At 66.1% G+C, this 55072-nt stretch carries 54 protein-coding genes, 2 tRNA genes, 1 pseudogene and 1 riboswitch; of the genes and pseudogenes, 33 read left to right on the top strand and 24 right to left on the bottom strand.

What is annotated here, in order from left to right; translation table 11 throughout:
- Positions 1–138, top strand: a 138-nt coding sequence (locus tag C5F46_RS17200) for an IS4 family transposase (protein ID WP_146160222.1), incomplete at its 5' end; no start/stop codon positions are given.
- Positions 139–147: 9 nt separating this feature from the next.
- On the top strand, positions 148–3105 hold the full coding sequence (locus C5F46_RS10055) for a hydantoinase B/oxoprolinase family protein (RefSeq protein ID WP_235820141.1): 2958 nt from the start codon (positions 148–150) through the stop codon (positions 3103–3105).
- Between the two features lie 5 nt (positions 3106–3110).
- Here C5F46_RS10055 and thiE read toward each other — a convergent pair whose 3' ends face one another.
- Genes thiE through thiC form a run of 3 tightly spaced genes read right to left on the bottom strand, consistent with a single transcriptional unit; the run spans position 3111 to position 6327 of the window.
- The gene (gene thiE / locus C5F46_RS10050; RefSeq protein ID WP_107325222.1) at positions 3111–3749 is read right to left on the bottom strand and encodes a thiamine phosphate synthase; all 639 of its coding nucleotides are present in this window, start codon (positions 3747–3749) and stop codon (positions 3111–3113) included.
- Positions 3746–4531: a hydroxyethylthiazole kinase gene (gene thiM / locus C5F46_RS10045; protein WP_107325221.1), complete on the bottom strand. Its 786-nt coding sequence runs from the start codon at positions 4529–4531 to the stop codon at positions 3746–3748. The genes thiE and thiM overlap by 4 nt, the downstream gene beginning before the upstream one ends.
- Before the next feature lie 2 nt (positions 4532–4533).
- On the bottom strand, positions 4534–6327 hold the full coding sequence (thiC, locus tag C5F46_RS10040; RefSeq protein ID WP_407947344.1) for a phosphomethylpyrimidine synthase ThiC: 1794 nt from the start codon (positions 6325–6327) through the stop codon (positions 4534–4536).
- 79 nt (positions 6328–6406) lie between these two features.
- Positions 6407–6532, bottom strand: a riboswitch (TPP riboswitch).
- Positions 6533–6626: 94 nt separating this feature from the next.
- Here thiC and C5F46_RS10035 point away from each other — a divergent pair.
- From C5F46_RS10035 to C5F46_RS10020, 4 genes are all read left to right on the top strand, one after another.
- A complete protein-coding gene (locus tag C5F46_RS10035; RefSeq protein ID WP_107325212.1) occupies positions 6627–6815 on the top strand; it encodes a heavy-metal-associated domain-containing protein in 189 nt (62 codons plus the stop codon).
- A 55-nt stretch (positions 6816–6870) separates the two neighbouring features.
- Entirely contained in the window at positions 6871–7566 is a 696-nt protein-coding gene (locus tag C5F46_RS10030) for a DUF1045 domain-containing protein (RefSeq protein WP_107325211.1), read from the top strand.
- 66 nt (positions 7567–7632) lie between these two features.
- The gene (locus tag C5F46_RS10025; protein ID WP_107325219.1) at positions 7633–8082 is read left to right on the top strand and encodes a DUF1178 family protein; all 450 of its coding nucleotides are present in this window, start codon (positions 7633–7635) and stop codon (positions 8080–8082) included.
- A gap of 92 nt (positions 8083–8174) precedes the next feature.
- On the top strand, positions 8175–8819 hold the full coding sequence (locus C5F46_RS10020) for an SDR family NAD(P)-dependent oxidoreductase (RefSeq protein ID WP_107325210.1): 645 nt from the start codon (positions 8175–8177) through the stop codon (positions 8817–8819).
- A 1-nt stretch (position 8820) separates the two neighbouring features.
- Here C5F46_RS10020 and C5F46_RS10015 read toward each other — a convergent pair whose 3' ends face one another.
- Both C5F46_RS10015 and C5F46_RS10010 read right to left on the bottom strand, forming a co-directional pair.
- The gene (locus tag C5F46_RS10015; RefSeq protein ID WP_107325209.1) at positions 8821–9276 is read right to left on the bottom strand and encodes an Lrp/AsnC family transcriptional regulator; all 456 of its coding nucleotides are present in this window, start codon (positions 9274–9276) and stop codon (positions 8821–8823) included.
- Positions 9273–9731, bottom strand: a complete 459-nt coding sequence (locus C5F46_RS10010) for an Lrp/AsnC family transcriptional regulator (protein ID WP_107325208.1) — start codon at positions 9729–9731, stop codon at positions 9273–9275. Before C5F46_RS10010 ends, C5F46_RS10015 begins: the two co-directional genes overlap by 4 nt.
- A 126-nt stretch (positions 9732–9857) precedes the next feature.
- On the opposite strand from C5F46_RS10010, the gene ilvC reads away from it, so the two are divergent.
- Together ilvC and C5F46_RS10000 are read left to right on the top strand one after the other, a co-directional pair.
- A complete protein-coding gene (gene ilvC, locus C5F46_RS10005; RefSeq protein ID WP_107325207.1) occupies positions 9858–10880 on the top strand; it encodes a ketol-acid reductoisomerase in 1023 nt (340 codons plus the stop codon).
- A 60-nt stretch (positions 10881–10940) separates the two neighbouring features.
- Positions 10941–11846 (top strand): DMT family transporter, encoded by a 906-nt coding sequence (locus C5F46_RS10000; RefSeq protein WP_107325218.1) that lies wholly within the window; start codon positions 10941–10943, stop codon positions 11844–11846.
- Here C5F46_RS10000 and glmM read toward each other — a convergent pair.
- The 8 genes from glmM to C5F46_RS09960 form a co-directional block, all read right to left on the bottom strand.
- On the bottom strand, positions 11843–13186 hold the full coding sequence (gene glmM, locus C5F46_RS09995; protein WP_107325206.1) for a phosphoglucosamine mutase: 1344 nt from the start codon (positions 13184–13186) through the stop codon (positions 11843–11845). The two genes, C5F46_RS10000 and glmM, sit on opposite strands and share 4 nt — an antisense overlap.
- On the bottom strand, positions 13183–14202 hold the full coding sequence (folP, locus tag C5F46_RS09990) for a dihydropteroate synthase (RefSeq protein ID WP_107325205.1): 1020 nt from the start codon (positions 14200–14202) through the stop codon (positions 13183–13185). Before folP ends, glmM begins: the two co-directional genes overlap by 4 nt.
- Positions 14203–14240: 38 nt before the next feature.
- Positions 14241–15152 (bottom strand): dihydroneopterin aldolase, encoded by a 912-nt coding sequence (locus tag C5F46_RS09985; RefSeq protein ID WP_107325204.1) that lies wholly within the window; start codon positions 15150–15152, stop codon positions 14241–14243.
- Between the two features lie 119 nt (positions 15153–15271).
- Entirely contained in the window at positions 15272–15973 is a 702-nt protein-coding gene (locus C5F46_RS09980) for a cell wall hydrolase (protein ID WP_107325203.1), read from the bottom strand.
- Positions 15974–16196: 223 nt separating this feature from the next.
- The gene (locus C5F46_RS09975) at positions 16197–18731 is read right to left on the bottom strand and encodes a putative PEP-binding protein (RefSeq protein ID WP_107325217.1); all 2535 of its coding nucleotides are present in this window, start codon (positions 18729–18731) and stop codon (positions 16197–16199) included.
- A 65-nt stretch (positions 18732–18796) separates the two neighbouring features.
- Positions 18797–21049 (bottom strand): glycine--tRNA ligase subunit beta, encoded by a 2253-nt coding sequence (glyS, locus tag C5F46_RS09970; RefSeq protein WP_107325202.1) that lies wholly within the window; start codon positions 21047–21049, stop codon positions 18797–18799.
- Complete coding sequence (locus C5F46_RS09965) at positions 21050–21433, bottom strand: DUF6446 family protein (protein WP_107325201.1); 384 nt, start codon at positions 21431–21433, stop codon at positions 21050–21052. It lies immediately after the preceding gene.
- Complete coding sequence (locus C5F46_RS09960) at positions 21430–22350, bottom strand: glycine--tRNA ligase subunit alpha (RefSeq protein ID WP_107325200.1); 921 nt, start codon at positions 22348–22350, stop codon at positions 21430–21432. Before C5F46_RS09960 ends, C5F46_RS09965 begins: the two co-directional genes overlap by 4 nt.
- 155 nt (positions 22351–22505) lie before the next feature.
- On the opposite strand from C5F46_RS09960, the gene C5F46_RS09955 reads away from it, so the two are divergent.
- Positions 22506–24278 carry a serine protease gene (locus tag C5F46_RS09955; RefSeq protein ID WP_107325216.1) on the top strand — a complete coding sequence of 591 codons (1773 nt, stop codon included), beginning with the start codon at positions 22506–22508 and terminating at the stop codon, positions 24276–24278.
- Positions 24279–24280: 2 nt separating this feature from the next.
- Here the strand turns inward: C5F46_RS09955 and C5F46_RS09950 are convergent, their stop codons facing one another.
- Positions 24281–25729 (bottom strand): TrkH family potassium uptake protein, encoded by a 1449-nt coding sequence (locus C5F46_RS09950; protein ID WP_107325199.1) that lies wholly within the window; start codon positions 25727–25729, stop codon positions 24281–24283.
- A 140-nt stretch (positions 25730–25869) separates the two neighbouring features.
- On the opposite strand from C5F46_RS09950, the gene C5F46_RS09945 reads away from it, so the two are divergent.
- The 5 genes from C5F46_RS09945 to hisH all read left to right on the top strand — a co-directional run bounded on the left by C5F46_RS09945 (position 25870) and on the right by hisH (position 31334).
- The gene (locus C5F46_RS09945; RefSeq protein ID WP_107325198.1) at positions 25870–29307 is read left to right on the top strand and encodes a pyruvate carboxylase; all 3438 of its coding nucleotides are present in this window, start codon (positions 25870–25872) and stop codon (positions 29305–29307) included.
- A gap of 86 nt (positions 29308–29393) precedes the next feature.
- Positions 29394–29711 carry a putative quinol monooxygenase gene (locus C5F46_RS09940; protein WP_107325197.1) on the top strand — a complete coding sequence of 106 codons (318 nt, stop codon included), beginning with the start codon at positions 29394–29396 and terminating at the stop codon, positions 29709–29711.
- Between the two features lie 220 nt (positions 29712–29931).
- A tRNA-Gly gene (locus C5F46_RS09935) sits at positions 29932–30006 on the top strand.
- Between the two features lie 102 nt (positions 30007–30108).
- Positions 30109–30696 (top strand): imidazoleglycerol-phosphate dehydratase HisB, encoded by a 588-nt coding sequence (hisB, locus tag C5F46_RS09930; RefSeq protein WP_107325196.1) that lies wholly within the window; start codon positions 30109–30111, stop codon positions 30694–30696.
- Positions 30696–31334, top strand: a complete 639-nt coding sequence (gene hisH / locus C5F46_RS09925; RefSeq protein WP_107325195.1) for an imidazole glycerol phosphate synthase subunit HisH — start codon at positions 30696–30698, stop codon at positions 31332–31334. The genes hisB and hisH overlap by 1 nt, the downstream gene beginning before the upstream one ends.
- A gap of 21 nt (positions 31335–31355) precedes the next feature.
- Here the strand turns inward: hisH and C5F46_RS09920 are convergent, their stop codons facing one another.
- Positions 31356–31736 (bottom strand): DUF2147 domain-containing protein, encoded by a 381-nt coding sequence (locus tag C5F46_RS09920; RefSeq protein WP_107325194.1) that lies wholly within the window; start codon positions 31734–31736, stop codon positions 31356–31358.
- A gap of 140 nt (positions 31737–31876) precedes the next feature.
- Between C5F46_RS09920 and hisA the strand changes: the two genes are divergently transcribed.
- The 5 genes from hisA to C5F46_RS09895 are packed head-to-tail and all read left to right on the top strand — an operon-like array spanning position 31877 to position 34755.
- Positions 31877–32596 carry a 1-(5-phosphoribosyl)-5-[(5-phosphoribosylamino)methylideneamino]imidazole-4-carboxamide isomerase gene (gene hisA, locus C5F46_RS09915; RefSeq protein ID WP_107325193.1) on the top strand — a complete coding sequence of 240 codons (720 nt, stop codon included), beginning with the start codon at positions 31877–31879 and terminating at the stop codon, positions 32594–32596.
- Complete coding sequence (locus C5F46_RS09910; protein ID WP_133618530.1) at positions 32593–32886, top strand: hypothetical protein; 294 nt, start codon at positions 32593–32595, stop codon at positions 32884–32886. The genes hisA and C5F46_RS09910 overlap by 4 nt, the downstream gene beginning before the upstream one ends.
- A 56-nt stretch (positions 32887–32942) precedes the next feature.
- The gene (hisF, locus tag C5F46_RS09905) at positions 32943–33701 is read left to right on the top strand and encodes an imidazole glycerol phosphate synthase subunit HisF (protein WP_107325191.1); all 759 of its coding nucleotides are present in this window, start codon (positions 32943–32945) and stop codon (positions 33699–33701) included.
- Complete coding sequence (locus tag C5F46_RS09900; protein WP_107325190.1) at positions 33698–34009, top strand: phosphoribosyl-ATP diphosphatase; 312 nt, start codon at positions 33698–33700, stop codon at positions 34007–34009. Before hisF ends, C5F46_RS09900 begins: the two co-directional genes overlap by 4 nt.
- Positions 34006–34755 carry an alpha/beta hydrolase gene (locus C5F46_RS09895; protein ID WP_107325189.1) on the top strand — a complete coding sequence of 250 codons (750 nt, stop codon included), beginning with the start codon at positions 34006–34008 and terminating at the stop codon, positions 34753–34755. Before C5F46_RS09900 ends, C5F46_RS09895 begins: the two co-directional genes overlap by 4 nt.
- Positions 34756–34798: 43 nt before the next feature.
- On the opposite strand, the gene phaZ is transcribed toward C5F46_RS09895, so the two are convergent.
- Positions 34799–36064 (bottom strand): polyhydroxyalkanoate depolymerase, encoded by a 1266-nt coding sequence (phaZ, locus tag C5F46_RS09890; RefSeq protein ID WP_107325188.1) that lies wholly within the window; start codon positions 36062–36064, stop codon positions 34799–34801.
- Positions 36065–36163: 99 nt separating this feature from the next.
- Here phaZ and phaC point away from each other — a divergent pair, with 99 nt between their 5' ends.
- The 5 genes from phaC (at position 36164) to C5F46_RS09865 (ending at position 41749) form a co-directional block, all read left to right on the top strand.
- Positions 36164–37957, top strand: a complete 1794-nt coding sequence (phaC, locus tag C5F46_RS09885) for a class I poly(R)-hydroxyalkanoic acid synthase (protein WP_107325187.1) — start codon at positions 36164–36166, stop codon at positions 37955–37957.
- 134 nt (positions 37958–38091) lie between these two features.
- Complete coding sequence (locus C5F46_RS09880; RefSeq protein ID WP_107325186.1) at positions 38092–38544, top strand: phasin family protein; 453 nt, start codon at positions 38092–38094, stop codon at positions 38542–38544.
- Between the two features lie 119 nt (positions 38545–38663).
- The gene (gene phaR / locus C5F46_RS09875) at positions 38664–39224 is read left to right on the top strand and encodes a polyhydroxyalkanoate synthesis repressor PhaR (protein ID WP_107325185.1); all 561 of its coding nucleotides are present in this window, start codon (positions 38664–38666) and stop codon (positions 39222–39224) included.
- A gap of 150 nt (positions 39225–39374) precedes the next feature.
- Positions 39375–41321 carry a threonine--tRNA ligase gene (gene thrS, locus C5F46_RS09870; protein WP_107325215.1) on the top strand — a complete coding sequence of 649 codons (1947 nt, stop codon included), beginning with the start codon at positions 39375–39377 and terminating at the stop codon, positions 41319–41321.
- A gap of 221 nt (positions 41322–41542) precedes the next feature.
- Positions 41543–41749 carry a cold-shock protein gene (locus C5F46_RS09865; protein WP_107325184.1) on the top strand — a complete coding sequence of 69 codons (207 nt, stop codon included), beginning with the start codon at positions 41543–41545 and terminating at the stop codon, positions 41747–41749.
- Positions 41750–41831: 82 nt separating this feature from the next.
- On the opposite strand, the gene C5F46_RS09860 is transcribed toward C5F46_RS09865, so the two are convergent.
- Positions 41832–42155, bottom strand: coding sequence for an ArsC/Spx/MgsR family protein (locus C5F46_RS09860; RefSeq protein ID WP_107325183.1), 324 nt, complete (start codon positions 42153–42155; stop codon positions 41832–41834).
- 118 nt (positions 42156–42273) lie between these two features.
- On the opposite strand from C5F46_RS09860, the gene C5F46_RS09855 reads away from it, so the two are divergent.
- Entirely contained in the window at positions 42274–44340 is a 2067-nt protein-coding gene (locus C5F46_RS09855; RefSeq protein WP_235820140.1) for a polysaccharide biosynthesis protein, read from the top strand.
- 43 nt (positions 44341–44383) lie between these two features.
- Here C5F46_RS09855 and C5F46_RS09850 read toward each other — a convergent pair whose 3' ends face one another.
- Positions 44384–44935 (bottom strand): 5-formyltetrahydrofolate cyclo-ligase, encoded by a 552-nt coding sequence (locus C5F46_RS09850; RefSeq protein WP_107325181.1) that lies wholly within the window; start codon positions 44933–44935, stop codon positions 44384–44386.
- Complete coding sequence (mgtE, locus tag C5F46_RS09845) at positions 44932–46317, bottom strand: magnesium transporter (RefSeq protein WP_107325180.1); 1386 nt, start codon at positions 46315–46317, stop codon at positions 44932–44934. The genes C5F46_RS09850 and mgtE overlap by 4 nt, the downstream gene beginning before the upstream one ends.
- 121 nt (positions 46318–46438) lie before the next feature.
- Between mgtE and guaD the strand changes: the two genes are divergently transcribed.
- Positions 46439–47743, top strand: coding sequence for a guanine deaminase (guaD, locus tag C5F46_RS09840; protein ID WP_107325214.1), 1305 nt, complete (start codon positions 46439–46441; stop codon positions 47741–47743).
- Here the strand turns inward: guaD and hisN are convergent.
- Both hisN and C5F46_RS09830 read right to left on the bottom strand, forming a co-directional pair.
- Complete coding sequence (gene hisN, locus C5F46_RS09835) at positions 47707–48522, bottom strand: histidinol-phosphatase (RefSeq protein ID WP_107325179.1); 816 nt, start codon at positions 48520–48522, stop codon at positions 47707–47709. The genes guaD and hisN overlap by 37 nt on opposite strands.
- Before the next feature lie 80 nt (positions 48523–48602).
- Positions 48603–48965: a helix-turn-helix domain-containing protein gene (locus C5F46_RS09830; RefSeq protein ID WP_107325178.1), complete on the bottom strand. Its 363-nt coding sequence runs from the start codon at positions 48963–48965 to the stop codon at positions 48603–48605.
- A gap of 311 nt (positions 48966–49276) precedes the next feature.
- Between C5F46_RS09830 and C5F46_RS09825 the strand changes: the two genes are divergently transcribed.
- Entirely contained in the window at positions 49277–50239 is a 963-nt protein-coding gene (locus C5F46_RS09825; RefSeq protein ID WP_107325177.1) for an NADPH:quinone oxidoreductase family protein, read from the top strand.
- 127 nt (positions 50240–50366) lie between these two features.
- The gene (locus tag C5F46_RS09820; protein WP_107325213.1) at positions 50367–51086 is read left to right on the top strand and encodes a Bax inhibitor-1/YccA family protein; all 720 of its coding nucleotides are present in this window, start codon (positions 50367–50369) and stop codon (positions 51084–51086) included.
- A 48-nt stretch (positions 51087–51134) separates the two neighbouring features.
- Here the strand turns inward: C5F46_RS09820 and C5F46_RS09815 are convergent, their stop codons facing one another.
- Positions 51135–52112 (bottom strand): type I glyceraldehyde-3-phosphate dehydrogenase, encoded by a 978-nt coding sequence (locus C5F46_RS09815; RefSeq protein ID WP_107325176.1) that lies wholly within the window; start codon positions 52110–52112, stop codon positions 51135–51137.
- 207 nt (positions 52113–52319) lie between these two features.
- Here C5F46_RS09815 and C5F46_RS09810 point away from each other — a divergent pair.
- A tRNA-Phe gene (locus C5F46_RS09810) sits at positions 52320–52395 on the top strand.
- Positions 52396–52456: 61 nt separating this feature from the next.
- Positions 52457–53077, top strand: coding sequence for a DUF6538 domain-containing protein (locus tag C5F46_RS17260; protein WP_328588565.1), 621 nt, complete (start codon positions 52457–52459; stop codon positions 53075–53077).
- On the opposite strand, the gene C5F46_RS16625 is transcribed toward C5F46_RS17260, so the two are convergent.
- Positions 53008–53232, bottom strand: coding sequence for a hypothetical protein (locus C5F46_RS16625; RefSeq protein WP_168796872.1), 225 nt, complete (start codon positions 53230–53232; stop codon positions 53008–53010). The two genes, C5F46_RS17260 and C5F46_RS16625, sit on opposite strands and share 70 nt — an antisense overlap.
- A gap of 141 nt (positions 53233–53373) precedes the next feature.
- Here C5F46_RS16625 and C5F46_RS09800 point away from each other — a divergent pair, with 141 nt between their 5' ends.
- Positions 53374–53796: a helix-turn-helix domain-containing protein gene (locus tag C5F46_RS09800; RefSeq protein ID WP_107325175.1), complete on the top strand. Its 423-nt coding sequence runs from the start codon at positions 53374–53376 to the stop codon at positions 53794–53796.
- Between the two features lie 2 nt (positions 53797–53798).
- A complete protein-coding gene (locus C5F46_RS09795; RefSeq protein WP_146160221.1) occupies positions 53799–54083 on the top strand; it encodes a hypothetical protein in 285 nt (94 codons plus the stop codon).
- Between the two features lie 42 nt (positions 54084–54125).
- Here C5F46_RS09795 and C5F46_RS09790 read toward each other — a convergent pair whose 3' ends face one another.
- On the bottom strand, positions 54126–54278 hold the full coding sequence (locus tag C5F46_RS09790) for a hypothetical protein (protein WP_235820139.1): 153 nt from the start codon (positions 54276–54278) through the stop codon (positions 54126–54128).
- Positions 54279–54636: 358 nt separating this feature from the next.
- Here C5F46_RS09790 and C5F46_RS09785 point away from each other — a divergent pair.
- Positions 54637–55072: pseudogene (locus C5F46_RS09785) on the top strand (hypothetical protein); the annotation flags it as partial.

Here is a 55072-nt window from a genome sequence, read left to right as displayed (position 1 = left end):
GCAAGGCTTGGGGGATATCTCGACCGCGCGTCAGATGCTCCACCGGGTACGACAGTGATATGGCGGGGCTTCTCCCGCCTCGCCGACCTCGTCGAAGGTGCCCGCCTCGCAACGCCCCCGGCGGATACTTGTGGGTAACTGCAAGGCGTGGCAGATGCTTACCTTTCGCCGATCCTGCGCCGCTATGTGGGGCAGGTCGCGGGCGCGCTGGGGCTGGGGGCGGGGCGACTTTGCTTCATGCAGTCGAACGGCGGGCTGACCGACGCGGCGCGCTTTCAGGGACGCGATGCGATCCTGTCGGGGCCTGCGGGGGGCATTGTCGGCATGGCCAAAACCGCGCAGGCAGCGGGCTTTGCCAAGGTGATCGGCTTTGACATGGGGGGCACCTCGACCGATGTCAGCCATTTCACCGGTGATTACGAGCGGACCTTCGAGGCCGAGGTAGCGGGCGTGCGCATCCGCGCGCCGATGATGGATATTCACACCGTTGCGGCAGGCGGCGGGTCGATCCTGTCGTTCCGCGACGGGCGGCTTCGGGTTGGCCCGGAAAGCGCGGGCGCCAACCCCGGCCCCGCCGCCTATCACCGCGGCGGGCCGCTGACGGTGACAGATGCCAACGTGATGCTGGGCCGGTTGCAGGCGGCGCATTTCCCGCCCGTTTTTGGCCCCCGCGGCGACCTTCCGCTGGGCGCGGCCGCGGTGAGCGCGGGCTTTGCCCGGATGGCCGAACAGATTTCCGCTGCGACCGGCCTGCCGCAGACGCCCGAAGCCGTGGCCGAAGGGTTTTTGTCGATCGCGGTGGCCAACATGGCCAATGCGATCCGCAAGATCAGTGTCGAGCGTGGCCATGACGTGACCGGCTACACGCTGCAATGCTTTGGCGGAGCGGGCGGGCAGCACGCCTGCGCGGTAGCCGATGCACTGGGGATCGGGCGGGTGATGCTGCATCCCTTTGCAGGGGTGCTGTCGGCCTATGGCATGGGGCTGGCGGAATTGCGCGCCCTGCGCGAGGTGCAGGCCGATGCGCCCCTGACCGAGGCGGCACAGATGGCCGCGCGCATGGCCCGACTGACCGAGGAGGCGCGCGCCGACCTGCTGGCGCAGGGCGTGGCGCCGGAGGCGGTGGTGATCGAGGCGCGGGCGCATCTGCGCTATGACGGCGCGCATCAGGCGCTGGAGGTGCCCTTTGGCGGGGCCGAGGCGATGCGGGCCGCCTTCGAGGCCGCCCACCGCGCCCGCTTCGGCTTTGCCGACCCGGCCCGCGCGGTGCACTTCGAGATGCTGACGGTCGAGGCCGCGGGCGGCGCCGCGGCCCTGGTTGCCCCCGCGCTGCCAACGGGGCAGGCCGCGCCCGTGGCCCGGCATCCGGTCTATCTGGGCGGGGGCTGGCACGAGGTCGATTTCCACGATCGGGCGGGGCTGGGTGCGGGGGCGCAGATCGCGGGGCCTGCGGTGGTGCTGGAAGCGACCGGCACCACGCTGGTGGCGCCGGGCTGGCGCGCCGAGGTGGACGGGCTGGGCAACCTGATCCTGTCGCGCGTCGAAATTGCCCGCCGCGCCCCTTCGGTCGGAACGGCGGCCGATCCGGTGACGCTTGAGGTGATGTCGAACCTGTTCATGGCGGTGGCCGACCAGATGGGGGCCGTGCTGGCCAACACCGCCTGGTCGGTCAACATCAAGGAGCGGCTTGATTTTTCCTGCGCGATCTTTGACGCCACAGGCGATCTGGTGGCCAATGCCCCGCATGTGCCGGTCCACCTGGGCTCGATGTCCGACGCGGTGCGCGCGGTGATGCGCGCGGCAGGCCCCGGCGTGGCGCCGGGCGATGCCTGGATGCTGAACAGCCCGTTTACGGGCGGCACCCACCTGCCCGATGTGACGGTCGTTGCACCGGTGTTTCTGGACGGGCGCATCCGGTTCTGGCTGGGCGCGCGGGGGCATCACGCCGATATCGGCGGGCGCACGCCGGGATCGTCGCCCCCCGACAGCCGCCGGATCGAGGAAGAGGGCGTGCTGATCGCGCCCATGCCGCTGATGCGGGGCGGGCGGTTTCTGGAGGCCGAGGCGCGCGCAGTTTTGGGGTCGGGGCGCTGGCCCGCCCGGTCACCCGACCAGAACATCGCGGATATGAAGGCGCAGGTGGCCGCGCTGGAAACCGGGCGGCGCGAACTGGCCAGTGCAGCCGAAAGCTGGGGCGAGGGCGTGCTGACGGCCTATGCCGCCCATGTGCAGGACAATGCCGAGGCGCTGGTGCGCGCGGCAATCCGCGGGCTGCGCGACGGCGCCTTTACCTGCCCGATGGACAGCGGCGCGCAGATCGCGGTCGCGTTGCGCGTGGACCGCGACACAGGCCAGGCCACGGTGGATTTCACCGGCACCAGCGCGCAAGGGACGGGCAACTACAACGCGCCCGCCGCGATTGCGCGGGCGGTGGTGCTTTATGTCTTCCGAACGCTGGTGGGCAAGGATATCCCGCTGAACGAAGGCTGCCTGCGGCCGATCACGATCATCCTGCCCGAAGGCTCGATGCTGAACCCGCGTTTCCCGGCGGCGGTGATCGCCGGAAACACCGAGGTCAGCCAGACGGCGGCCAATGCGCTGTATGGCGCGCTGGGGGTGCTGGCGGGCAGTCAGGGCACGATGAACAACTTTGTCTGGGGCAATGCGGCGTTTCAGAACTATGAAACCATCGCGGGCGGCACCGGCGCGGGGCCGGGCTTTGCGGGCTGCGACGCGGTGCAAAGCCACATGACCAACACCCGCATGACCGACCCCGAGGTGCTGGAGCGGCGCTTTCCGGTGCGGCTGGAACGGCTGGCGATCCGCCACGGCTCGGGCGGGGCGGGGCAGTGGCCGGGCGGCTGCGGCATGGAGCGAAGGCTGCGATTTCTGGCCCCGGTCACGGTGACGGTGCTAAGTTCTTCGCGCCGCGTTGCGCCCTTCGGGGCGGCGGGCGGGGCGCCGGGGGCCGTGGGGGCAAACCGCGTGATCTGGCCCGACGGGCGGGAGGAGCGGCTGTTGGGCAATGACGAACGCGACCTGCCCGCAGGGGCGGCTTTCGAGATGCTGACCCCCGGCGGCGGCGGCTGGGGCACGCCGGGCTGACCGCGCTACCCGCCAGCCGAGGCTAGCGCCAGCACGATCTGGCGCGCCGCGGCCTCGGGGGCGGGCTGGCCGCAGATCGCCGACACCACCGCGACCCCCCGCGCCCCCGCCGCCAGCGCAGGGCCTGCATGGGCAGCCTTCAGCCCGCCGATAGCCACCGCGGGCACCGGGCTGGCCGAGATGATCCGGGCCAGCCCGGCAAAGCCCACAGGCGGTGCATGGTCGGCCTTGGTCGCGGTCGCAAAGACCGGTCCGGCGCCGATGTAATCGACCACCGCGGGGTCAACCGCGCGGGCCTGCAGCACCGTCTCGACCGACAGGCCCAGCGCCATGCCCGCGCCGATCCGGGCGCGCGCCGCAGCGGGGGCCATGTCGCCCTGCCCGATGTGCAGCCCCCCGGCACCGATGGCCACCGCTGCCTCGACATCGTCGTTGACCACCAGCGCAGCCCCCGTGCCCGCCAGCGCGGCGCGCAGCGCGCGGCCCGTGGCGATCAGCCCTGACGTCCCCGCACCTTTGTCGCGCAACTGCACCACCGTCACCCCCCCCGCCACAGCGGCACGGGCGGTGGCCACCATCCCCGCCGCCCCGCCGCACAGGTCGGGATCGAGCACCAGATAAAGCGACAGATCCAGCCGCCTCATGCGGGCACCACGCACGCGCCTGCCACCGCCGCGGGCGTCAGCGCGGCAAGCTCATCCAGAAACCGCCAGCCGAACGAGCCGGGGCCGGACGCGCCCACCTCGGCCGCAGCGCCGGCCGCGGCAAAGGCGGCCAGCGCAGCCACCGACGCCTCGAACGGGTCGCCGGGCGCCACGGCGGCAAAGGCGCCGACAAGGCAGGTCAGCGAACAGCCCAGCGCGGTAACCTGCGGCATCAGCGCCGATCCGCCCGCAATCCGGCAGGCGCGCGCACCGTCGGTAACGAAATCGACCGCCCCGGTGACCGCCACCACCGCGCCCAACCGCAGCGCCAGATCGCGCGCCGCGCCCTCGGCAGCCTCGACCGCATCGCCCGCATCCGGCCCAGCGGCCCCCGCCTGCCCGCCCGCCAGCGCAATGATTTCCGAGGCATTGGCACGGATGATCGCGGGGCGCAGCCGTAGCAGTTGCGCCACCACCGTGCCGCGATAGGGCGTGGCCTGATGCGCCACCGGGTCAAAGACCCAAGGCCGCCCGGCACGGTTCGCTGCCTCGGCCGCAAGCCGCATCGCCACCACCCATTCGGCATTGAGCGTACCAAAATTGACGGTCAGCGCGCCCGAGATCGCGGTCAGGTCGGCAATCTCTTCGGGCGCGCAGGCCATCGCGGGCGAGGCGCCAGCCGCCAGCAGCACATTGGCTGCCACGTTCATCGCCACGAAATTGGTGATATTCAGCACCAGCGGTTTTTCAGCCCGCAGCCGCAAGAAAAGTTCAGCCCGCATGATCACCCCTCCACCGGCAGATACAACGCGCCCTGCTGCCGAAAGCGTTCGGCCATCGCGGCCATGCCCTCTTTCTGCGCCTCGGCGCGGATGTCATGGCTGATTTTCATCGAGCAGAACTTTGGCCCGCACATCGAACAGAAATGCGCCAGCTTGTGCGCGGCCTTGGGCAGGGTTTCATCGTGCAGCGCGCGCGCCGTGTCGGGATCAAGGCCCAGATTGAACTGATCCTCCCACCGGAAATCGAACCGCGCACGGCTAAGCGCATCGTCCCGCAGCCGCGCCGCGGGGTGGCCCTTGGCCAGATCGGCGGCATGGGCGGCGATCTTGTAGGTGATGACGCCGGTTTTCACATCGGTCCGGTCGGGCAGGCCCAGATGTTCCTTGGGCGTGACGTAGCACAGCATCGCGGTGCCGAACCACCCGATCATCGCGGCGCCGATCGCGCTGGTGATATGGTCATAGCCCGGCGCGATATCGGTCACGATCGGGCCCAGCGTGTAGAACGGCGCCTCGCCGCACAGGGCAAGCTGACGGTCCACATTTTCCTTGATCTTGTGCATCGGCACATGGCCGGGGCCTTCGATGATCACCTGCACATCCTGCGCCCAGGCGACGCGGGTCAGCTCGCCCAGCGTCTCCAGTTCGGCGAATTGCGCGGCGTCGTTGGCATCGGCGATGGAGCCGGGGCGCAGCCCGTCGCCCAGCGAGATGGTCACGTCATAGGCGCGGCATATCGTGCATATCTCGGCAAAGTGTTCGTAAAGAAAACTTTCGGTGTGATGCGCAAGGCACCATTTCGCCATGATCGAGCCGCCGCGCGACACGATCCCCGTGACCCGCCCCACCGTCAGCGGGATATGGTGCAGCCGCAGCCCGGCATGGATGGTAAAATAATCCACCCCCTGTTCGGCCTGTTCAATCAGCGTGTCGCGGAACACCTCCCATGTCAGATCTTCGGCCACGCCGCCCACCTTTTCCAGCGCCTGATACAGGGGCACGGTGCCAATCGGCACCGGGGCGTTGCGCAATATCCAGTCGCGGATGGTGTGAATGTCGCGCCCGGTGGACAAGTCCATCACCGTGTCGGCGCCCCAGCGGATCGCCCAGACCATCTTGTCTACCTCCTCGGCCATGCTGGAGGTGACGGCGGAGTTGCCGATATTGGCGTTGATCTTGGTCAGGAAGTTGCGGCCAATGATCATCGGCTCCAGTTCCGGGTGGTTGATGTTGGCCGGGATCACGGCGCGGCCACGGGCGATTTCGTCGCGCACGAATTCGGGCGTGATCGTCTCGGGCAGGGTCGCCCCCACGGGGGCGCCATCGCGGGCCTGCGCCCGGCCCAGATTTTCGCGGATCGCCACAAACTCCATTTCGGGCGTGATGATCCCGGCCCGCGCGTAAGCCAGTTGCGTCACCGACCGGCCGGGCCGCGCCCGCAGCGGGCGGTGGCGCGACCCAAAGGGGGGCGCGGATTGGGCGCTTTCGGTGTGGCCGTTGTCCTCGGGGCGCGGGGCGCGGCCCTCGTAGCCCTCGCAATCGGCGCAGGCGGCAAGCCAGGCTTCGCGCTGGCGCGGCAGGCCGCGGGCAATGTCGATGGCCGCCGCCGGGTCGGTATAGGGGCCGGAGGTGTCATACAGACGCACCGGCGGTTCGCCCGCAGCGGGATCAAGCGCGATCTGGCGCATCGGCACGGCAATGCCGGGGTGCAGCCGCCCCGGAATGTGCAGCTTGGATGCGCCGGGCAGCGGCCCGGTGGTGACGGTCGGGGGGGTGGGGTTGGTCATCATGGTCATGCGAAAGCCTCCCTCGCAGGTGCAAAGAAGACCCAGGCGGCCCAAGCGGAAAGCAGGCTGGATGCACGGCAGACAAAAACCCGCAGCATCGGCACCGTCCCTACGCCAGTACGAACTGGATCAGGTTCAAAGGGTCACTGCGCGCTTGGCTATTGCCGTGCCAGCAGACTCTCAGCCCCTTGCCGGGGCCCCCCTGGTGAAGTGCACGCAGGCTGCGACAGGGGCCCGCGCGTGTCAAGCGCGGTTGACCTTGGGCGGCGCAAAGGTCACATCTGGCGCAGACCCGGATGGAGAGACCGATGATCCTCAGCGTTCCCGACATGTCTTGCGGCCATTGCACGACCGCCATTGAAACCGCCCTTGCCGCCGTTGGCGGACGCGCCGAATTTGACCTGCCCGCGCGCGAAATCACCGTGTCAGGCCTGCCCGAGGCCACGGTTCTGGCCGCACTGAAGGCGGCGGGCTATCCGGCGACGGTGGTGGGCTAAGCCTGCCACTGGCGCTGTCATCGGCCTGTGACACTGGCCTGCCACAAGGCACCCCATGACCGATTTTCTGCGCTACGCCGTCTACTGGTGCCCCCCGGCCGGGTCGGGCCTTGCCCGCTTTGGCGCGGGCTGGCTGGGTTGGGATATCGAGACGGGCCAGACGGCGCCGCACCCCGACCTTGGCCCCCTGCCCCGCCCGGTGGCCGAAATCACCCAAACGCCGCGCCACTATGGTTTGCACGCCACGCTGAAGGCGCCGTTCCGGCTGGCGCCCGGCGCGACGCGCGCGGCGCTGGCCACTGCGCTGGATGATCTGGCGGGCCAGCTTGCCCCCGTCACGCTGCCCGGCCTGCGCCTTGCGCGGATGGGCGGCTTTGTCGCGCTGGTGCCCGAGGCAGAGCATGCCCCCGCGCTTCAGGCGCTGGCGGGGGCCGTGGTGCGCGAGTTGGACCCGCTCCGCGCCGCGCTGACCGAGGCCGAGATCGCGCGCCGCGCGCCCGAACGGCTGACCGCGCCCGAACACGCAAACCTGCTGCGCTGGGGCTATCCCTATGTGTTCGACCATTTCCGCTTTCACGTCACCCTGTCGGGCAGCCTGCCGCTGACCGAGGCCGAGGCGCTGCGCAGCGCCCTCACCCCGCATCTGGCACCGCTTCTGCCCCGGCCCTTCCCGCTGACTGAGCTGTGCCTGTGCGGCGAGGATGCGGCGGGCCGTTTCCATCTGATCCGGCGGGCCGCGCTACGGGGCTGAACCGCTGGGCAGCCTTGCATTCGGCGGGCCATGTCATAAATGTTGGGGCGTGGAAACGAGGCCCCGATGATCCGCTATACCCTGCGCTGCGATCACGATCACAGCTTTGACAGCTGGTTTCAGTCTGCCGCCGCCTTCGACAAGCTGAAGGCGGCGGGGATGGTGGCCTGCGCGGTCTGCGGATCGGTCAGCGTCGAGAAATCGCTGATGGCGCCTGCTGTGCGCCCGGCCCGCACCGCAGTCAGGGCTGAGGCAGCGGCCGTGCCAGCCGCACGCCCGCTGGCTGCCCCCGCCAGCCCGGCCGAAGCCGCGCTGGCCGCGCTTCGCGCCCATATCGAGGCCAATTCCGAACATGTCGGCCTGTCCTTCGCCGCAGAGGCGCGCGCGATCCACGAAGGTCGAGCGCCTGACCGAGCAATCCATGGCGAAGCGACCCCCGCCGAGGCGCGCGCCCTGATCGAGGAGGGCCTGCCGGTGGCCGCGCTGCCCTTATTACCCGCGCGCAAGACGAACTGATCCGTGCAAGTCACCGGGATTGCCCGAATTTCTGGCTTGCTCCCGCCGAGGATGCGCGCAGAATGGGCAGAAGAAGAACAGGGAGACCCCCCATGACAATTCTCATCACCGGCGCGAACCGCGGCATCGGCGCCGCCCTTCTGGCCCATTACGCCACAGCGGGCGAGGCAGCCTTGGGCACCGCCCGCAAGCCCGAAGGCGCGCTGCTGCCGCTGGACGTGACCGAGCCGGAAAGCCATGCGGCACTGGCCCGCCGCCTTGCGGGCAAGCCGATCTCGCTTCTGGTTTGCAACGCGGGGGTCTATCCCGACAAGGGCCAGCGGCTGGATCGCGGCTATTCCGCCGCGCTGTGGGCTGCGGGCTTTGCCACCAACGTCACCGGCGTATTCCTGACGGTCCAGTCGCTGTTGCCGAACCTGCGGGCGGGCAAGGGCAAGATCGCCATCATCTCGTCGTCGATGGGTTCGCAGGCACGCGCGCCGGGGGGGTCGTATATCTACCGCGCCTCGAAGGCCGCGGCGCTGAACCTTGGCCGCAACCTGGCCACCGATCTGGCGCCCGAGGGCATCGCCGTGGGCATCTATCACCCCGGCTGGGTGAAAACCACGATGGGCGGCCCGGAGGCCGAGATCACGCCCGAGGCCGCGGTGGCGGGGCTTGCCGCGCGGTTCAGGGTGCTGTCGGCGGAGAATACCGGCTGCTTTGAGGGCTGGGACGGCGAGGCGATCCCGTTCTGATCTACAGCGGGCCGGGGCGGCGTTCTTCGGATAACAGCACGTTCGCCTCGACCTGCCCCACGCCGGGCAGCGTCAGGATGCGCCGTCGCAGAACCCGCTCGAAATCGGCGATGTCGCGGGCCACGACGCGCAGGCGATAGTCGAACAGCCCCAGCACATGCTGCACCGTCTGCACCTCGGGAATGGCGGTTGCGGCGCGCTCGAAATCCTCAAGGCTGACACGGCCACGGGTGGCGAGTTTCACCCCCAGAAAAACCGTCACGCCAAAGCCCAGAGCCGCTGGGTCCACCACCACCCGCCGCCCGCGCACCGCGCCGCCGTCGTGCAACCGCCTGACCCGACGCCAGGTCGCGGGCTGTGACAGGCCCAGCGCGCGGCCCAAGGCGCCCGCGCTTTGGCCAGCGTCCCGCGCCAGCGCCCGCAAGATGGCCCGGTCGGTTTCATCAAGGTCGATCACAGCGGCAGGCTCCCTGAATCCTTGATGGTGGAAACCAGCATCAGCGCATCGACCTCGGCGATATGAGGCAGCGTCAGGATGCGGTGGCGATAGATTTCCTGCCAATGCGCCATGTCGCGGGCGATGACATTCAGCCGCACATCGGTGCGGCCCAGAAAGGTTTGTATCTCCAGCACCTCGGGCACCTCGCGGGCGGCATCAAGAAATTCGTCAAAGGCGCGCGGGTCGGTCTTGTCGAGCGTGAAGCGCAAGGACACCTCCACCTCCCACCCCAGCGCGCGCCAGTCGATCAGCATCTGCTCGCCCATCAGGATGCCACTTTCGCGCAACCGCTCCAGCCGCCGCCAGCAGGTTGCGGCGGTCACACCCGCACGTTCCGCCAGATCGGCGGTGGCCAGCCCCGGTTCGGCCAGCAACTGGCGCAGGATACGTCGGTCGGCATCATCAAGGAGCATGAATATTTCATCTTCATGAATATCAACGAATGATATTTCGTATATTTAGCACTTATAGTCAAACTTTGCGCAGGCTTTTGCGAAAAACACTCTATCCTGCCGCCATCATCAGAAAAGGAGCGCCCGATGCGCGTTTATTACGACCGCGACTGCGATGTGAACCTCATCAAGGACAAGAAAGTGGCCATCCTCGGCTATGGCAGCCAAGGCCATGCGCATGCGCTGAACCTGCGCGATTCGGGCGCCAAGAACGTGGTCATCGCGCTGCGCGAAGGCTCGCCCTCGGCCAAGAAATGCGAAGCCGAAGGGCTGAAGGTGATGGGCATCGCCGAGGCGGCGGCCTGGTGTGACGTGATCATGTTCACCATGCCTGACGAGCTGCAGGCCGAAACCTACAAGAAATACGTCCATGACAATCTGCGCGAAGGCGCGGCGATCGCCTTTGCCCATGGCCTGAACGTGCATTTCGGCCTGATCGAGCCGAAACCGGGCATCGACGTGATCATGATGGCGCCCAAGGGCCCCGGCCACACCGTGCGCGGCGAATATGTCAAGGGCGGCGGTGTGCCCTGCCTTGTGGCCGTGCATAACGACGCCACCGGCAAGGCGATGGAAATCGGCCTGTCCTATTGCTCGGCCATCGGCGGCGGGCGTTCGGGCATCATCGAGACCAACTTCCGCCAGGAATGTGAAACCGACCTGTTCGGCGAACAGGCGGTGCTGTGCGGCGGTCTGGTGGAACTGATCCGCATGGGCTTCGAGACCCTGGTCGAGGCCGGGTATGAGCCGGAAATGGCCTATTTCGAATGCCTGCATGAGGTCAAGCTGATCGTCGATCTGATCTACGAAGGCGGCATCGCCAACATGAACTATTCGATCTCGAACACGGCCGAATATGGCGAATATGTCAGCGGCCCGCGCATCCTGCCTTACGCCGAAACCAAGGCCCGGATGAAAGCCGTTCTGACCGACATCCAGACCGGCAAATTCGTGCGCGACTTCATGCAGGAAAACGCCGTGGGCCAGCCGTTCTTCAAGGCCACCCGCCGCATCAATGACGAACACCAGATCGAACAGGTCGGCGCGAAACTGCGCGCCATGATGCCCTGGATTTCCAAGGGCAAGATGGTGGACCGCTCGCGCAACTGATAAAGCCATCAGGCGATTCGAAAGGGGCGCAGCTTGCGCCCCTTTTTCATGGAAGAACCAATGTCACCCCAAAGTCCCGGCCTTGCCAACTGGCTGCGCGTGATCGCCCTTTCGGTGATCTGGGGCGCCAGTTTCCTGAACGTCAGCGTCGCCCTGCGCGGGTTCGACCCGCTGTCGGTGGCGGCGCTGCGCATCGTCATCGCGGCACTGGCGGTCACGACGATTGCGCATGCCATGGGCATCGGGCTGCCGCGCGGGCGCCGGGTCTGGCTGCACGCGGTGGGGATGGGGTTCTTTTCCAACGCGCTGCCCTTCAGCCTGCTCAGCTGGGGCCAGCAGCATGTGGCCTCGGGTTTTGCCGGGATCACCATGGCGGCGGTGCCGCTGTTTACCATGCTTCTGGCGCACCGGCTGGTGCCGGGCGAGCGGATGACCCCGCTGAAGCTGTTGGGGCTTGGGCTGGGCATGGCGGGGGTTGTCACGCTGATCGGGCCGCAGGCGCTGGCTGCCGCGGGTGGCGCGATGGAGCCGCTGGCGCGGCTGGCCTGCGTTGCCTCGACGCTGGCCTATGCAATCGGCGGCATCATCACCCGCCGCTGCCCGCCGGTGCCGATGATCGCCTTTTCCGCCGCCGCGCTGATCGCTGCCAGTGCGATGATCGTGCCGACCGCGCTGCTGGTCGAGGGGCTGCCCGACCCGGCGCGGATCGACTGGGCCGCGGCGGGGGCGGTGCTGTATCTGGGGCTGTTGCCCACGGCGGTGGCCACGCTGCTGCTGGTCAAGGTGATCCAGACCGCGGGGCCGACGTTTTTGACACAATCGAACTATCAGGTGCCGATCTGGTCGGTGCTGTTCGGCACGGTCTTTCTGGATGAACGGCTGCCCGCCGCCTTCTTTGCAGCGCTGGGGCTGATCCTGGCAGGGCTGGCGGTATCAAACGCAGCCGCGTGGCGCCGCCGCCCCTAAGCCGCGGCGGCGACTGCGGCCACAATGCCATCCACCACCTCGGCCAGCAGACCCGCATCCTCGGCCTCGGCCATCACGCGGATCAGCGGTTCCGTTCCCGATTTCCGGATCAGCAGGCGACCCCGGCCATGCAGCCGCGTCTCGGCGTCCAGTATCACTTTTTGCACATTTTCGGCCGCCAATGGTTCTTGGCCCGCCTGATAGCGCACATTTTTCAACATTTGCGGCACAGGGTCAAACTGCCGGACAAGCGCGCTTGCGGGTTGGCCCGTCTCGGCCATCGCAGCCAGAAATTGCAGCCCCGCGATCAGACCGTCGCCGGTGGTGGCATAGTCGGTCATCACGATATGGCCCGACTGCTCGCCCCCCAGATTGAAGCCCCCCTCGCGCATCCGTTCCACCACATAGCGGTCACCCACATTGGTGCGTTCCAGCCGCAGACCGCGCCCATCAAGGAAACGCTCCAGCCCAAGGTTCGACATCACCGTGGCCACCAGCGCGCCGCCGCGCAGGCGGCCCGCCGCGGCCCAGCGCGCGGCCAGCAGCGCCATGATCTGGTCGCCATCGGCCACCTGCCCGGTTTCATCCAGAATCATCACCCGGTCGGCATCGCCATCCAGCGCCAGCCCCATGTCGGCGCCATGCGCCACCACGGCCTCGGCTGCCGTCGCGGTATGGGTCGATCCGCAGTTGTGGTTGATGTTCTTGCCATTCGGCATCACCCCCACCGGGATCACAGTGGCGCCCAGTTCCCACAGCACCTCAGGCGCGGCCTTGTAGGCGGCGCCGTTGGCGCAATCGACCACCACCCTCAGCCCCGACAACTGGCCCCGGCCCGGAAAGGTGGTCTTGGCATATTCCACATAGCGCCCGCGGGCATCGTCGATACGCTTGGCGCGGCCGATGTTGCCGGGCTTTGCGGGGGCAATGTCGCCCGCCACGATCGCCTCGATCTCGGCCTCGGCCTCGTCCGACAGCTTGAAGCCGTCGGGGCCAAAGAACTTGATCCCGTTATCCTCGGCCGGGTTGTGGCTGGCCGAGATCATGATGCCCAGATCGGCTCGCATCGAACGGGTCAGAAACCCCACCGCGGGTGTGGGCACCGGCCCCAGCAGCAGCACGTTCATGCCGGTCGAGGTCAGCCCGGCGGTCAGCGCGTTTTCCAGCATGTAGCCCGAAAGGCGGGTGTCCTTGCCGATCACCACGCGGTGACCGTTGTGACTGTCACGGCGGAAATAGCGCCCGGCGGCGGCGCCAAGGCGCAGCGCCATCTCGGCTGTCATCGGCCAGCTGTTGGCGGTGCCCCGCACGCCATCGGTGCCGAAAAGCTTGCGCGTCATGTCATGTTCCCCTGCGTTACCGCCTGCCAAAGTCGCAACCCCTGCGCCAGTTCGGCCACATCGTGCACCCGGTGCACCTGCACCCCCTGCGCCACCCCCGCCAGCGTCACCGCCAGCGTGCCCGGCATCCGCGCCGCAGGCGCCTCGGCGCCGCCGATGCTACCGATGAACCGCTTGCGCGACACCCCCAGCAGGATCGGGCAGCCGAAGCCGTGAAACAGCGACAGGCCGCGGATAAGCGCCAGATTATGCGCCGCCGTCTTGCCAAAGCCGATGCCGGGGTCAAGGATAACCCGGTCCCGCGGTATCCCCTCGGCCTCGGCGATGGCCAGACGTTCCTCCAGCCAGTCGTAGACGTCCAGCAGCACATTGTCATAACGGGGCGCGTCTTGCATCGTCTCGGGCGTGCCCTGATGGTGCATCAGACAGACCGGCACCCCGCGATGGGCCACCAGCCCGGCCAGCGGCGCATCATAGGCCAGCGCGGCGACGTCGTTCACCAGATCTGCCCCGGCATCCAGCGCCGCCTGCGCGACGGCCACCTTGCGCGTGTCGATGGACACGGGCAGCGCAAACCCCTCGGCGCGCAGCGCGGCAATCACCGGCGCGGTTCGGGCAATTTCCTCGGCCACGGGCACGGGGGCGGCGCCGGGGCGGGTGGATTCGCCGCCCACATCCAGAATGTCGGCCCCGGCACCAGCCATCGCGCGGGCCTGCGCCAGCGCGGACTGCGGCGCGGTGAACCGGCCGCCGTCGGAAAAGCTGTCAGGCGTGACGTTCAGAATACCCATGATCCGCGGTGCGGAAAAGTCGAACCCCGCCAGCGCGGGCCGCGGCGCGGTCAGCCGAGCAGCCACGGCGGGCGGCAGATCAGCGGCCGCGATCAGCCCGTGCGAGCCGGTGCGGCCAAGCACCTCGGCCTGTGCAAACCAGCACCAGCCCCCGGCAAGCGGAAGCGCACCCGCGGGGCGGGCGGCATCGGTCTGGGCAATCGGGCGATAGTAGAGCTTTTCCATCCCGCCCTTTCACCGCAAAGGGCGCGGCTTGGCAAGGCTCAGGCAGTAACAGGCACCACCGGAACGCGGCTTCCTGCCGGGGCTGAAACGGAACCGTGAAGTTCCAGCCGCGCCGCTGCCAGCGATTCCGCCAGCCACAGAGCCAGCGCCACCGCATCGCGCGCGGGTGCCTTTGGCCCGTCCACCGCATCGAGCACGATCTTTGACGGCGCCCAGACGATCATCCGCCCCTGCTTCATCGCCCAGTCGATCTCGGTGCGGGTGGCCACCACCACGCAGCGCGGGTCACGCGCGGCCAGAACCCAGGCGTTCTGTTCGATCGCCAGCAGGTCAATGCGCCGCTGCGTCGGCCGGTGGCCGGTTTCGGGGCGCGGCAGGTCGGGCAGGCCCACGGCCAGGATCACCGGCAGACCGGCGGCCTGAAGCCGGTCAAGCCGGGCCGGCAGATCGGGCGAGGCAATTGCGGCATTGGTCAGGAACGCCACCAAAGGATGCAGCACCGCCCCCCCCGTCGCCGCCTGCACTGGCACCGCCGCGCGCGAGCGCACGATTTCCACCCCCAGCGCGCCGGGGCCACGGTCAAGCTTTTCGATCCGCACGAAGACCCGCATCGCCTGCGGCTCTGCCAGTATCCGTTCGGCGACACGTTCGGCCAGCGTTTCCAGCAGGTTCAGCCGTTCGTCGGCCAGTTCCGCGGCAATCGCCTCGGTCAGCCGGTCATACGACAGGATGCGGTCTACATCGTCCAGCAAGGGCGCGGGCGCAGGGCGCACCTCGACCACCACGTTGAAACGCAGCCGTTGCACATGGCCGCGTTCGGGCTGAAACGCGCCGATATCGGCTGTCACCACATGATCGCGCAGGCTGATCCGGTCACGCGGGTCGGCCCCGGCCGAGGCTTCGGCGCGTTCTTCTGGGTGGGCGAAAGCAAGGGTGATGTCGCTGGTCATGGTCCGTCCGTATGATACCGGCGGATCATAGCCGCAGCGCCGGGCGGGTGCAGCCCCGAAACGGCACGCGCAGCGAACGGCAGGCGCGACAGGGCGGGGCATCGGCCCCGCCCCGCTGTTCAGCGCATCGCGGTGCGCAGGGGTGCGCGGTAGAAGATATGCGCCCCGATCCGCGTGGTGCGGGCAAAGCGGCGAGACCAGTCGGGGTTGACCGCAGGGGTGTGGAAATGCGTGGCGCCTTCGGTCAGGGCGCGGGGCGCCCCATCGAGCAGGGCGCGCGCGATCTTGGCCACACGCTCATAGATCTGCGGCTCGCTGATACGGTCGGCGCGGCCATCGCAGACATAGGAAAACTGGCAGCCGTTCGAATTGCCCTGATGCACCACGCCGCAGACCGTGCCCGGATAGGCGGGGTTGTCCACGCGGTTCAGGATCACCTCGCCCACAGCGGCCTGCCCAGCCGGGCTTTCGCCGCGCGCCTCGAAATACAGCGCCTGCGCAAGGCACTGAAACTCGGCATCGCCGGTGGCTGCGGGCTGGGCCGCAAGCCAGGCTTCATCATAGCCGATGACGGGCGTTTGCGCGGTCTTGCCGCGTTTGGATTTGCGGGCCGATGCCTCGGGGGCGCGGGTGATTGCGGCCAGCCGCGCCTCTGGTAGCGACTCAATCGCCGAGCGTTCCTGCCCGAACAAGGCGACAAGACTTTGCCCCAGCCGCGCGGCGGGGTCGTTCGACTGGCTTACCGAAACTTCGGCACGCAAGCCTCCGGCGAGGGCGAGAAGCACAACCGCGCCTCCGGCCCAGCTTTTCAGCACTGACATGTATTTTTCCCGATAAGGACAGTTCGCCGCCACGGCCGTCGGCCATGACAACGGGCGTCAGCTAACGCAAAGCCGGGCCAGAGTCCATGCACTGTTGCATAATTGCAACATATCACCCCGCGAAAACGGCAAAAACCCGCCGAACCGCACCCGGCGAGCCTGCCAATCCGTCAACATCTGGTGGATACCTGCCCCCGGAAGAACAAAACGGGGAAAAGATGCCTTAACCCTTTTTCGGCGAAAGCAACGCGAAATGGGCCGCCGCCAGCCGTGCAACAGGCACACGGAACGGCGAACACGAGACATAATCAAAGCCCGCGGCCCGGCAAAAGGCGATTGATTCGGGGTTGCCGCCATGTTCACCACAAACCGACAGCGTCACATCGGACCGATGCGCCCGCCCACGCGCGGCACCGATCAACAGCAACTCCCCCACCCCCTCCACATCCAGAATGTGGAACGGGTCTTCGCGGTAGACCTGCTGGGTGACATAAGACCCCATGAACCGCCCCGCATCATCGCGCGACAGGCCATAGGTCATCTGGGTCAGGTCATTGGTGCCAAACGACAGAAAGGCCGCGTGTTCGGCAATCTCGCCCGCCCGCAGCGCGGCGCGCGGGGTTTCGACCATAACCCCCAGCCGGTAGGTGAAGCGCGCCTTCATCTCGTTCTTTACCGCCGCCGCCACCGCGTCGATCCGGGTCTTGACCAGTTCGACCTCGCGCGCGGCCGATACCAGCGGGATCATGATTTCCGGCACCACCGGCGCGCCGTGGCGGCTGGCCTCGACCGTTGCCTCAAAGATCGCGCGGGCCTGCATGTCATAGATTTCGGGCACCGTGATACCCAGCCGCACCCCGCGCATGCCCAGCATCGGGTTGAATTCGGTCAGCGCCTCGACGCGCCGCGTCACCTCGGACAGGGGGCGATCCAGCGCCTCGGCCAGTTCGCGCATCCCCTCGCGGTCATGTGGCAGGAATTCGTGCAGCGGCGGGTCGAACAGCCGGATACAGACCGGCTGCCCCGCCATGATGTCAAACAGCGCGGTGAAATCGGCACGCTGCATCGGCAACAGCCGTTCCAGCGCGATGCGCCGGTCGCGGCTGGTGTCGGCAAAGATCATCTCGCGCATGACCGTCAGGCGGTCTTCGTCAAAGAACATGTGTTCGGTCCGGCACAGCCCGATGCCCTCGGCTTCGAACATGCGCGCGGTTCGGGCATCATCGGGCGTGTCGGCATTGGCGCGGATGCCGATGTCGCGCACGTTGTCGGCCCAGCGCAGCAGCGTGCGGAACCCGTCATCCAGCGCGGGTTCCAGCATGTCTGCCACCCCCGCCAGAACCTCGCCGTTGGTGCCGTCAACGGTGATCGTGTCGCCTTCGCGGAACACGCGGCCATCGGGCACGCTCAGCGTGCGGTCGCGCGGGTTCAACTGAATCTCTGACGCGCCGACGATGCAGGGCAGGCCCAGCCCGCGCGCGATCACCGCGGCGTGGCTGGTGACGCCGCCGCGTTCGGTCAGCACGGCGTGGGCCGCGTGCATGCCGCGGATATCCTCGGGCGCGGTTTCGCGGCGCACCAGAATGCAGGCTTCGTCGCGCGCGGCGCTGGCTTGGGCGGCGGCGGCGGTAAACACGATCCGCCCGGTGGCGGCGCCGGGGCTGGCAGCGATACCGCGCGCGATGCGGTCACGCGGGGCGCGAGGATCGACCTGATAATGCAGCAGCTCCGACAACGCGCGGGGTTCCACCCGCAAGATCGCATCCTCGCGCCCGATCACCCCGTCATTGGCCAGCGCCACCGCGATCTTGACCGCCGCGCGCGATGACCGCGGCACCCGCAGCGCGTCGATGATCGCAAGCTGCCCACTTTCGACGGTAAACTCCAACTGCATCTCTTCGCGCAGCCGCACCCGGCAGGCGGCGCCATGGGCCACCAGATCGGCGAAAATCCGGGGCGCGACCTCCTCCAGCGAGGCGCCGCGCGGATCGCGTGTCAGATAGAACGTCTCCTCTGATGCCGACCGCCCCTGCACCTGCCCGCGAAACCGCCCGGTTATCTGCGCCGCCCCCGTCACCCCGTCCACAAACTGGATCGTGCCCGAGCCGGAAAACCCCCGCCCGATGCCAAGCGCCATCTGCTGCACCAAAAGGCCCAGCGGGGCCTCGGCGGGGGCGCCCTTGGCCTGCCGCAGCAGTCGCGCCGTGGTGCCCTCCCAGGCGCGGGCCATGGAGCGCAGCACCTCGGCGAGTTGGCGCGCGGGGTCTTGTGGAAACTCGTCGTCGGTTTCGGCATGGTAGGCGGCCAGCGCCGCATCCAGCGCGCCGGGGCCGGGTTCGGCGGTGAACATGTCGGGGTCCAGCCGGGCGACATGGGTGGCGTAAGATTGCACGAAACGCAGATACAGCGCATCCGCCGCCTCGGTTCCGTGGCTGTCGCACAGCGCGGCGTGGCGGGCGGCGTTGATCCCCACATTCAGCACCGAGCGCGGCCCCCCCCATTCGGGGTGTTCGGGGCTGGGGCGAACCGACACCAGCAGATCGGGGCCAAAGGCGGCGGCCAGGCGGCCGACATCGGGCATCGCGCCCGCGGCAATGGCGCGCACGGTCTCTACCGGCAGCGCCAGCGTGCGCGGCACCGGCAGGTTCAGCCGGATCAGCCGCTGCAAGCATTTGGCACGCCAGCCGTGGCGCGCCACGGTGATCGGGGCGCCGGGGGTCAGTTCGGTGAATTCCGCGATCTCGACGTGTCTCTGCACCGCAGCATCCTCCGTTTCCTCGCAGCATAGACCGCCCGCGTCCTGCCGCAAGAGGGCAGGCGCGCTCAGCCCTCGATGCGGGTCAGATCGGCCACGCTGAGGCAGGTCTGGCGGATGCGCGACAGCAGGTTCAGCCGGTTACGCCGCACCACCGCATTGTCGGTGTTGATCTGCACCGCGGTAAAGAAGGCGTCGATGGGGCCGCGCAAGGCGGCCATCGCGGCCATGGCGGCGGCGAAATCCTCGGCCTGCATGGCGGGCGCAATCGCGGCCTCGGCGGCGTCAAGCGCCGCGAACAGGGCGCGTTCCTCCTCGGTCTCGGCAAATTTCGGATCGGCGCCATAGGAATATTCGACGCCATCCTTGGCCTCGGCCTGGGTCAGGATGTTGTTGGCGCGCTTGAAGCCCTGAATGAGGTTGGTGCCGTCATCCGATTTCAGAAACGCCGCCAGCGCCTCGGCGCGTTTGACCAGCAGCGTCAGGTCATCGTTGCCGGGCATGGCCAGGCAGGCGTCGATCACGTCATGCCGGATACCCTGATCGCGCAGGTAGACCTTGAGGCGGTCATGGAAGAAGGCGAGGAGGCTGGCGCCAGGATGAGGCACATTGCTCAGATCAATCTCAAACAAGCGTCGTTCGAAATCACTCGGCCCGTTACGTTGCCGCTTTTCTTGCGCAATTTTGGATCGCCAATCTTGAAATACCGAGACGGGAACATCTAGCCGCTTTGCCGCTTCGACATCAGCGTCTTGTTCTTCGCACTCAAGTTCCCAACGGAGTTGTCGATCAAAGGGCTCGTAGCCAGCCAAAATTACATCCAAGAGGCGCAAGCGAACTTTGTTCGCAAGCACGAGCCTCACGACCCCCAGCGCAGCCCGACGCAGCGCAAACGGATCTTTCGACCCGGTGGGCTTTTCGTCGATCCACCAGAAGCCGGTGAGCGTGTCGATCTTGTCGGCCAGCGCCACGGCGACCGAAACCGGGTCGGTCGGCACCTCGTCCGAGGGGCCAAGCGGCGAATAATGCGCCTTGCAGGCGTTCGCCACCGCCTCGGGCAGGCCGGCGGCGCGGGCGTAATAGCCGCCCATCACGCCCTGAAGCTCGGGAAATTCGCCCACCATCGCGCTTTGCAGGTCGGCCTTGACCACCCGCGCGGCCTCGGCCGCCAGATCGGGCTGCGCGCCCACCAGCGGCGCGATTTCGCGCGCCAGCGCGGCAATACGGGCCACGCGGTCGGCCTGACTGCCCAGCTTGTTGTGGAAGGTGACATGCGCCAGCCCGGCGCCCATGCCCTCCAGCCCCTGCGCCGTGACGGTGCGCAGGTCGTTTTCCCAAAAGAACCGCGCATCCGAAAGCCGGGCCGACAGCACCTTGCGGTTACCCTTGAGGATCGTGGCGCCATGATCGGCGGTGGCATTGTTGGCCACGGTGACAAAGCCCTCGATCCGGCCGGTGCGGGGGTTTTTCACCGAAAAGAACTTTTGATGTTCGCGCATCGAGGTTTGCAGAACCTCGGGCGGCAGGCTCAGAAATTCCTCGCCGATCTCGCCCATCAGCACCACGGGCCATTCCACCAGCCCCGCCACCTCGGTCAAAAGGCCGCGGTCTTCGACCACCTCAAGGCCGCGGGCAAAGGCCAGATTGCCCGCCTCGGCCCAGATCATCGCCTCACGCTCGGCTGAATCGAGGACCACATGCGCGCGCTTCAGTTTCGCGCGGTAATCGTCGAACGAGGTCACGGCGAACCGGCCGGGCGACAGAAAGCGGTGCCCCGCGGTGGTGTTGGCCGCGGTGATACCCTCCACCTCCAGCGGCACGGTCTGCGCCCCGGCCTCGTCGGTCAGGATGCACAGGATCGAATGCAGCGGCCGCACCCAGCGCAGCGTGCCGGTGCCCCAGCGCATCGACTTGGGCCAGGGGAAGGTGCGGATCGTCTCCTCCAGCACCTCGGCCACGATCACGCCGGCGGGGCGGCCGGGCTTTTCCAGAACCGCGAAATAGACCTGCCCCTTCTTGTCGTCGCGCAGCTCCAACTGATCGCGCGTGAGGCCGGTGGAACGCACAAACCCCTCGATCGCCGCCGCGGGCGCGTCGGCCTTGGGGCCTTTGCGTTCCTCGCGCAGGGTGGGCGATTGCGCCGACAGCCCCTCGATGGTCAGCACCAGACGGCGCGGGGTCGAAAACGCCCCGGCGCTGGCATAGGTCAACCCAGCGGCCACAAGGCCGTCGGTGACGAGGCGGCGCAGATCGTCACGCGCGCGGCCCTGCATCCGCGCCGGGATTTCCTCGGAGAAGAGTTCAATCAGCAGATCGGGCATTTACTTCTCCGTCAGGTGGGGCTGCTGCCAGGCATAAGCCCGGCCATCGGGGTAGACCGCCACAAGGCGCAGCGGGCCGGGGCCGGGGTCAGACAGAAAGGCAACCGCCCGGCCCTCGGCCAGATCGGCACTCAGGCGGGCGGCATCGAAACAGGGCAGCGCGGCGGGGGTGGGGCGGGCATCGTCGGCGATGCGGTAGGTTTCCGACAACAGCGCCAGCGACAGCGGCGTGGACAGGCAGGCGGCACGTCTGTTGGCATCCAGCGTGGCGGCAAGGATCGGCTCGGGCTCGCCGGTGACGACCGACACCAGCCGCACCTCGCCGGTGGGGGCGGCCAGCGCGGGCAGCGCCGCCAGCGCCAAAGGCAGCGCGGCGCGGATCATGCGGCGCCCCCGGCCTCGGTGGTGACAAAGGCATCGGCGCATTTCCTGGCCAGCGCGCGCACCCGGCCGATATAGGCCTGCCGCTCGGTTACCGAAATCACCCCGCGCGCGTCCAGCAGGTTGAACAAGTGGCTGGCCTTGATGCACTGGTCATAAGCGGGGTGCGCCATCGGAATCGTCTTGCCGGTTTTCGGATCCAGCGCCGGGGCGGCCAGGATGCGGTCGCATTCGGCCTCGGCATCCTCGAAATGCTTGAGCAGCATCGCCGTATCGGCCTGATCAAAGTTCCAGCGCGAATATTCGCGTTCGGTCTGAGCGAAAACGTCGCCGTATTTCAGTGCAATCGGGGCGTCGGGATCGTTGAAGGGCATGTCCATCACATGGTCGATACCCAGCACATACATTGCCAGCCGTTCCAGCCCATAGGTCAACTCGCCCGAGACGGGTCGGCAGTCATGCCCGCCGACCTGCTGGAAATAGGTGAACTGCGACACTTCCATGCCGTCGCACCACACCTCCCAGCCCAGCCCCCAGGCGCCCAGCGTGGGGCTTTCCCAGTCGTCCTCGACAAAGCGGATGTCGTGCAGGCCAAGGTCGATGCCGATGGCTTGCAGGCTGCCAAGATAGAGGTCTTGCAGGTTCGCCGGCGAGGGTTTGATGATGACCTGATACTGGTAATAGTGCTGCAAGCGGTTCGGGTTTTCGCCATAACGCCCGTCGGTCGGGCGCCGCGAGGGCTGCACATAGGCCGCGGCCCAGGGGCGGTTGCCCAGCGCGCGCAGCGTGGTGGCCGGGTGAAAGGTGCCCGCACCCACCTCCATGTCATAAGGTTGCAGCACAGCGCAGCCCTGCGCGGCCCAATAGGCTTGCAGGCGCAGGATGATCTCCTGAAAGGAACGGGGGGCGGTCTGGGTCATGGGGGCTCTCCGGATGCGCCCTTTGCATAGGCAAGGGGGGCGACAGGGTCAACGGGGGGCGCCGGGGCACGGCGGTTTTTCGGATGACGGCGCCGCGCATCCTGCTAATTTGCCATCCGGTGCGGCGACGGCGCGACAAAAAGGGTGTGGAGACGATGAAGCAGGGTGTCTGGGGCTTGGTGATCGGGGTGACGCTGGCGATGGGGGGCGCGGCGGCAGCGCAGGACGCCTGGGTCCAGATCGAGGCGCAACCCACCCTGCGCGAGGGCGAGGACCGCGCCCGCGACTGGGCCGAGACATTCCCCAATGTGGCGGGCTTTGCGCTGTCGTCGGGGTGGTATGCCATCGCGCTGGGACCGTTCACGCCCGAACAGGCCGCCGCCCAGGCGCAACTGCTGCGCAGCGAGGGGATGATCCCGTCCGACAGTTATGTGGCCGACAGCGCCAAATTCCGCCAGAAGTTCTGGCCCGTCGGGCCTGCAGCCAATATCGCCGCCGCACCCGCGGCGCCTGCGGCGCCACTGCCCGAGGCCGCCGCGCCAGGCACGGCCGTGCCGGAGGCAGCCGTGCCGCAAGTGGCCCCCGCCCCGCAGCCCGACCCGGTCGAAACGCTGGCCCAGGCCCGCGCCGCAGAGGCCGCGCTGAGCCGGGCCGAGCGCGAGGAAATCCAGTCTGCGCTGAACTGGACCGGCCATTACACCGCCGCCATCGACGGCGCCTTCGGGCCGGGCACGCGACGCTCGATGGCCGAGTGGCAGAGCGCCGTGGGCGAAGACCCGACCGGGGTTCTGACCACCGCCCAGCGCGCCCGGTTGCTGGCCGAAGTGGCCGCAGACCGCACCGCACTTGGGCTGGAAACCGTGACCGAGGCCGAGGCCGGGATCGAGATCCAGTTGCCCACCGGGCTGGTGGTCTTTGACCACTACGACCCGCCCTTTGTGCATTACGCCGAAAAAGACGGGTCAGGCGTCAAGGTGCTGCTGATTTCGCGGCAGGGCGATCAGGCCGCGCTGTTTGCGCTTTATGATGCGATGCAGGGGCTGGAGATCGTGCCGATAGAGGGTGCGCGCGAGCGCAGCCGCATCGGCTTTACCCTGACCGGGCAGAATGCGCGGCTTCAGTCCTACACGCAGGCCGAGTTGAAAGGCGGTCTGATCAAGGGCTTTACCCTCGTCTACCCGGCGTCCGAGGCGGCCCGGATGGAGCGGGTTCTGGCCGCGATGAAGGCCAGCTTCCGCCCGCTGGGCAACACCGCGCTGAACGATGCGCTGGGCGAGCCTCTGGCGGTGCCGAAGGCCGGGCTGATGGCGGGGCTTGATCTGCGCAGGCCGATGCTGTCGCGGTCGGGCTTTTACATCGACGCGCAGGGCGGGGTGCTGACCACCGCCGATGTGGTGGCGGGCTGCGGGCGCATCACCATCGACGGCACCGAGGCCGAGGTGGCCTTTGCCGATGCGGCGTTGGGTCTGGCGGTGCTGCGCCCGAAAACCCTGCTTGCCCCGCGTATCGTGGCCGAATTTCAGACCGCCCTGCCCCGGCCCGACGCCGAGGTGGCGGTGGCAGGCTATCCCTACGAGGATGCGATCAGCGCGCCGGTGCTGACCTTTGGGACATTGTCGCGCGAGGGCGGGCTGGCGGCCGAGCCGGGGCATGTGCGGCTGGCGCTGGCGGCTTTGCCGGGGGATGCGGGCGGGCCGGTTCTGGATGCAGCGGGGGCAGTGGTGGGGATGCTTTTGCCGAAGGACGGCACTGGCGGGCGGGTGCTGCCTGCCGATCTGGCCGTGGCGCTGCAATCGGGCGCGCTGGCAACGGTGCTGGCCGAGCGGGGCCTTGCGCCGCAGCCCGCCACCCGCAGCGGCGCCATGGCCGCCGAGGATCTGGCGCGACTGGCCACCGGCATGACGGTTCTGGTGTCCTGCTGGGAGTGATCTTAGCTGCGCCAGAACCGCGGCAGGAACAGCACGAACACTGTCATCAGCTCCAGCCGGCCCAGAAACATGCCGAAAATCATCATCCACTTTGCTGCGGCGGGAAACTTGTCCACCGACCCGGTGGCCGATACCTCTGGGCCCCAGACCGGGCCGACATTGGCAATCGCTGTCCAGGCCCCGGTGAGGGCGGTCCTGGTCTGAAGCCCGGCCAGCGACAACCCCACGATCAGCAGGCCAAAGCTGAGGATGAACAGCGCGAAAAAGGCGATGACCGAGCCGATCACCTCATCTTCGACCGGGCGCCCGGCCAGACGCACCGGGCGCACCCGATGCGGGCTGTAAAGCCGCCGGATCTGGGTCTTGATCGCCTCGAACAGGATCAGATAGCGGAACACCTTGACCGAACAGCCGGTTGACGCGGTGCAGCCGCCGATCAGGCCCGTGATGATCAGCACCACGAAGGCCAGATGGCCCCACTTCGTCACATCTTCCGAAGCATAGCCCGTGCCGGTGAAAATGGTCACCACATTGAATGTGACCTCGCGCAGGGTGGGCCAGAAGGCCGTCTCGTGCAGCCACATCCGATAGGCCACGACAACCCCGATGGCATAAGCCATCCAGCGTAGAAAGGCGCGCACCTGAATATCGCGCCAGATCGGGCCGGCATGACCCTGCGTCAACTGGACAAACCGGATGAAGGGCAGCGCGGCCAGAATCATGAAAACGCTCGAAGCATACTCTGCCGGCCCCCGGTAGACGGCAAAGCTGGCATCATAGTTGGAAAAGCCGCCCGTGCTCATGGTGGTCAGGGCGTGCATCACCGCGTCGAAACTGGTCATGCCCAGCGCGGCATAGACCCCGGCGCACAGCACCGTCAGGCCGATGTAGATGCGGATCATCGCGGTCGAGATATCAAAGGCGCGGGGCAGCACCTTGCCCAGCGTGTCAAACCCCTCCGAGCGGAAATACTGCATCCCGCCGACCTTCATCACCGGCAGAAAGATCATCGCGACAATCACGATCCCCAGCCCGCCCAGCCATTGCAGGATGCCGCGCCAGAGATTTGTGCCATAGGGCAGCCCATCCAGATGCGGAAATGCCGTGGTGCCGGTGGTGGTCATGCCCGACATCGCCTCGAAATAGGCGTCGGTAAAGCTTGCCCCCGGCGCGCCCAGCATGAAGGGCAGGCTGCCAAACAGCGGCAGGGCCAGCCAGACGCCCGAGGTCAGAATGAAGCTTTGCTTCAGGTTCATCGTTTTCCGCACCGCGTTCTGGCAGGCCAGCGCGGTCAGAATACCGAAGGTGGTGGTCAGGAACGACGATTCGAGAAAGCTGCGCCAGTGCGGGTCGCCGCGCTGCCAGTCAATCGCCATGGGAACCAGCATCGCGGCCCCCAGAACCGCGACCAACAGGCCGATCACATATCCGACAGGGCGCAGGTCGATCATGCCACCTTGCTTGCGGTGGCCGTGCGGCCCTGTCAAGCGGCGGCACGGGGGGCGGCAATCTGAGCCCTGCGCCGGAATTGCACTTGCGCCGCAGCGCCACCCCCCTAAAAGTTCGCGCAAACATTCCACGGGGGCCGCCGATGTTTAGCAAGATCCTGATCGCCAACCGGGGCGAAATCGCCATTCGCGTGATGCGCGCGGCCAACGAGCTGGGCAAGAAGACCGTCGCCATCTATGCCGAGGAAGACAAGCTGGGGCTGCACCGCTTCAAGGCCGACGAAGCCTATCGAATCGGCGCTGGGCTGGGGCCGGTGGCGGCCTATCTGTCGATCCCCGAAATCATCCGCGTGGCCCGCGAATGCGGCGCCGATGCGATCCATCCGGGCTATGGCCTGCTGTCGGAAAACCCCGAATTCGTCGAGGCCTGCGCGGCGGCGGGCATCACCTTCATCGGTCCGCGTGCCGACACCATGCGCGCGCTGGGCGACAAGGCCAGCGCCCGGCAGGTAGCGATCAAGGCCGGTGTGCCGGTGATCCCCGCAACCGACGTTCTGGGCGACGACATGGACGAGGTGCGCCGTCAGGCCGGGGCGGTGGGTTACCCGTTGATGCTGAAGGCAAGCTGGGGCGGCGGCGGGCGCGGCATGCGCCCGATCAACGGCCCCGAGGAGCTGGCCGAAAAGGTGCGCGAGGGCCGCCGCGAGGCCGAAGCGGCCTTTGGCAATGGCGAGGGCTATCTGGAAAAGATGATCCTGCGCGCCCGCCATGTCGAGGTGCAACTATTGGGCGACACCCACGGCGGGCTGTATCACCTGTATGAGCGCGACTGCACCGTGCAGCGCCGCAACCAGAAGGTCGTGGAACGCGCGCCCGCCCCCTACCTGACCGACGCCCAGCGCGCCGAGGTCTGCGAACTGGCGCTGAAGATCGGCCGCGCGGTAGGCTATCAGAACGCGGGCACGGTCGAATTCCTGATGGATATGGACACCGAGCAGTTCTATTTCATCGAGGTCAACCCGCGCGTTCAGGTCGAACACACCGTCACCGAAGAGGTGACTGGCATCGACATCGTTCAGGCGCAGATCAAGGTGGCCGAGGGCGCGACATTGGCCGAAGCCACCGGCATCGCCCGGCAGGACGACATCCACCTGTCGGGCCATGCGCTGCAATGCCGGGTGACGACCGAAGACCCGCAAAACAACTTTATCCCCGATTATGGCCGCCTGACGGCCTATCGGTCGGCCACCGGCATGGGCATTCGTCTGGATGGCGGCACCGCCTATGCGGGCGGCGTGATCACCCGCTATTACGACAGTCTTCTGGTCAAGGTCACCGCCTGGGCACAGACGCCCGAACAGGCGATCAAGCGGATGGACCGGGCGTTGCGCGAATTCCGCATCCGCGGGGTTTCCACCAACATCGACTTTGTCATCAACCTGCTGAAACACCCCACCTTTCTGGATTACAGCTACACCACCAAATTCATCGACACGACGCCCGACCTGTTCCATTTCCGCAAACGGCGCGACCGGGCAACGAAAATCCTGACCTATATCGCCGACATCACGGTGAACGGGCATCCCGAAACCGCGGGCCGACCGCGCCCCCCCGCCGAGGCGCGCGCACCGAAACCGCCCGCGCCCAAGGCCGCCCCCGCCCCCGGCACCCGGACCCTGCTGGAGCAAAAGGGTCCGCAGGCGGTGGCCGACTGGATGGCGGCGCAGACCAGACTGCTGATGACCGACACCACGATGCGCGACGGGCATCAAAGCCTGCTGGCCACCCGGATGCGATCAATCGACATGATCCGCGTGGCGCCTTCCTATGCCGCCAATCTGCCCGATCTGTTCTCGGTCGAATGCTGGGGCGGCGCCACCTTTGACGTGGCCTACCGCTTCCTGCAGGAATGTCCTTGGCAGCGGCTGCGCGACATCCGCGCCGCCCTGCCCAATGTGATGACACAAATGCTGCTGCGTGCCTCGAACGGGGTGGGCTATACCAACTACCCCGACAATGTGGTGCGGTTCTTTGTGAAGCAGGCGGCGGAAACCGGGGTCGATGTGTTCCGCGTGTTCGACAGCCTGAACTGGGTTGAAAACATGCGCGTGGCGATGGATGCGGTGATCGAGGCCGGGAAGGTCTGCGAAGGCACGATCTGCTACACCGGCGACATCCTCGACCCTGGCCGCGCCAAATACGACCTGGCCTATTACGTTGCGATGGGCAAGGATCTGCGCGCGGCGGGCGCCCATGTGCTGGGGCTGAAAGACATGGCAGGCCTGCTGAAACCCGCCGCGGCCCGCGTCCTGATCCGCACGCTGAAGGATGAGGTGGGGCTGCCGATCCACTTCCACACCCACGACACCTCGGGCATCGCGGGCGCCACGGTGCTGGCCGCGGCCGAGGCCGGGGTGGATGCGGTGGACGCGGCGATGGATGCGTTCTCGGGCGGCACCTCGCAGCCCTGCCTTGGCTCCATCGTCGAGGCGCTGCGCCATACCGAGCGCGACACGGGTCTGGATATTGGCGCGATCCGTGCGATTTCCAACTATTGGGAGGGTGTTCGCAGCCAGTATCGGGCGTTCGAATCGGGCCTCGCCGCGCCCGCATCCGAGGTTTACCTGCACGAGATGCCCGGCGGGCAGTTTACCAACCTCAAGGCGCAGGCGCGCAGCCTGGGGCTTGAAGACCGCTGGCCCGAGGTTGCGCAGGCCTATGCCGAGGCCAACCGCATCTTTGGCGATATCGTCAAGGTCACGCCGTCGTCGAAGGTGGTGGGCGACATGGCGCTGATGATGGTGGCGCAGAACCTGACCCGCGCGCAGGTCGAAGATCCGGCGGTGGACGTCGCCTTCCCCGACTCGGTGGTGGACATGCTGCGCGGCAACCTGGGCCAGCCGCCGGGCGGTTGGCCCGCGGGGATCGTGGCCAAGGTGCTGAAGGGCGATGCGCCCTCGACCGCGCGCCCCGGCGCCGGGATGGCCCCGGTCGATCTGGAGGCCACGCGCACAAAACTGTCTGACGATCTGAGCGGCTTCCGCGTCGATGACGAGGATCTGAACGGCTATCTGATGTATCCCAAGGTGTTTCTGGACTATATGGGACGACACCGGCTGTATGGCCCGGTGCGCACCCTGCCGACGATTCCGTTCTTTTATGGAATGCAGCCGGGCGAAGAGATCACCGCCGAAATCGACCCCGGCAAGACGCTGGAAATCCGGCTGCAAGCCGTGGGCGAAACCGGCGAGGATGGCGAGGCCAAGGTATTCTTTGAACTGAACGGCCAGCCCCGTGTGATCCGGGTGCCGAACCGCGCCATCAAGGCCGCCACCGCCGCCCGCCCCAAGGCTGCCGAGGGCAACCCCGCCCATATCGGCGCGCCGATGCCGGGGGTGGTGGCCAGCGTCTCGGTTGTGGTGGGGCAGAAGGTCAAGCCGGGCGACATGCTGCTGACCATCGAGGCGATGAAAATGGAAACCGGCATCCACGCCGACCGCGCCGCCACGGTCAAGGCGCTGCATGTGCAGCCCGGCAGCCAGATCGACGCCAAGGATCTGCTGGTGGAACTGGAGGCCTGAGGTGGGGGGGGGGCGGACGCGCAGGGGTTGGGCTTCGGGGCTGAAACGGTCGCTGTCGATAACGCAATATTAAAGAGTGCCGCCGAATGAACGACGAAACCCGCGCGGACGACGCCACAGGCCCAGTGCGTCTTTCAGGCAAGTTGATCTGTTCCTGCCTGATGGATGTCGAGGTCATCAAAGCGAACCTTCCCGAGCATGTTCGGCTGTCTCTGCAAGAACCCGGATGCCCGTCGTTCAAGGTTTGGCAGACCGACGACCAACTGGTTTGGGGAATTGAAGAGAGTTTCATCGACCCCTCTGCGTTCGCACATCACCAACAGCGAACCCGTGCCTCTGCATGGTGGGCGGCAACTGCCGAGATTCCACGCAGCTACACAATCACAGGCCTTCGCTCTGAGTGAATGTCGGCCCCGGCCGGCTTTCCTTTTCAACGCTCGAGGTAGCCCCGCCCCTGCCCCCAGCGGTCCGGGCAGCGGATGACCGCCCTGCGGCCAGAGCCCCCTGCCTAAAGCCCAAAATTTTCCTTCCTCCCTGCATTTTCCTCTTGCAGCCCCCGGTCGGAGTTTATAAATCCCCGCTCACCGAAAGGGACGCGGCAACGCGGACTGGCCGGGACGGAGCGCGGGCGTAGCTCAGGGGTAGAGCATAACCTTGCCAAGGTTAGGGTCGTGAGTTCGAATCTCATCGCCCGCTCCAATTTTCGAAAAGGGCACCGGAAACGGTGCCTTTTCGCGTTTCACGCCCTTCCCCTGCGGCGCGGCCCTGCCTATAACGCGCCAGACAGTATCGGAGGCGCATATGCGGACCGCGACCATCACGCGCAAGACGGCCGAAACCGAGATCACCGTGACGGTGAACCTCGACGGCACGGGCGTCTATGACAACCTGACCGGCGTGGGTTTTTTCGATCACATGCTGGACCAGCTCGCCCGCCATTCGCTGATCGACATCACCCTGCGCGCCACCGGCGATCTGCACATCGACGACCACCACACCGTCGAGGATACCGGCATCACGCTGGGCCAGGCGCTGGTGGCGGCGCTGGGCGACAAGCGCGGCATCCGCCGCTATGGCCATTTCGATCTGGCGATGGATGACACTCTGGTGCGCGCGGCGCTTGATCTGTCGGGGCGGCCCTATCTGGTGTGGCTGGTCGATTTTCCGACCGCCAAGATCGGCAGCTTCGACACCGAACTGGTGCGCGAGTTCTTCCAATCGCTGTCAACCCATGCCGGAATGACGCTGCATGTCACCCGGCTGAACGGGATCAACAGCCACCACATCGCCGAGGCCGCGTTCAAGGCGGTGGCGCGCGCGCTGCGCGCCGCAGTGGAGCCTGACCCGCGGATGGCAGGGGTGCTGCCCTCCACCAAGGGTGCGCTGTGATGCTGACGGTTCTGGTCGATTACGATTCGGGCAACCTGCATTCGGCCCAGAAGGCGTTTCAACGGATGGCGGCCGAGGTGGGTGGGGGCGAGATCCTCGTGTCGTCGAAGGCCGAGGACGTAGCACGCGCCGACCGGATCGTGCTGCCCGGCGACGGGGCCTTCCCCGCCTGTCGGCAGGCGCTGGATGGCTATGGCGGGCTGTTCGAGGCGATCGAAGAGGCGGTGGTGGGCCGCGGGCGGCCGTTTCTGGGCATCTGCGTCGGTATGCAAATGCTGGCAAGTTGGGGGCGCGAATATCACGACACGCCAGGCTTTGACTGGATCGGCGGCGAGGTGGTGCGGATCGTCCCCGCCGACCCGGCGCTGAAGGTGCCGCATATGGGCTGGAACGATCTGGTGGTGGACCGCGCGCATCCGATGCTGGACGGCATCGCCACCGGCGATCACGCCTATTTCGTGCATTCCTACCACTTTCGCGTGGCCGACCCCGCACATCTGCTGGCCCATGCCGATTACGCCGGGCCGATCACAGCGATCATCGGGCGCGACAATATCGTGGGCACCCAGTTTCACCCGGAAAAAAGCCAGGCCACCGGGCTGCGGCTGATCGGCAACTTCCTGCGCTGGCGGCCCTGACGGGCCGCCTGCCAGGGCGGGCTATTTCACGCGGTTCCAGACCTGTTTCTTGCAGATCGGCCCGACGCAGCCCGACACATTCAGCACATCGCCCGACAGCGCCATTTTCGATTTGTAGATCTTGCCGGTCGACGGCTGCCAGATCTTGCCGTCGCGATAGCCGCCCTTGCCGTCGGGCGCCATGTCCCACACCAGCGGCTTGCCGAGGTTTTCGGATTTGTATTCCGCCCCGGCCTTGAAGGTGCGGGCAATTGCACCGCACAGATGCGCACCGCAGGGGGCGATGCGCACATGGGCATAGGCGCCGTCATCGGCCTGCGTCTGCCAAACCCCCTCGACCGGATCGGCCGCCGCCATGCCCGCCACCAGCGCCAGCGCCGCGGCCAGAACGATTGATTTCATTGTCCCCTCCCTCACAGATCCTGCGATGACGCCACGCCCTCCGATTCCGGGCAAGCGTGACGTTGGGGCGCGCGGCCGCGCTTTGCATTCCGCCCCGCGCTGTGGCATGAGCCAGCCATCATCCCAGCCCGGAGACTGCCATGATCCTGTATCCCGCCATCGACCTGAAAGACGGCCAATGCGTGCGCCTGCTGCATGGCGACATGGACAAGGCTACGGTCTTTGGTGACGATCCGGCGGCGCAGGCCGCGCAGTTCGAGGCGGCAGGGTGTGAGTGGGTTCACCTGGTGGACCTGAACGGCGCTTTTGCGGGGGCCCCGGTCAACGCCGCGGCGGTCGAGGCGATTTTGGCCCGCGTGCAGGTGCCCTGCCAACTGGGCGGCGGCATCCGCGACATGGCCACGATCGAGGGTTGGCTGGGCAAGGGGCTGGCCCGCGTCATTCTGGGCACGGTTGCGGTGGAAAACCCCGATCTGGTGCGGCAGGCCGCGCGCGCCTTCCCTGGCCAGGTGGCGGTAGGGATCGACGCGCGCGGCGGCCGCGTGGCGACCAAGGGCTGGGCCACCGAAACCGATGTGATGGTGACCGATCTTGCCCGCAGCTTTGAAGATGCCGGCGTGGCCGCGATCATCTACACCGACATCCTGCGCGATGGCGCGATGGGCGGCCCCAACATCGCGGCGACCGAGGCGCTGGCGCGCGCGGTCTCTATCCCGGTGATCGCCTCGGGTGGCGTGTCGTCGCTGGCCGACCTGATCGCGCTGCGCGACACCGGCGTCATTTCGGGTGCGATCTCGGGCCGCGCGCTTTACGATGGCGCGATAGATCTGGCGGCGGCGCTGGTCGCGATGCGCACATGACCCGCGGACGACGGCACGCTTATCTTGCTTTGCTTGTGCTGCTGCTGATCGGGCTGGGACCGATCATATCGTTACTGATCGCGGGCACAATCGCCGAGGTGAACGGCTGCGCGCTTGACGAAGGCGGCAGACACCCCTGCCTTGTGCTGGGCGTCGATCTGGGGGAAATGCTTTACCTTATGGCCGCATCATTCTGGTTTTCGTTCCTCACCCTGCCTCTCGCGGCGCTGGCAACCTTGAGCATTGTCGTGATGGGGCTGACCGACCTGATCCGGCGTCTGAACCGTTGACCCCTTTCGCCGGGCGCGTTGGCAGGCTAGAAACCGGTCTATCTGAAAGGGCCGCCATGCTGAAAACCCGCATCATCCCCTGCCTCGACGTGGCCGATGGCCGCGTGGTGAAGGGCGTCAACTTTGTCAACCTGATCGACGCGGGCGACCCGGTCGAGGCGGCGCGGGCCTATGATGCCGCAGGCGCGGATGAGCTGTGTTTTCTTGATATTCACGCCACCCATGAAAACCGCAGCACGATGTATGACCTTGTGACCCGCACGGCGGAACACTGCTTCATGCCTCTGACAGTGGGCGGGGGGGTGCGCACACCGCAGGATGTGCGCGCGCTGTTGCTGGCAGGGGCGGACAAGGTGTCGTTCAACTCGGCCGCCGTGGCCAACCCCGACGTGGTGGCCGACAGCGCCGACCGCTTTGGCAGCCAATGCATCGTGGTGGCGATCGACGCGAAGACCGTCGCGCCCGGCCGGTGGGAGATTTTCACCCACGGCGGGCGCAAGCCCACGGGCATCGACGCGGTGGAATTTGCACGCACCGTCGCCGCCAAGGGCGCTGGCGAGATTTTGCTGACCTCGATGGACCGCGACGGCACGCGCGCGGGCTTCAATATCCCGCTCACGCGCGCAATTTCGGATGCGGTAAACATCCCCGTCATCGCCTCGGGCGGGGTGGGCACCCTCGATCATCTGGTCGAAGGGGTGACGTTGGGCGGGGCCAGCGCGGTGCTGGCGGCCTCGATCTTCCATTTTGGCGATTACACCATTGCGCAAGCCAAGGCGCATATGGCCGCCGCAGGCATCGCGGTGCGGCCATGAGTCCGCTCGGCCGTCTGGCAGCCACCATCGCGGCACGCAAGGGGGCCGACCCCGACAGTTCCTGGACGGCCAAGCTGCTGGCCAAGGGGCCGGAAAAATGCGCCGAGAAATTCGGCGAAGAGGCGGTGGAAGCGATCATCGAGGCGGTCAGGGGCGACCGCACCCGGTTGACCGCCGAGGCCGCCGATGTGATCTATCACCTGCTGGTGATGCTGGCCGCGCGCGATGTGACGCTGGCCGATGTCGAGGCGGAACTGGCGCGGCGCGAGGGCACCTCGGGGCTGACCGAGAAGGCCGCGCGCGGGTGAGTGGATATCTGGATACCCCCGAAGGCCGCCGCATCGCCTTCAACCGCACCGACGGGGCGGGGCCGGGCGTGGTGTTTCTGGGCGGCTTCCGGTCGGATATGGATGGCACCAAGGCGCTGGCGCTGGAGGCCTGGGCGCGCGCGCAGGGCCGGGCCTTTGTGCGGTTCGACTATTCCGGCCACGGCAAAAGCGGCGGCACGTTCGAGGCGGGCTGCATCGGAGACTGGTTCGAGGATGCGCGCGCAGTGATTTCGGCGCAGGCGGCTGGGCCGCAGGTGCTGGTCGGTTCCTCTATGGGCGGGTGGGTTTCGCTGCTGATCGCGCGCGAGATGCCCGAAACCGTGGCGGGGCTTGTGACCATCGCCGCAGCCCCCGATTTCACCGAAGACAGCATGTGGGCCGGGTTCACCGATGCACAGCGCGCCGAACTGCTGACCACGGGGCAGACCACACTGTCCTCGGACTATGGCGCGCCCTACATCATCACCCGACGCCTGATCGAAGACGGGCGCGACCGGCTTGTGCTGCGCAGCCCGCTGCCCCTGCCCTTCCCCACGCGGTTCCTGCAAGGCACCGCCGATGCCGATGTGGACCTGTCGGTGGCGTTGCGTCTGCTGGCCCATGCAGGGGGCGACGACATGCGCCTGACGCTGGTCAAGGGCGCCGATCACCGTTTCTCGACACCCGACTGCCTGCGGCTGATCGAAGACAGCGTGGCCGAGGTTCTGGCCCGGATCGGCGGCTAGCGCGTCACCTCCAAGCCCTTGCGGGCTTGGGGGTGGCCCGGCCTCAGACCGCGCGGATCGGCGCCACCTTGGGGCCGTTGTCGGCGTTCTGGTCGATGAAATCCAGCACCAGCGGGCGGATGTTGTTGCGCCAGCTTTTCCCGGCAAAGATGCCGTAATGGCCCGCGCCCGGCTCCAGATGGCTGGCCTTTTTCGAATCGGGCAGCCCGGTGCACAGCGCCAGCGCGGCGATGCACTGACCCGGCGCCGAGATGTCGTCATTCGCGCCCTCGACGGTTTTCACCGCAACGCTGGTGATCTTGCCGATATCGACCTGATGGCCATCGACCACAAAGCAGTTCTGCGCGATTTCGCGGGCCTTGAAGATGCGTTCGACGGTGGAGAGATAAAATTCCGCCGTCATGTCCATCACCGCCAGATATTCATCATAAAAGCGGTTGTGGTTGTCGTGTTCCGAGCCATCGCCCTGCGCCTCGGCCATGATCTTGTCCGAAAACGCCTTGGTGTGCTTTTCCGAATTCATCGAGATGAACGAGGCCAGTTGCATCAGCCCCGGATATACCAGCCGCCCGGCGCCTTTGTATTTGAACCCCACGCGCTGAATCACCATGTGTTCCAGTTGGCCCATCGTCACCCGGCGGCCAAAATCGGTAACCTCGGTCGCGGCGGCGTCCGGGTCGATCGGGCCGCCGATCAGGGTCAGGGTCCTGGGCTGCGCGGCGGGCTCGATCTCGGCCAGATAGGCGGTGGCGGCCAATGTCAGCGGCGCCGGTTGGCAAATTGCGATCACGTTCAGATCGGGGCCAAGATGGCGCATGAAGTCAACGAGATAGAGGGTATAATCCTCGATGTCGAACTTGCCCTCGGACACCGGAATATCACGGGCATTGTGCCAGTCGGTGACGTACACCTCGCAATCGGGCAACAGGCTGTGCACGGTGGACCGCAGCAGCGTGGCGTAATGACCCGACATCGGCGCCACCAGCAGCACCCGGCGCGGCATCGGCGCCCGACCCGCAACGCGGAAATGGATCAGATCGCCAAAGGGCCGCGTCACCAGCGTTTCGACATTGACCAGATGGTCGCGCCCGTCGGCACCGGGGATCGAATGGATGCCCCAGTCCGGCTTGATGACCATGCGGGCAAAGCTGCGCTCGGTCACCCGGCCCCAGGCCGACATCACCTTGAACATCGGATGCGGCACAAGCCCCCAGACCGGATAGGAGGCCATCGCACGCGCAGAGGCGCCCATCCATTCATTGGTGTTCCTGATGGTTTCCATCAGGTCGTAGCTCATCATGCCTTTCATCGCGTCTCCTTGGGCGGGGCGGGCCGTGAAATCGTCGCTTTACGCTGGCTTGGGCGCGACGTTATGTTTCACGACGGAGGATAGGGAGGAAACATTCATATGACAACAAGCGACATCGGCCCGCCTGCTGCATCGCAGCAAATGACCGAGAATCTCGCCAAAGTCGAGGCTTTGTCGCAACGCCTGATCGCGGCATTGGCGCAAAAGCGCGCGCCCAACCCCGCGCTGGAGGGACCGGGAAGCGATTTATATCTGAAAGCCGGGGCCGCGGCCCTGAAAGACTGGATGACCAACCCGGCCAAGGTGTTCGAAACCCAGGTCGGCTATTGGGCGCAGGCGATGACGCATTACCTTGAAGCCACGCAGGCACTGGCCAAGGGCACACTCTCGCCGCCCGAGGACACCGGCCCGAAGGATCGGCGGTTTACCAACCCGCTGTGGGACAGTCACCCATATTTCAACTTTGTCAAACAGCAGTATCTGATCGCCGCCAACGCGATGGAAGATGCCGTGACAAAGCTGGAAGGGCTGACCGAAACCGACCGCCGCCGGGTGAATTATTTCACCCGCCAGATCATCGACATGATGGCGCCAACCAACTTTCTGGCCACCAACCCCGATGCGCTGGAACGCGCGGTGGCGACCGAGGGCGAAAGCCTTGTGCGCGGGATGGAAAACCTTGTCCGCGATATCGAGGCCAACAGCGGCGATCTGATCGTGACACTGGCCGACCCGACCGCCTTTGTGGTGGGCGACAATCTGGGCACCGCCGAAGGCTCGGTCGTGTTCCGCAACCGCCTGTTCGAGCTGATCCAGTATGCCCCGCGCACCGAAACCGTCTACAAGACGCCAATCATCATCTTTCCGCCCTGGATCAACAAGTTCTACATCCTTGATCTGAAACCGCAGAACAGCCTGATCCGCTGGATCGTCGATCAGGGCTTCACGCTGTTCGTGGTGTCGTGGAAAAACCCCGACGCCTCTTACGCCGATGTCGGCATGGATGATTTCGTGCAGGACGGCTATTTGACCGCAATCAACGAGGTCAAGGCGATCACCGGCGAGAAAAAGGTGAACGCGGTCGGCTATTGCATCGCGGGCACCACGCTTGGCCTGACGCTGGCGCTGCTGGACAAGCGCAAGGACCGCTCGATCAACTCGGCCACCTTCTTTACCACACTGACCGACTTTTCCGATCAGGGCGAGTTTACCGCCTTCCTGCAGGATGATTTCGTCGATGGGATCGAACGGCAGGTGCAGCAGGATGGGGTGCTGTCGCGCTATTTCATGGCGCGGACGTTTTCGTTTCTGCGATCAACCGATCTGATCTATCAGCCTGCGATCCGCGCCTACATGCTGGGCGAGGCGCCTCCGGCCTTTGATCTGCTTTACTGGAACGGCGACGGCACCAACCTGCCGGGCAAGATGGCGATCGAATACCTGCGCGGCCTGTGTCAGGAAGACCGCTTTGCAGGCAAGGGCTTTGCCGTGCTGGGCGAAACGGTGCGGCTGTCGGGGGTCAAGGTGCCGCTCTGCGCGATTGCCTGCGAAACCGACCATATCGCGCCCTGGACCGCCTCGTTCAGAGGGGTGGCGCAGATGGGATCAAAGGACAAGACCTTCATCCTGACCCAGTCGGGCCATATCGCAGGCATCGTGAACCCGCCCGGCAAGGATAAATACGGCCATTACACCAGCGAGGCGCCGATCGAAGACCCCGAGATCTGGAAATCGGTCGCGGCCTTCCATCGCGGCAGTTGGTGGCCGCGATGGGGCGACTGGCTGACAACGCATTCGGGCAGGCGGATCCCCGCCCGTCACCCCGGCGATTCGGGGCACCCGGTGCTGTGTGCCGCCCCCGGAACCTATGTGCGCGAAACCAACTTGCCCTAAGGTCAAAGGCTTATGCCGCGGCGCAGGATTTTTCTGCGCCGCGGCATGTTTTGCTTGAAATGCTGCGGTGCAGCATTTATATCTGTTGCCAGAGATGACGCGGGCCGGGCGCCCGTAAACCAGGAGATACGGATATGGCCAAGACCCAAGACCTCACCAAGACGATGCAAGACATGATGGCGTCGTTCCCGATGGACATGAGCGCCATGCAGGACGCGTTCAAGACCCAGGCCGCGCTGGCCGAAAAGATGACCCGCGTGGCGCTGGACGCCGCCGAGAAATCGAACGAGATCACCTCGAAATGGACCAAGGAAACCATCGCCAAGATGAACGACCTGGCCAAAACGAAGGAAGACCCGGCCGATTACGCCAAGTCGATGAGCGATTTCGCCTCGTCCGCGGCTGAAATGGCTGCCGAAAACATGGCCGCCTTTGCCGAAGTCGCGAAAAAAGTGCAGATGGACACCGTCGAGCTGATGCTGGCCGCGGGCAAGGACATCACCGAAGAAACCACCGCCGCGGTGCAAAAAGCCACCGGCGAAGTGACCGCTGCGGCGAAGAAAGTGACCGCGGCCGCGGTGAAGTGATCCTTCACAAATCGCAATGATCGGGGCGGGCCTGCGGGTCCGCCCTTTTCTTTTGTTGCTTTTGCTGCGCCGCATATTAGGCTCCGCTGCGCTGCCAATAACGACAAGGGAGAGACCCGATGGCCGAAGACGCGAAGCCGTTGCTGATCAAACGCTACGCCAGCCGCCGTCTCTACAACACCGAAACCAGCGATTATGTCACGTTGGAGGATATCGCCGCCTTCATCCGCGCCGGGCGCGAGGTTCAGATCGTCGATCTGAAATCGGGCGATGACCTCACGCGGCAATATCTGCTTCAGATCGTCGCCGAACATGAAAGCCGGGGCGAAAGCGTGCTGCCGGTGGATGTGCTGACCGATCTGGTGCGCAGCTACACCACCAACGCGCAAAGCGTGGTGCCGCAGTTTCTGGCCGCCAGCTTTGAGATGCTGCGCGAGGGCCAGTCGAAGATGATGGAGAACTGGGCGCATTTCCCGAACCCGATGGCGTCGATGCCGGGGTTTGAGGCCTTGCAGCGGCAACAGCAGGCATTCCTTAAAACCATGATGGGCGGCTGGGTCGGGGCATCTGGCCCCGAAGACGAGGCCGAGGAGGGCGGCGACCGCGCCAAGGACCGCGAAGATCTGGCCGCGATCAAGACACAACTGGCCGAGTTGCAGGCGAAACTCTCAAAGCTGTAAGCGAACGCGGTTTACCGCCCCGCCGCTCTGATCTTGGCCATTCTGCCGCTGCCGTGCCCGGTTGACTTGGGCGCGCCAAAGGCAGATATCGCGCACATCATAACCCGCAGCCGGGCGTTCCGTGGGCGCCAAAACGACGAGGAGGCTATCTTGGCCCAAATCTCCCTTACCTTCCCCGATGGCAATGTGCGGCATTACCCCGCAGGCGTAACCGCCGCCGAGGTCGCCGCCTCGATCGCGCCGTCGTTGGCCAAGGCCGCGATTTCCGCCAGCCTTGACGGGCGCCATTACGACCTGCAATGGCCGATCACCGCCGATGCCGCGATTGCCATTCATACGATGAAGGACGACGCGCAGGCACTGGAACTGATCCGCCACGATCTGGCCCACGTCATGGCGCGCGCGGTGCAAGAAATCTGGCCCGAGGTGAAGGTGACCATCGGGCCGGTGATCGAAAACGGCTGGTATTACGATTTCGACCGCAGCGAACCCTTCACCCCTGAAGACCTTGGTCAGATCGAAGCCAAGATGAAGGAAATCATCAACCGCCGCGACCCGGTGACAACCGAGACCTGGGACCGCGACCGCGCGATCCGCCATTACGAGGCGATGAACGAGCCCTACAAGGTGGAACTGGTCGGCATGATCCCCGAGGGCCAGCCGATCCGCATGTATTGGCACGGCCACTGGCAGGATCTGTGCCGCGGCCCGCATCTGCAACACACCGGGCAGCTGCCGGCCGACGCCTTCAAGCTGATGAGCGTGGCCGGTGCCTATTGGCGCGGTGACAGCAGCCGCCCGATGCTGCAACGGATCTATGGCGTGGCGTTCCGGAACCGCGATGACCTGAAGGCCCACCTGACCATGCTGGAAGAGGCCGCCAAGCGCGACCACCGCAAACTGGGCCGCGAGATGGACCTGTTCCACATGCAGGAAGAGGCGCCAGGCCAGGTGTTCTGGCACCCGAACGGCTGGAACATCTACGTCACGCTCCAAGACTACATGCGCCGGATGCAGCGCCGCGATGGCTATGTCGAGGTCAACACCCCACAGGTGGTGGACCGGCGGCTGTGGGAAGCCTCGGGGCATTGGGAAAAATATCAGGAACATATGTTCATCGTCGAGGTGGACGAGGAGCATGCCCGCGAAAAGAGCATCAACGCGCTGAAGCCGATGAACTGCCCCTGCCATGTGCAGATCTTCAATGTGGGCCTGAAATCCTACCGCGACCTGCCACTGCGCATGGCCGAATTTGGCAGTTGCAACCGCTACGAGCCGTCGGGCGCGCTGCACGGCATCATGCGGGTGCGCGGATTTACCCAGGACGACGCCCACATCTTTTGCCGCGAAGATCAGATCGAGGTGGAAACAAAGAAATTCATCGAATTTCTTTCGACCGTCTATCACGATTTGGGATTTGAGCAGTTCAAGATCAAATTCTCTGACCGCCCCGAAAAGCGCGCGGGCAGCGATGAGGTCTGGGACAAGGCCGAAGGCGCGCTGATGGCGGCGACCAAGGCGGCGGGCTATGATTTCAGCATGAACCCCGGCGAAGGCGCCTTCTACGGGCCGAAACTGGAATTCGTACTGACTGACGCCATCGGGCGCGACTGGCAGTGCGGCACGTTGCAGGTGGATTTCGTTCTGCCCGACCGCCTGGATGCCAACTACATCGGCGAGGACGGCGCAAAGCACCGCCCCGTGATGCTGCACCGCGCCACCTTGGGCAGCTTTGAACGCTTCATCGGCATCCTGATCGAAAGCCACGCGGGCAAGCTGCCGTTCTGGATCGCGCCGCGGCAGGTGGTGGTGGCCTCCATCGTGTCGGACGCCGACCCCTTCGTGCTGGAGGTCGCCGCCGCGCTCAAGGCCGCAGGCATCCGCGCCGAAGCCGACATTCGCAACGAAAAGATCAACTACAAGGTCCGCGAACATTCGGTGGGCAAGGTGCCGGTGATTCTGGCCGTGGGCATGAAAGAGGTCGAAGACCGCACCGTCTCGGTGCGCCGACTGGGCGAGACACGGACCGAAACCGTCAGCTTCGCTGACATCGTAGCCAGCCTTGCCGCAGAAGCGACCCCGCCAGACCTGCGCTGACGGCAGGGCAAGAGCCTGCCGACAGGCGCAACCGCGACAACAGAGCCCCCGCCGGGGCCCTGTTTTCGGTTGATTTTGGCAGACGATGCGGCATCATCACGGTTGCGTGACTGCTGCCTTTCCTACCGCCTCCCTTCCTCGGGCTGCCGGAAATCGTGAAAGACCTGGCTGCACGGCCTTGGGCAATTTCGCCCGGGGATCACTGAGAATGGAGAAACGGGATGGCCACCGGCACCGTGAAATGGTTCAACGCGACCAAGGGTTTTGGCTTCATCGCCCCCGATGATGGCGGCAATGATGTGTTCGTGCACATCTCGGCGGTCGAGCGGGCCGGCCTGAAAGGGCTGAACGACAACCAGAAGATTTCCTACGAGCTGCAATCGGGCCGCGATGGCCGCGCCTCGGCCTCGGATCTGAAGCTGCTGTAATCGGGTCGGGCGCGCCCGAATCCGATCAGGCCCGGAGCGGCCCTCGCCTCTGCGTGGGCCGCTTGTCAGCTTGACTGCGGACTTACACCGCGTGGCGCGCCTGAACCTCGGCGCCCCAGCCCAGCGTCAGCACAGCACCCCGGATCACGGGTCGTTTCATCAGCGTGGGATGGGCGGCCAGCAGCGTGTCTGCATCGGCGGCGCGCTCGGCTTCGGGCAGCGCCCGCCATGTGGTCGAGGCACGATTGATCAGCCTGTCGCCAAACGCCGCCAGAAATTCCGCGCGCTCCGCCGAACTCAGCGGTACCTTGCGCACGTCACGAAACTCGACCATGTGCCCCGCCGCGCGCAGGGCCGTATCGGCCTTGCGGCAGGTGTCGCAATTAGGAATACCATAAAGGATCATCGCAGGCTCCGGTTTGGATGAGGTGCAGGATAGGCGCGGCATCCCGACAGGCAAGGGGCGATGGCCACTCATCTTTTGGAAACCTGAACGCGCTAGCACGGGGGGCATGAGATGGTTTTTGTCCCTGTCCCGGCCCGCCAAACGCGCCTTGCAAGGCGCGCTGGATGCCGCCCTGCTGGCGCTGGCCTTTCTGGCGGCGATGCTGCTGCGGCAGGAAAACCTGTTGTTCCTGCGCGATCAGGGGGTGTGGCTGGGCCTTGCAGTGGTCATCGCGCTGGCCTGCGCCGGGTTCCTGCGGTTCGGGCTATATGATTCGGTCGTGCGCTTTGCCGGGATGGCAACGATCCGGGCGGTGACGGCAGGGGTCGCGCTGGGGGCGCTGGGTCTGCATCTGGTCAGCCGCGACCATGGCCTTGAAGTGCCAGTTTCGGTGCCGCTGATCTTTGTCGCACTCGCGGTGCCGGTGGTTGGCGGTTGGCGCTTTGCCCTGCGCGGCATTCTTGCCCCGCCCTGGCGCGACCGGCGCGAGCCTGTATTGATCTATGGCGCGGGCGAGGCGGGCCGCCAGTTACGCGCCTGGTTGCGCCACAGCCCCGACCTGACCCCAACGGGTTTCATCGACGACAACCCGTTGCTGCACGGCGCCGTGATTGCCGACCTGCGGGTGCACCCCCCGACCGAAATCGACCATATCCTGCGCCGCGATGGCATCACGCGCATCCTGCTGGCGGTGCCCAGCGCCCGGCGCGAAGATCGCGCGCGCATCCTGGCCCGGCTGGAGCCATTTCCGATCCGGGTCCAGACCATTCCCACGCTGGGCGATCTGGTAGCGGGTCGCGCGGGCATCGGCGAGGTGCGCGAGTTGCGGGTGGAGGATCTTCTGGGCCGCGATCCGGTGCCCCCCCGCAGCGCGCTGATGTCTACCGACATCGCGGGCAAGGTGGTGCTGGTGACCGGCGCAGGCGGCTCGATCGGTGGCGAGTTGTGCCGGCAGGTGCTGCGGCAGGGGCCACGCCAGTTGTTGCTGTTCGATCTGTCGGAATATGCGCTTTATACGATCCATGAAGAGTTGCAGCAGTTGCGCAATACCCTGTCGGCCAGCCCGACGCCCGAGGTTATCCCCCTCACCGGGTCGGTGCAGGATGCGGGCCGGGTTGCCGCCATCCTCCAGCGGTTCGAGGTCGATACGATCTATCACGCCGCCGCCTACAAGCATGTGCCGCTGGTGGAAATGAACATGGTCGAGGGCCTTCGCAACAATGTCTTTGGCACATTGGTTCTGGCGCAAGAGGCGGCCACAGCCGGGGTCGGCTCGGTCGTGCTGATCTCGACCGACAAGGCGGTGCGCCCCACCAATGTGATGGGCGCTTCCAAGCGGTTGGCGGAATTGATCTTTCAGGCCCAGGCGCAGCTTCCGTCGGCCACCCGGTTTTCGATGGTGCGTTTCGGCAATGTGCTGGGGTCGTCGGGGTCGGTGATCGAAAAGTTTCAGCGGCAGATCACGGCGGGCGGGCCGGTCACGCTGACACACCCCGAAATCACGCGCTATTTCATGACCATCCCCGAGGCCGCGCAGCTCGTGATTCAGGCCGGGGCGATGGCGCGGGGCGGGGATGTTTTCGTGCTGGATATGGGCGCCCCGGTCCGCATTGCCGATTTGGCGCGGCGGATGATCCGCCTGTCGGGGCTGACCCCGCGCACAGGCACACAGCCCCCGCCGCAAGGGGCCGAGGCCGGCGAGATCGAGATCACCGTTACCGGCCTGCGGCCCGGCGAAAAACTGTTCGAGGAGCTGCTGATCGACACCGCAGCGCAGCCCACCGAACACCCGCGGATTCTGATGGCCGTTGACGCTGCCCTGCCCTGGAACACCCTGTCAGCCCTGCTACGCGCGTTACAACTCGCCTGCGATCAGGGCGATCTGGCCCGTATCAGGGCGCTGCTGACCAAGGCGTCCATCGGCTACCGGCCGTTGTCCGACATGGTCGACCCCTGCGCCGTCGCCATCACCTGTGCCACGACGGACAGCCCCGCGCTTGCGGCAGTGCCGATCGCCGCGCATGCGACCGCCGCGCCGATACAGGCCGCCGATGGCCGATTGCCAACGGGCCGCCCCTCACCCGCCTTTCCCGCGCCAGTCGCAACGACAACGCCACCGCCAAAGTTGCAGCAGGCTGCCCACTGACCTCCCCGCATGGGAGATCGGCGCCCCGCGCGGGCCAACAGGCTTAGCCCGGCACGATCACCTCGCGCTCGGTCACGATCAGCTCCAGCCGCTGATCGGTGAGTTCGACCGGAAGGTCGGGCACTTCCTGCGCGGCAAAGGCAAAACCGATCGCGGTAACAGGCCCCTCTGCCCGTAACCTTTGCAAACTGCGATCGTAGAACCCCCCGCCATAGCCCAGCCGAGCCCCGCTGCGATCGAAGGCCACCAACGGCACGATCACAACCGACGGGGTCCGCCAGGGCCCCGCCACCGGCACCAGCGCGCCAAAGGCCCCCGGCGCCATCGTCGCATCCGGCGACCAGTCACGAAAGGCCAGCGGCTGCCCGGCACCAAGGATCACCGGCACACACACCGGCCCGCGATGCGCAGCCATGGCGGGCAGCGGGTCGATCTCGGATCGCATCGGCATGTATCCGGCGAGTGTCGCGCCAGCATGACCGGCCAGCACCGCCGACAACCGGGCGCAGGCATCGCCCTGCCCCGCCGCATGGGCCACCTTGCGCGCAGCCAGCGCCGCGGTGCGGATCGCGGCCTTGGCCTCGGCGAGCATCATATCAGGATCAGCGTTGCAAGCCCGAGGAAGGCGAAGAAGCCGATCACGTCGGTCATCGTGGTCACGAAGGTGCCCGAGGCCAGCGCCGGATCGAGGTTGAATCGCTCCAGCATCAGCGGCACCAGAACCCCGGCGAGCGCCGCGACCACCAGGTTGATCAACATGGCCATGCCCAGCACCACCCCCAGCATGGCCGAGCCATAGGCCAGATAGCCCACCGCGCCCATGATCAGCGCAAAAAACAACCCGTTGATCGCCCCCACCATCGCCTCGCGCCGGACCACGCGCCCCGCGTTCGATGAGGTCAGGCTCTTGGTGGCCAATGCCCGTACTGCAACCGCCAGCGATTGCGTGCCGGCATTCCCCCCCATCGAGGCCACGATCGGCATCAGCGCCGCCAGCGCCACAATCGCCTCGATCGTGCCGGAAAACTGCGAGATGACGACGGCCGCCACATTCGCCGTCAGCAGGTTGACCAGCAGCCACGGGGTGCGCTGGCGCACCGTTTCCAGAACCGTGTCCGACAGCGAACTATCCTCGCCCACGCCGGCAAAGCGCAGGATGTCTTCTTCGTGTTCGGCATCCAGCACCGCCATCGCGTCGTCGATGGTGATGACGCCCACAAGCCGGTCATCTTCATCGACCACGGGGGCCGAGATCAGGTGATACTGGTTGAAGGCATAGGCAACGTCGGCCTCTTCCTGCAGCACGCTGATGGTGCGGAAACTGTCTTCGGTGATGTCGCGCAGGGGCACCACCCGCCCTGACGACAGCAGCCGCCCCAGCGTGACATAGCCCACCGGATGCATCCGCGGGTCTACCAGAATGATGTGATAGAACTGGTCGGGCAGCCATTCCTCGGCGCGCAGAAAGTCGATCGCCTCGCCCACCGTCCAATGCTCGGGCGCGGTTACCACCTCGCGCTGCATCAGGCGACCGGCGGAATATTCCGGGTAGGTCAGCGACTGTTCTACCGCCGCCCGGTCGGCATCTTCCAGCGCCCCGAGGATAGCCTCTTGCTGCGGCTCCTCCAGATCTTCGATCAGATCGACCACATCGTCCGAATCAAGCTCGCGCACGGCCTCGGCCAGCACGTCGCGCGGCAGCGCGTCGATCACCTCTTCACGGATCGCTTCGTCAATCTCGGTCAGGATGTCGCCGTCAATCTCGCGGCCCCACAGGCGCAGCAGAGCGCGCCGGTCGGCACCGCCGATCTGTTCCAGAAGGTCGGCGACATCGGCGGCGTGCAGCGGCTCGATCAGGTCGATCAGCCGTGCGGAATCGGCGGCTTCGACCGCTTCGAGAATCTGGTCAACCAGATCCGCGTCCAGCTCATAATCCACTTCCTCGCGGTCGTCTTGTGCTGCCCGTTCGTCTGCCATGCCGCCCCCTGCCGGTTTTGCGGCACCTTACCCGAACGGGCCGTGCGAAAACAGGGGCTGCGGGCGATTTACCCGCCCCGCGCAGCAGCTTAGCATGGGGTCAGAACGAAAGGGCGCAGGCATGGCAGAGCTGGTGATCGGGCAGGTTATTTCCTGGGCAGGCGACCCCTTTGCCGAGGGGCCGGGGGCGGCGCGGCTGTGGTCGCAGGGGGGTGTGCTGATCGAGGGCGGCCACATCGCCGCGGTGGGCGCGGCAGACAGTCTGCGCGTGGCACATCCGACGGCACGGGTAACGGACTATGGCAGCCGCCTGATCTCGGCCGGGTTCATCGACACGCATGTACATTACCCGCAGACCGGGATCATCGCCAGTTGGGGCAAGCGGCTGATCGACTGGCTGAACAGCTATACCTTCCCCGAGGAGATGCGCTTTGCCGACCCGGCCTATGCCGCAGAAATTGCCGCGCGCTACCTTGATCTGGCGCTGGCGCATGGCACCACGACGATGTGCAGCTATTGCACGATCCACACCGAAAGCGTTGACGCCTTTTTTTCCGCGGCCGAGGCGCGGGGCCTGCGCGCGCTGGCCGGCAAGACCTGCATGGACCGCAACGCCCCCGAGGGCCTGCGCGACACGGCGCAGGCCGCCTATGACGACAGCAAGCGCCTGCTGACCCGCTGGCACGGGCGGGGACGGCTGTCCTATGTCCTTACGCCGCGGTTCGCGCCAACCTCGACGCCGGGGCAGTTGCAGGCGCTGGGGGCGCTGTGGGCCGAGCACCCCGATTGTCTTATGCAAACACATCTGAGCGAGCAGACCGACGAAATCGACTGGGTTCTTTCACTTTTCGAACATGCCCGCGATTATCTGGATGTTTATGAAAGGCACGGCCTGCTGGGGCCGAACGGGGTTTATGGCCATGCCATCCACCTGACCGCGCGTGAGCGTGACCGGCTGGCCGAGATGGGGGCAGCGGTGGCGCACTGCCCGACATCAAACACCTTCATCGGGTCGGGGCTGTTCGACATGGCCGGTTTGACCCGCGCAGGGCTGCGGGTGGGGCTGGGCACCGATACCGGCGGCGGGTCGTCGTTTTCGATACTGCGCACGATGGCTGCGGCCTATGAGGTCGCGCAACTGCGGCACACCCCGCTTCACCCCGCGCAATTGTGGTGGCTGGCGACCCAAGGTTCGGCACGCGCCCTGCGGATAGCCGACAAGGTGGGCAATATCGCACCGGGAATGGAAGCCGATCTGGTGGTGATCGACCTTGCCTCGACCCCCGCCATCGCGCAACGCAGCACGCGCGCGACCGATTTCTGGGAGGCTCTGTTCCCCACCATCATGATGGGCGACGACCGGGCGGTGACAGCGGTCTGGGTTGGCGGTCAGCCGGCGGCCAGAACCGCCAGCGCCTGCGCGTGAATCTCGTGGTTCGCGGCGGCCAGCACCTGCCCACCGTCCTGCGCGGGGCCGCCCTGCCAGTTGGTGACAATCCCGCCCGCAGCCTCGATCACCGCAATCGGGGCGGCCACGTCATAGGCCTGCAACCCCGCCTCGACCACCAGATCGACCTGCCCCGCGGCGATCATCGCATAGCCATAACAATCGGTGCCATAGCGGGTCAGCCGCGCCTGGCGGGACAGGCGGTGGAAGGCCGCCCCCTCGGCCGGGGTGCCGACCTCGGGAAAGGTGGACAGGATGATGGCCTCGGCCAGCGGCCGCGCCGCTCGCGCCCGCAGCGCGCGCAGCCCCAGCGGCCCGGTCATTTCGCAACGACCAAAACCACCGGCAAAGCGTTCCCCCACATAGGGCTGGTCGATCAGGCCAAACACCGGCCCCTCTGCATCGGTCAGCGCGATCAGAACACCCCAGGTGGGCAGGCCCGATAAATAGGCCCGTGTGCCGTCGATCGGGTCAAGAACCCAAGTCAGCCCGCTACTGCCCGCCTGCGGCCCGTATTCCTCGCCCAGGATCGCATCGGCGGGGCGGCGGGCCGCCAGTATGTCGCGCATAGCTCGTTCGGCGGCTCGGTCGGCCACCGTCACCGGGTCAAACCCCTGCGCCAGCTTGCTGTCGGCCTCCAGACCATCGGCCCGGAAATGCGTCAAGGTCGCAAACCGCGCAGCATCGGCCAAAGCGTGGGCGGTGCCGATCAGATCGGCCCGTTCAGCATCGCTCAGACTGTCGGACAAACGGGCCACACCACCCTCCCAGAAATCTGCAAGAGCGGTAGCGGCCCGGCGTCATCGGGTCAAGGCGAGACCTGCCCGCCCCGACCGGATCACGCCGCGTCCGACAGAACCTTGGCCAGATCGAACAGGCGCCGCCGCTGCGCCTCGGGGATCGCATAATAGGACCGGATCAGAAGCAGGGCTTCTTTGTCGGCCAGCAGATCGCCCTCAATCTCGGCATCGGTGCGGTTGCCCGTGTCGAGCCCCTCGAAAAAGAACGAGATCGGCACCTCCATCGTATCGGCGATATCCCACAGACGGGAGGCCGAAACGCGGTTCATACCGGTTTCGTATTTCTGAATCTGCTGGAACTTGATTCCGACACGGTCAGCAAGTTGCTGCTGCGTCATACCGATCATCCAGCGGCGGTGACGGATACGCTTTCCGACATGTACATCTACGGGATGTTTCATTCGTTACTCCTGCTATACACACCATAATCCGGCAAATTTCGTGCCATTCCAGTTAACAATGCCAAATTACACCAAAACCTGCCCAAAAAGACAGGTCTTTGCGCACAGCCGGAGCGGGAAATCGGCCGCAAACGTCGCTTGGCGCCCCCGAAACGGCGCCTTCGGTCGGTTTCTCGGCATGATCGCACCGCGAATCTGTCACTCAATCTGAGCGTGTCATCGGCGCGGGGGGGCTGGCGCGCACTGGTCAGGCCGCATCCGGCCCGCTAGTTTTTGACCGACCGGTCCCGCAACAGCCTGAAAGACACCGAATGCGCGCCTTCCAGATCATCGTCGCGGGCCAGCCGCCCGCCCTGACCGACCTGCCCCGTCCGGCCCCCGGACCGGGCGAGCTGCGCGTGGCCATTGCGGCCTGCGGGTTGAACTTTGCCGATCTGCTGATGATCGAGGGCAAGTATCAAGATACCCCCGCCGCGCCCTTCACGCTGGGAATGGAGCTGGCCGGCACGGTCGAGGCGCTGGGGCCGGGCGTCACCGGCCCTGCCCCCGGCACCCGCGTTGCGGTCTTTGCCGGCCAGGGCGGGCTGGCCGAGGCGGGGGTGTTCCCGGCTGAACGGTGCATCCCCCTGCCCGAAAACGTGAGCTTTGAGACCGCGGCGGCGTTGCAGATTGCGCATGGCACCAGCCATGTGGCGCTGGGGTATCGCGCGGGGCTGAAGCCCGGCGAAACGCTGGTGGTGCTGGGGGCTGCGGGTGGCGTCGGGCTGGCCGCGGTCGAGATCGGGCACCTGATGGGCGCGCGGGTGGTCGCGGTGGCGCGCGGGGCCGACAAGCTGGCGGTGACACAGGCCGCGGGGGCCGATCATCTGATCGACGCCGACACGCCCGACCTGCGGGCGGCGCTGAAGGGGCTGGGCGGCGCTGATGTGGTGTATGATGCGGTGGGCGGCACGCTGGGCGAAGCGGGCCTTGCCGCGTTGCGCCCCGGCGGGCGGTTTCTTGTGGTGGGCTTTGCCTCGGGCGCACAGCCGCAGGTGAAACTGAATCACCTGCTGGTCAAGAACCTGACGGTGCACGGCCTTTACTGGGGCGGCTACCTGAAGCTGGCGCCCGCCGTGCTGGCCGACAGTCTGGCACAAGTGTTCGCCTGGGCCGCCGCTGGCGCGATCCGCCCTCATGTCAGCCACAGTCTGCCGCTGGACCGCAGCGCCGAGGCGCTGGAACTGCTGCGCGGCCGCAAGGCCACCGGCAAGGTGGTGGTCACGATGACCTGACCGGGGGGACCGGGCCGGGTTTTTCGCGCCAGGCGCTTGAAAACCCCACCGCGCCTGCCGATATTGCGCAAGGACGGCTGCCGGGCATTTGGCGCGGCGGTCGCAACTGTTCCAACTGGAGGCTTACATGGCTGACTTCAACACGTTGCGCGCCAGCCAGGCAGGCGCCCGCGCCGCGCAGATCGACGAGGGCCTGCGCGCCCATATGAACAAGGTTTACGGGCTGATGTCCGTTGGCATGATCGTGACCGGGCTTGTGGCCTGGCTGGTCGGCACCAACGAGATGTTGCTGGCGCAGATCTTTGGCACGCCGCTGAAATGGGTGGTGATGTTCGCGCCGCTGATCGTGGTCTTTGCCTTTGGCGCGATGATTCACAAGATGTCGGTGGCGACCGCGCAGGCCGTGTTCTTTGGCTATGCCGCGCTGATGGGTCTGTCGATCAGCTTCATCTTCGCCGTCTACACCGGCGTGTCGATCACGCAGACCTTCCTTGTCACGGCGATCGCCTTTGCCGGCCTGTCGCTTTATGGCTACACCACCAAACGCGATCTGTCGGGCTTTGGCACCTTTCTGGTGATGGGGCTGATCGGTCTGATCGTCGCCTCGATCGTCAACATCTTCCTCGCGTCGAGCGCGCTTCAGTTCGCCATCTCGGTGATCGGGGTGCTGATCTTTGCGGGGCTGACCGCCTTTGACACGCAGAACATCAAAAACACCTATCTGCAACTGGCGCAATCGGATGACGAGTTTCTGGGCAAGGCCGCCATCATGGGCGCGTTGCAGCTTTACCTCGACTTCCTGAACCTGTTCATGTTCCTGCTTCAATTCCTGGGCAACCGCGAATAACAGCAGCCTCACCGCACAGGGAAAACCCCGCCTTCGGGCGGGGTTTTTTCATGTCATCCGCAGGGCCATGTCCAGCATCCGGTTTGAAAAACCCCATTCATTGTCATACCAGCCGAAAACACGCAGCATCCCCCCAGCCGTGATGCGGGTTTCAGGCAGAGCCATCACGATGCTTTCGGGCCGCGCCCGCAGATCAGAGGACACCAGCGGCAGATCGGTCGCACCGATCACGCCGCCCGTAGCGCGGAAGGCCGCATTCACCGCAACCACGTTGGCGGGGCGTTCGGTCATCACCGCCAGATCGACCGCCGAGACCGAGGCCACCGGCACCCGCACCGCCGAGCCCTGCACCCGCCCGGCCAGTTCGGGCAGCACCAGATCCAGCAGACGTTGGGCGCTTGTGGTCGTGGGCACCATCGACAGTGCCGCCGCGCGCGAACGCGCGAAATCACCACCCGGCGCATCCACCGTGGGCTGGCTGCCGGTATAGCAATGAATCGTGGTCATCGACCCGGTGACAACGCCCCAGCCCTCGTTCAGCAACCGCACCAGCGGCGCCAGCGCATTCGTGGTGCAAGATGCGTTGGAAACGATGCGCTGATCACGCAGCGCCGCATCATTGGCGCCCAGCACCACAGCAACCTCGGCGGCCTTCGAGGGGCCGGACACCAGCACCCGGTGCGCGCCTGCGGCCAGCCCCCGCCCGGCAATCTCTGAACTGTCGGCGCGGCCGGTGCATTCCATGACCACATCCACGCCCGCAAGGTCGAGCGCCGAAAGATCAGCCGCCCGGTGCAGCGGAAAGGCGCGCCCGTTCACCACCAGCGCGCCCTCCTCCAGCGCCACCCGCCCCGGAAACGGGCCAAAAACGCTGTCATACTGGAACAGGTAGGCGCATATCTCGGGGGTGGCGATGTCGTTCAGCCCGACGATCTCCAGCCCCGGCCAGCGCTCCGGCGCCAATGTCGCGGCTCGCAGCACCGACCGCCCGATCCGCCCGAACCCGTTGATGAAAACCCGTGCCATCCTGCCGCCCGCCTCATGCTGCCCGGCCCGCCGCGGGGCCGCGCGCGACCCTAAGACCCGCCACCCGCCCCGTCCAGCCCGGCGCCCCCCTAGAAGCCTCCACCGCCCCGTCACAGCTCATGCAGGTTTTTGCCAAAACCCTCTGGACAGCCCCGGCGCCCTCGTCTAAAGACGGCGCACCCCAAGGCTGACGCTGCGGGAAACGGTGCCCAGATAGCTCAGTTGGTAGAGCAGCGGATTGAAAATCCGCGTGTCGCTGGTTCGATTCCGGCTCTGGGCACCACCTTCACCGCCAAGCCCTTGAACAGCCTCAGCTTTGTCCTTGGATGGAGCGAGCGTAGAACATGGCGGAGAACAAAGCTGCACCCCACTCATTTGTGAAAGACGGGGTCTACTACTTCATCAGACGCGTTCCGAATGACCTTCGGCACCACTATACGTCCCCAAAAATCTCCTACTCCCTGCGAACAAGGTCGGTCACCGTGGCGGCTTCCCGTGCCGTTAGGGCAGCCCAGAAGCTGGACGAGTATTGGTATCACCTCAGGATCAGCGACAGTGATCTGCCGGGGAAACATCTTCTCCGCATGGCTGGGAACGGTGGCTTTGCTTCTTCTGCGCCCCCGATGGCGTCGACGGCGGCTGTAACGGCCAGCGTGAAGCTCTCGGAAGCGGTCGGCATCTACTTGCGGCTCAAGGGCAAGGGCCGCCCCGTGACCTTCCAGCGATCTGCTGAGAGGTCGTGTGGCTACGTTATCGACGTCTGTAGTGACAAGGACATCACGACCTATACCAAGGCGGACGCAAACGCTTTCCGTGGCCGCCTCCGTCTCCTTGAACATGCGCTTTTCGATCACGCTGATGTTGAGGTTGGTCGTGGACATGGCACTCTCCCTGATCAATTCACACCCGACACCGAACCATCCCTCTCCCTCTCCGCCCCGCGTTGCTTGGTGGCGCGCTTCTGAAATCGCTCCCACCCAGTCATGGTCAGCAGGCGGGTCTTGGGCGTGATCTCGACAAATTCGAGTCGCCCGTCGTTCATCAAGGCACGAATCTGCGCCGTGCTGAGCCCAACAAGGGCGCCAAGTTCCTTGGGCGACAGCAGCTTTTCCTGTGACAAACCCCTCTCCTTTGCTAAAAATGGATGAAAACACATTGAATGCTGTGCGGGGTCGTGGTTCGATGGTGAAGCGCAGACGTTAACGCACAAATGTGCGTCTATATGCGTTTCTGCGTCAAAGCAAGTGACCTTATGTCAAGAATGGTGAATCGTCCGGATACCTACCTCGGCGGCCTCGGCGCGCGCATGGCGATCGCGCGCAACGAGCTTGGCCTGTCGCAGGCCCGGATGGCCGACGCCCTCGCCATGTCACAGCGGGCCTATCAGAGCTACGAGACTGGCAAACGCTCGATGCCGGTCGAAGCGCTGGTCGACATGCACCGCCAGTTCGGCGTGGACCTGAACTGGATCCTGTTGGGGGTCGCAGCGGTGCGCCCGGGCCACGATCTGGCGGCGCTGGAAGGGTTCGAGACTGCACTCGAGCGCCACCTCAGCGCGACCGGCATCCGCCTCAAAAGCGAGAAGCGCGCGGCGATTGTGGCGCGCTGGTATCGGTCGTTCCTGGAGGGGAAGGAAATCCCCATAGACGACGTCCACACCTGGATCGAATTGTTGAGAGAATGAAGATGGGATTCGAGAAGAGCGTCGCCTGGCAGCGGCACCAGCTGGCGACGATGGAACGGATGCATCGGGATCTGGCGCGCTATACCCATCCGGTGATCCGCGTAGTGGGGCTGTGTGGGGCAGTCTATCTGGCGAGCTGGGCGTTGGTGATGGTGCTGGGGGCTGGTGCATGGGCTATGGTGGTCGTGGCGGCGGTGTCAGCGGCCGCGCTGGTGCTTGGTGCTCCGGCCTTTGTCCTAGCGATCGGGGTGGAGCGGTATGCTCGGGGGCGGTTGGAGAAGGTCTGACGAATTCGAAGGGCCGATCATGAGTTTCGGCGCTAAAGCCGCTCAGGAACCCGCGCCCTTCTCGCCGATTTCAATGAACGATCCGCCTTCGACCCGGGCACCGGGAACGTAGCTCTCCATGACGATCCGCAACTTCTCCTCGTCAGGCCAGGTCCACCGTCCCACCGTCTCGTCCAGGACCCGAAACGATCCCATGAACCCTTCACCTACTTCCTACCTCCACGTGCAGTCGCGCGGAGGATCGGCTGCAAACGCTCTGGCCGAAAGCCGTGACTTTAATGGGGAAAGCCATCGCTTACCGTTGATCGCATAGGGTGTCGCGGTTGAACCACCGGAGTCTCGCTCGCCGCCTCGGGCTGTACAGCATCGACGCGGCCGCCATGGTATGGTGCCCTTGCGGGTGGGCGCTGCACCGCGTCCTTGAGGGTCACTTCCGGAAACGACTTGTATCTGCTGGCATCAATGAGGTTCGATCCTACATCGCGTGGCGAGGAGGGCGGATCGGCGCTAGAGTGGCACTGCGATCTTTGCTCAGGTTATTAACGAGGCTCTCATGTCCATCCTGACCCGACGCGCGATTCTGGCGGCGCCGTTCGTGATCGCGGCGCTGAGCGGCGCCGGGCCTGCGCGGGCGGCGCCCGGCGATCCCTCGCCCGGGCTGATGATCCTGACCGGGTTTCGCGGCACCGACCCCGCAAGCCCCGAGGCGGCGCAGGTCTGCCGGATGCTCGCGCGTGGCGAAATCGCCGGGGTGCTGCTGCTCGAGCGCAACATCCGCTCCCCCGAGCAGCTTTCCCGCCTGACCAATGCCCTGCGCGCGGCCTCGCCCGCCCTGCCCCCGGTCATCGCCCTCGATCAGGAGGGGGGCAAGGTCGCGCGGCTTGGCGCGGCGCAGGGCTTTCTTGACTGGCGCGGCGCGGCCGATCTGGCGCGCGATACGGCCAGCTCCGAGGACATCTACGCCTATTACGCGCCGCGCGCGCAACAAC

It is taken from the genome of Phaeovulum veldkampii DSM 11550 (assembly GCF_003034995.1).
Taxonomy (GTDB): domain Bacteria; phylum Pseudomonadota; class Alphaproteobacteria; order Rhodobacterales; family Rhodobacteraceae; genus Phaeovulum; species Phaeovulum veldkampii.
Note: the sequence above shows the minus strand (reverse complement) of the source record. Positions and strands in the feature narration are given on the sequence as shown.

Coding starts and splice junctions, on each gene's coding strand:
- thiE (WP_107325222.1), bottom strand. CDS start 3,749: ATGAGGCGGCTGGATCTGTCGCTTTATCTGGTGCTCGATCCCGACCTG.
- thiM (WP_107325221.1), bottom strand. CDS start 4,531: ATGCGGGCTGAACTTTTCTTGCGGCTGCGGGCTGAAAAACCGCTGGTG.
- thiC (WP_407947344.1), bottom strand. CDS start 6,327: ATGACCATGATGACCAACCCCACCCCCCCGACCGTCACCACCGGGCCG.
- C5F46_RS10035 (WP_107325212.1), top strand. CDS start 6,627: ATGATCCTCAGCGTTCCCGACATGTCTTGCGGCCATTGCACGACCGCC.
- C5F46_RS10030 (WP_107325211.1), top strand. CDS start 6,871: ATGACCGATTTTCTGCGCTACGCCGTCTACTGGTGCCCCCCGGCCGGG.
- C5F46_RS10025 (WP_107325219.1), top strand. CDS start 7,633: ATGATCCGCTATACCCTGCGCTGCGATCACGATCACAGCTTTGACAGC.
- C5F46_RS10020 (WP_107325210.1), top strand. CDS start 8,175: ATGACAATTCTCATCACCGGCGCGAACCGCGGCATCGGCGCCGCCCTT.
- C5F46_RS10010 (WP_107325208.1), bottom strand. CDS start 9,731: ATGCTCCTTGATGATGCCGACCGACGTATCCTGCGCCAGTTGCTGGCC.
- ilvC (WP_107325207.1), top strand. CDS start 9,858: ATGCGCGTTTATTACGACCGCGACTGCGATGTGAACCTCATCAAGGAC.
- C5F46_RS10000 (WP_107325218.1), top strand. CDS start 10,941: ATGTCACCCCAAAGTCCCGGCCTTGCCAACTGGCTGCGCGTGATCGCC.
- glmM (WP_107325206.1), bottom strand. CDS start 13,186: ATGACGCGCAAGCTTTTCGGCACCGATGGCGTGCGGGGCACCGCCAAC.
- folP (WP_107325205.1), bottom strand. CDS start 14,202: ATGGAAAAGCTCTACTATCGCCCGATTGCCCAGACCGATGCCGCCCGC.
- C5F46_RS09985 (WP_107325204.1), bottom strand. CDS start 15,152: ATGACCAGCGACATCACCCTTGCTTTCGCCCACCCAGAAGAACGCGCC.
- C5F46_RS09980 (WP_107325203.1), bottom strand. CDS start 15,973: ATGTCAGTGCTGAAAAGCTGGGCCGGAGGCGCGGTTGTGCTTCTCGCC.
- glyS (WP_107325202.1), bottom strand. CDS start 21,049: ATGCCCGATCTGCTGATTGAACTCTTCTCCGAGGAAATCCCGGCGCGG.
- C5F46_RS09965 (WP_107325201.1), bottom strand. CDS start 21,433: ATGATCCGCGCCGCGCTGCCTTTGGCGCTGGCGGCGCTGCCCGCGCTG.
- C5F46_RS09960 (WP_107325200.1), bottom strand. CDS start 22,350: ATGACCCAGACCGCCCCCCGTTCCTTTCAGGAGATCATCCTGCGCCTG.
- C5F46_RS09955 (WP_107325216.1), top strand. CDS start 22,506: ATGAAGCAGGGTGTCTGGGGCTTGGTGATCGGGGTGACGCTGGCGATG.
- C5F46_RS09950 (WP_107325199.1), bottom strand. CDS start 25,729: ATGATCGACCTGCGCCCTGTCGGATATGTGATCGGCCTGTTGGTCGCG.
- C5F46_RS09945 (WP_107325198.1), top strand. CDS start 25,870: ATGTTTAGCAAGATCCTGATCGCCAACCGGGGCGAAATCGCCATTCGC.
- C5F46_RS09940 (WP_107325197.1), top strand. CDS start 29,394: ATGAACGACGAAACCCGCGCGGACGACGCCACAGGCCCAGTGCGTCTT.
- hisB (WP_107325196.1), top strand. CDS start 30,109: ATGCGGACCGCGACCATCACGCGCAAGACGGCCGAAACCGAGATCACC.
- hisH (WP_107325195.1), top strand. CDS start 30,696: ATGCTGACGGTTCTGGTCGATTACGATTCGGGCAACCTGCATTCGGCC.
- C5F46_RS09920 (WP_107325194.1), bottom strand. CDS start 31,736: ATGAAATCAATCGTTCTGGCCGCGGCGCTGGCGCTGGTGGCGGGCATG.
- hisA (WP_107325193.1), top strand. CDS start 31,877: ATGATCCTGTATCCCGCCATCGACCTGAAAGACGGCCAATGCGTGCGC.
- C5F46_RS09910 (WP_133618530.1), top strand. CDS start 32,593: ATGACCCGCGGACGACGGCACGCTTATCTTGCTTTGCTTGTGCTGCTG.
- hisF (WP_107325191.1), top strand. CDS start 32,943: ATGCTGAAAACCCGCATCATCCCCTGCCTCGACGTGGCCGATGGCCGC.
- C5F46_RS09900 (WP_107325190.1), top strand. CDS start 33,698: ATGAGTCCGCTCGGCCGTCTGGCAGCCACCATCGCGGCACGCAAGGGG.
- phaZ (WP_107325188.1), bottom strand. CDS start 36,064: ATGAAAGGCATGATGAGCTACGACCTGATGGAAACCATCAGGAACACC.
- phaC (WP_107325187.1), top strand. CDS start 36,164: ATGACAACAAGCGACATCGGCCCGCCTGCTGCATCGCAGCAAATGACC.
- C5F46_RS09880 (WP_107325186.1), top strand. CDS start 38,092: ATGGCCAAGACCCAAGACCTCACCAAGACGATGCAAGACATGATGGCG.
- phaR (WP_107325185.1), top strand. CDS start 38,664: ATGGCCGAAGACGCGAAGCCGTTGCTGATCAAACGCTACGCCAGCCGC.
- C5F46_RS09865 (WP_107325184.1), top strand. CDS start 41,543: ATGGCCACCGGCACCGTGAAATGGTTCAACGCGACCAAGGGTTTTGGC.
- C5F46_RS09860 (WP_107325183.1), bottom strand. CDS start 42,155: ATGATCCTTTATGGTATTCCTAATTGCGACACCTGCCGCAAGGCCGAT.
- C5F46_RS09850 (WP_107325181.1), bottom strand. CDS start 44,935: ATGATGCTCGCCGAGGCCAAGGCCGCGATCCGCACCGCGGCGCTGGCT.
- mgtE (WP_107325180.1), bottom strand. CDS start 46,317: ATGGCAGACGAACGGGCAGCACAAGACGACCGCGAGGAAGTGGATTAT.
- guaD (WP_107325214.1), top strand. CDS start 46,439: ATGGCAGAGCTGGTGATCGGGCAGGTTATTTCCTGGGCAGGCGACCCC.
- C5F46_RS09830 (WP_107325178.1), bottom strand. CDS start 48,965: ATGAAACATCCCGTAGATGTACATGTCGGAAAGCGTATCCGTCACCGC.
- C5F46_RS09825 (WP_107325177.1), top strand. CDS start 49,277: ATGCGCGCCTTCCAGATCATCGTCGCGGGCCAGCCGCCCGCCCTGACC.
- C5F46_RS09820 (WP_107325213.1), top strand. CDS start 50,367: ATGGCTGACTTCAACACGTTGCGCGCCAGCCAGGCAGGCGCCCGCGCC.
- C5F46_RS09815 (WP_107325176.1), bottom strand. CDS start 52,112: ATGGCACGGGTTTTCATCAACGGGTTCGGGCGGATCGGGCGGTCGGTG.
- C5F46_RS17260 (WP_328588565.1), top strand. CDS start 52,457: ATGGCGGAGAACAAAGCTGCACCCCACTCATTTGTGAAAGACGGGGTC.
- C5F46_RS09800 (WP_107325175.1), top strand. CDS start 53,374: ATGGTGAATCGTCCGGATACCTACCTCGGCGGCCTCGGCGCGCGCATG.
- C5F46_RS09795 (WP_146160221.1), top strand. CDS start 53,799: ATGGGATTCGAGAAGAGCGTCGCCTGGCAGCGGCACCAGCTGGCGACG.
- C5F46_RS09790 (WP_235820139.1), bottom strand. CDS start 54,278: ATGGGATCGTTTCGGGTCCTGGACGAGACGGTGGGACGGTGGACCTGG.